Source organism: Streptomyces sp. PTL18 (assembly GCF_059510295.1).
In genome coordinates, this window is sequence record NZ_JCAJZO010000037.1 from 1 (window position 1) to 49,274 (window position 49,274).

At 66.5% G+C, this 49,274-nt stretch carries 45 protein-coding genes and 1 pseudogene; 15 read left to right on the forward strand and 31 right to left on the reverse strand.

Annotation, left to right across the window (positions count from 1 at the left end; translation table 11 throughout):
- The 7 genes from AC5WS8_RS35765 to AC5WS8_RS35795 form a co-directional block, all read right to left on the reverse strand.
- On the reverse strand, window positions 1–527 hold a 527-nt coding region (locus tag AC5WS8_RS35765), incomplete at its 3' end, for a hypothetical protein (RefSeq protein ID WP_496107661.1).
- Between the two features lie 246 nt (window positions 528–773).
- Window positions 774–1,997 (reverse strand): methyltransferase, FxLD system, encoded by a 1,224-nt coding sequence (fxlM, locus tag AC5WS8_RS35770; protein ID WP_496107662.1) that lies wholly within the window; start codon window positions 1,995–1,997, stop codon window positions 774–776.
- Between the two features lie 88 nt (window positions 1,998–2,085).
- On the reverse strand, window positions 2,086–3,261 hold the full coding sequence (locus tag AC5WS8_RS35775) for a lanthionine synthetase C family protein (RefSeq protein ID WP_496107663.1): 1,176 nt from the start codon (window positions 3,259–3,261) through the stop codon (window positions 2,086–2,088).
- Window positions 3,261–6,311 (reverse strand): lantibiotic dehydratase, encoded by a 3,051-nt coding sequence (locus tag AC5WS8_RS35780; protein ID WP_496107664.1) that lies wholly within the window; start codon window positions 6,309–6,311, stop codon window positions 3,261–3,263. The genes AC5WS8_RS35775 and AC5WS8_RS35780 overlap by 1 nt, the downstream gene beginning before the upstream one ends.
- A 79-nt stretch (window positions 6,312–6,390) precedes the next feature.
- Window positions 6,391–6,594: an FxLD family lanthipeptide gene (locus AC5WS8_RS35785; RefSeq protein WP_496107665.1), complete on the reverse strand. Its 204-nt coding sequence runs from the start codon at window positions 6,592–6,594 to the stop codon at window positions 6,391–6,393.
- A 185-nt stretch (window positions 6,595–6,779) separates the two neighbouring features.
- Window positions 6,780–6,947: a hypothetical protein gene (locus tag AC5WS8_RS35790; RefSeq protein ID WP_496107666.1), complete on the reverse strand. Its 168-nt coding sequence runs from the start codon at window positions 6,945–6,947 to the stop codon at window positions 6,780–6,782.
- 8 nt (window positions 6,948–6,955) lie between these two features.
- Window positions 6,956–7,363: a hypothetical protein gene (locus AC5WS8_RS35795; protein WP_496107667.1), complete on the reverse strand. Its 408-nt coding sequence runs from the start codon at window positions 7,361–7,363 to the stop codon at window positions 6,956–6,958.
- Window positions 7,364–7,574: 211 nt separating this feature from the next.
- Here AC5WS8_RS35795 and AC5WS8_RS35800 point away from each other — a divergent pair, with 211 nt between their 5' ends.
- Window positions 7,575–8,120, forward strand: a complete 546-nt coding sequence (locus tag AC5WS8_RS35800) for an ATP-binding protein (protein WP_496107668.1) — start codon at window positions 7,575–7,577, stop codon at window positions 8,118–8,120.
- On the opposite strand, the gene AC5WS8_RS35805 is transcribed toward AC5WS8_RS35800, so the two are convergent.
- Both AC5WS8_RS35805 and AC5WS8_RS35810 read right to left on the reverse strand, forming a co-directional pair.
- Window positions 8,016–8,720: a 2'-5' RNA ligase family protein gene (locus AC5WS8_RS35805; RefSeq protein ID WP_496107669.1), complete on the reverse strand. Its 705-nt coding sequence runs from the start codon at window positions 8,718–8,720 to the stop codon at window positions 8,016–8,018. The genes AC5WS8_RS35800 and AC5WS8_RS35805 overlap by 105 nt on opposite strands.
- Window positions 8,721–8,775: 55 nt before the next feature.
- On the reverse strand, window positions 8,776–10,116 hold the full coding sequence (locus tag AC5WS8_RS35810; RefSeq protein ID WP_496107670.1) for an NsdA family TPR-like regulatory protein: 1,341 nt from the start codon (window positions 10,114–10,116) through the stop codon (window positions 8,776–8,778).
- 222 nt (window positions 10,117–10,338) lie between these two features.
- Between AC5WS8_RS35810 and AC5WS8_RS35815 the strand changes: the two genes are divergently transcribed.
- A complete protein-coding gene (locus tag AC5WS8_RS35815; protein WP_496107671.1) occupies window positions 10,339–11,220 on the forward strand; it encodes a helix-turn-helix domain-containing protein in 882 nt (293 codons plus the stop codon).
- Window positions 11,217–11,474, forward strand: a complete 258-nt coding sequence (locus AC5WS8_RS35820; RefSeq protein WP_496107672.1) for a DUF397 domain-containing protein — start codon at window positions 11,217–11,219, stop codon at window positions 11,472–11,474. Before AC5WS8_RS35815 ends, AC5WS8_RS35820 begins: the two co-directional genes overlap by 4 nt.
- A 413-nt stretch (window positions 11,475–11,887) precedes the next feature.
- On the opposite strand, the gene AC5WS8_RS35825 is transcribed toward AC5WS8_RS35820, so the two are convergent.
- A complete protein-coding gene (locus AC5WS8_RS35825; RefSeq protein ID WP_496107673.1) occupies window positions 11,888–12,271 on the reverse strand; it encodes a hypothetical protein in 384 nt (127 codons plus the stop codon).
- Window positions 12,272–12,619: 348 nt separating this feature from the next.
- On the opposite strand from AC5WS8_RS35825, the gene AC5WS8_RS35830 reads away from it, so the two are divergent.
- Window positions 12,620–15,526: an NACHT domain-containing protein gene (locus AC5WS8_RS35830; RefSeq protein ID WP_496107674.1), complete on the forward strand. Its 2,907-nt coding sequence runs from the start codon at window positions 12,620–12,622 to the stop codon at window positions 15,524–15,526.
- Here AC5WS8_RS35830 and AC5WS8_RS35835 read toward each other — a convergent pair.
- The 4 genes and pseudogenes from AC5WS8_RS35835 to AC5WS8_RS35850 form a co-directional block, all read right to left on the reverse strand.
- On the reverse strand, window positions 15,510–18,503 hold the full coding sequence (locus AC5WS8_RS35835; protein WP_496107675.1) for a DUF499 family protein: 2,994 nt from the start codon (window positions 18,501–18,503) through the stop codon (window positions 15,510–15,512). The genes AC5WS8_RS35830 and AC5WS8_RS35835 overlap by 17 nt on opposite strands.
- An 82-nt stretch (window positions 18,504–18,585) precedes the next feature.
- The gene (locus AC5WS8_RS35840; RefSeq protein ID WP_496107676.1) at window positions 18,586–21,345 is read right to left on the reverse strand and encodes a DUF1156 domain-containing protein; all 2,760 of its coding nucleotides are present in this window, start codon (window positions 21,343–21,345) and stop codon (window positions 18,586–18,588) included.
- The gene (locus AC5WS8_RS35845; RefSeq protein ID WP_496107677.1) at window positions 21,342–24,611 is read right to left on the reverse strand and encodes a helicase-related protein; all 3,270 of its coding nucleotides are present in this window, start codon (window positions 24,609–24,611) and stop codon (window positions 21,342–21,344) included. The genes AC5WS8_RS35840 and AC5WS8_RS35845 overlap by 4 nt, the downstream gene beginning before the upstream one ends.
- A gap of 541 nt (window positions 24,612–25,152) precedes the next feature.
- Window positions 25,153–25,326 (reverse strand): annotated as a pseudogene (locus AC5WS8_RS35850) (6-pyruvoyl trahydropterin synthase family protein); the annotation flags it as partial.
- A gap of 624 nt (window positions 25,327–25,950) precedes the next feature.
- Between AC5WS8_RS35850 and AC5WS8_RS35855 the strand changes: the two are divergent.
- The 3 genes from AC5WS8_RS35855 (at window position 25,951) to AC5WS8_RS35865 (ending at window position 29,862) form a co-directional block, all read left to right on the forward strand.
- Window positions 25,951–28,626, forward strand: a complete 2,676-nt coding sequence (locus AC5WS8_RS35855; protein WP_496107678.1) for an ATP/GTP-binding protein — start codon at window positions 25,951–25,953, stop codon at window positions 28,624–28,626.
- Window positions 28,627–28,805: 179 nt separating this feature from the next.
- Entirely contained in the window at window positions 28,806–28,955 is a 150-nt protein-coding gene (locus AC5WS8_RS35860) for a hypothetical protein (RefSeq protein ID WP_496107679.1), read from the forward strand.
- Between the two features lie 148 nt (window positions 28,956–29,103).
- Window positions 29,104–29,862: a hypothetical protein gene (locus AC5WS8_RS35865; protein ID WP_496107680.1), complete on the forward strand. Its 759-nt coding sequence runs from the start codon at window positions 29,104–29,106 to the stop codon at window positions 29,860–29,862.
- Window positions 29,863–30,207: 345 nt separating this feature from the next.
- Here the strand turns inward: AC5WS8_RS35865 and AC5WS8_RS35870 are convergent, their stop codons facing one another.
- The 12 genes from AC5WS8_RS35870 to AC5WS8_RS35925 all read right to left on the reverse strand — a co-directional run bounded on the left by AC5WS8_RS35870 (window position 30,208) and on the right by AC5WS8_RS35925 (window position 38,146).
- Window positions 30,208–31,377 carry a site-specific integrase gene (locus AC5WS8_RS35870; RefSeq protein WP_496107681.1) on the reverse strand — a complete coding sequence of 390 codons (1,170 nt, stop codon included), beginning with the start codon at window positions 31,375–31,377 and terminating at the stop codon, window positions 30,208–30,210.
- Window positions 31,377–31,559: a helix-turn-helix domain-containing protein gene (locus tag AC5WS8_RS35875; RefSeq protein WP_388066651.1), complete on the reverse strand. Its 183-nt coding sequence runs from the start codon at window positions 31,557–31,559 to the stop codon at window positions 31,377–31,379. Before AC5WS8_RS35875 ends, AC5WS8_RS35870 begins: the two co-directional genes overlap by 1 nt.
- The gene (locus AC5WS8_RS35880) at window positions 31,552–32,856 is read right to left on the reverse strand and encodes a replication initiator (RefSeq protein ID WP_496107682.1); all 1,305 of its coding nucleotides are present in this window, start codon (window positions 32,854–32,856) and stop codon (window positions 31,552–31,554) included. The genes AC5WS8_RS35875 and AC5WS8_RS35880 overlap by 8 nt, the downstream gene beginning before the upstream one ends.
- A gap of 130 nt (window positions 32,857–32,986) precedes the next feature.
- On the reverse strand, window positions 32,987–33,217 hold the full coding sequence (locus tag AC5WS8_RS35885; RefSeq protein ID WP_496107683.1) for a SpdD protein: 231 nt from the start codon (window positions 33,215–33,217) through the stop codon (window positions 32,987–32,989).
- Window positions 33,218–33,231: 14 nt separating this feature from the next.
- Entirely contained in the window at window positions 33,232–33,426 is a 195-nt protein-coding gene (locus AC5WS8_RS35890; RefSeq protein ID WP_496107684.1) for a hypothetical protein, read from the reverse strand.
- A gap of 10 nt (window positions 33,427–33,436) precedes the next feature.
- A complete protein-coding gene (locus AC5WS8_RS35895) occupies window positions 33,437–33,628 on the reverse strand; it encodes a mobile element transfer protein (protein ID WP_496107685.1) in 192 nt (63 codons plus the stop codon).
- 11 nt (window positions 33,629–33,639) lie between these two features.
- Complete coding sequence (locus AC5WS8_RS35900; RefSeq protein ID WP_496107686.1) at window positions 33,640–34,236, reverse strand: DUF2637 domain-containing protein; 597 nt, start codon at window positions 34,234–34,236, stop codon at window positions 33,640–33,642.
- Window positions 34,237–34,258: 22 nt separating this feature from the next.
- Complete coding sequence (locus AC5WS8_RS35905; protein WP_496107687.1) at window positions 34,259–34,468, reverse strand: hypothetical protein; 210 nt, start codon at window positions 34,466–34,468, stop codon at window positions 34,259–34,261.
- 92 nt (window positions 34,469–34,560) lie between these two features.
- Complete coding sequence (locus AC5WS8_RS35910; protein ID WP_496107688.1) at window positions 34,561–35,937, reverse strand: FtsK/SpoIIIE domain-containing protein; 1,377 nt, start codon at window positions 35,935–35,937, stop codon at window positions 34,561–34,563.
- Window positions 35,937–36,293, reverse strand: coding sequence for an SCO3933 family regulatory protein (locus AC5WS8_RS35915; protein WP_496107704.1), 357 nt, complete (start codon window positions 36,291–36,293; stop codon window positions 35,937–35,939). Before AC5WS8_RS35915 ends, AC5WS8_RS35910 begins: the two co-directional genes overlap by 1 nt.
- Before the next feature lie 319 nt (window positions 36,294–36,612).
- A complete protein-coding gene (locus AC5WS8_RS35920) occupies window positions 36,613–37,851 on the reverse strand; it encodes a helix-turn-helix domain-containing protein (protein WP_496107689.1) in 1,239 nt (412 codons plus the stop codon).
- Window positions 37,832–38,146, reverse strand: coding sequence for a putative quinol monooxygenase (locus AC5WS8_RS35925; protein WP_496107690.1), 315 nt, complete (start codon window positions 38,144–38,146; stop codon window positions 37,832–37,834). The genes AC5WS8_RS35920 and AC5WS8_RS35925 overlap by 20 nt, the downstream gene beginning before the upstream one ends.
- Window positions 38,147–38,360: 214 nt before the next feature.
- Here AC5WS8_RS35925 and AC5WS8_RS35930 point away from each other — a divergent pair, with 214 nt between their 5' ends.
- The 3 genes from AC5WS8_RS35930 to AC5WS8_RS35940 all read left to right on the forward strand — a co-directional run bounded on the left by AC5WS8_RS35930 (window position 38,361) and on the right by AC5WS8_RS35940 (window position 40,268).
- Window positions 38,361–38,774, forward strand: coding sequence for an ATP-binding protein (locus AC5WS8_RS35930; protein ID WP_496107691.1), 414 nt, complete (start codon window positions 38,361–38,363; stop codon window positions 38,772–38,774).
- Entirely contained in the window at window positions 38,771–39,196 is a 426-nt protein-coding gene (locus tag AC5WS8_RS35935; RefSeq protein WP_496107692.1) for a hypothetical protein, read from the forward strand. Before AC5WS8_RS35930 ends, AC5WS8_RS35935 begins: the two co-directional genes overlap by 4 nt.
- A gap of 535 nt (window positions 39,197–39,731) precedes the next feature.
- Window positions 39,732–40,268: a hypothetical protein gene (locus AC5WS8_RS35940; protein WP_496107693.1), complete on the forward strand. Its 537-nt coding sequence runs from the start codon at window positions 39,732–39,734 to the stop codon at window positions 40,266–40,268.
- Here the strand turns inward: AC5WS8_RS35940 and AC5WS8_RS35945 are convergent.
- From AC5WS8_RS35945 to AC5WS8_RS35960, 4 genes are all read right to left on the reverse strand, one after another.
- On the reverse strand, window positions 40,225–41,142 hold the full coding sequence (locus AC5WS8_RS35945; RefSeq protein WP_496107694.1) for an IS5 family transposase: 918 nt from the start codon (window positions 41,140–41,142) through the stop codon (window positions 40,225–40,227). The genes AC5WS8_RS35940 and AC5WS8_RS35945 overlap by 44 nt on opposite strands.
- Window positions 41,143–41,441: 299 nt before the next feature.
- Window positions 41,442–42,845, reverse strand: coding sequence for an IS1380 family transposase (locus AC5WS8_RS35950; protein WP_496107695.1), 1,404 nt, complete (start codon window positions 42,843–42,845; stop codon window positions 41,442–41,444).
- Window positions 42,846–43,033: 188 nt separating this feature from the next.
- The gene (locus AC5WS8_RS35955; protein WP_496107696.1) at window positions 43,034–43,801 is read right to left on the reverse strand and encodes a transposase; all 768 of its coding nucleotides are present in this window, start codon (window positions 43,799–43,801) and stop codon (window positions 43,034–43,036) included.
- Window positions 43,802–43,888: 87 nt separating this feature from the next.
- Complete coding sequence (locus AC5WS8_RS35960; protein WP_496107697.1) at window positions 43,889–44,305, reverse strand: hypothetical protein; 417 nt, start codon at window positions 44,303–44,305, stop codon at window positions 43,889–43,891.
- A gap of 180 nt (window positions 44,306–44,485) precedes the next feature.
- Here AC5WS8_RS35960 and AC5WS8_RS35965 point away from each other — a divergent pair, with 180 nt between their 5' ends.
- The 4 genes from AC5WS8_RS35965 (at window position 44,486) to AC5WS8_RS35980 (ending at window position 47,694) form a co-directional block, all read left to right on the forward strand.
- Window positions 44,486–45,535: a DUF262 domain-containing protein gene (locus AC5WS8_RS35965; protein WP_496107698.1), complete on the forward strand. Its 1,050-nt coding sequence runs from the start codon at window positions 44,486–44,488 to the stop codon at window positions 45,533–45,535.
- 1 nt (window position 45,536) lies between these two features.
- A complete protein-coding gene (locus tag AC5WS8_RS35970) occupies window positions 45,537–46,214 on the forward strand; it encodes an MAE_28990/MAE_18760 family HEPN-like nuclease (protein ID WP_496107699.1) in 678 nt (225 codons plus the stop codon).
- A gap of 575 nt (window positions 46,215–46,789) precedes the next feature.
- Window positions 46,790–47,083: an HNH endonuclease gene (locus AC5WS8_RS35975; protein WP_496107700.1), complete on the forward strand. Its 294-nt coding sequence runs from the start codon at window positions 46,790–46,792 to the stop codon at window positions 47,081–47,083.
- Window positions 47,084–47,391: 308 nt separating this feature from the next.
- A complete protein-coding gene (locus AC5WS8_RS35980; RefSeq protein WP_496107701.1) occupies window positions 47,392–47,694 on the forward strand; it encodes a hypothetical protein in 303 nt (100 codons plus the stop codon).
- Between the two features lie 322 nt (window positions 47,695–48,016).
- Here the strand turns inward: AC5WS8_RS35980 and AC5WS8_RS35985 are convergent, their stop codons facing one another.
- On the reverse strand, window positions 48,017–48,586 hold the full coding sequence (locus tag AC5WS8_RS35985) for a hypothetical protein (protein ID WP_496107702.1): 570 nt from the start codon (window positions 48,584–48,586) through the stop codon (window positions 48,017–48,019).
- 314 nt (window positions 48,587–48,900) lie between these two features.
- Between AC5WS8_RS35985 and AC5WS8_RS35990 the strand changes: the two genes are divergently transcribed.
- The gene (locus AC5WS8_RS35990; protein WP_496107703.1) at window positions 48,901–49,242 is read left to right on the forward strand and encodes a hypothetical protein; all 342 of its coding nucleotides are present in this window, start codon (window positions 48,901–48,903) and stop codon (window positions 49,240–49,242) included.
- Window positions 49,243–49,274: the final 32 nt, after the last annotated feature.

The window sequence follows — 49,274 nt, forward strand, 5'->3', positions numbered from 1 at the left end:
ATGCCGGCCTCTGCATACGCGGCGTCGGGGTTGGGCCGCTTATGGCGGTAGCCAAGTGCGGTCAGCCGGGCGTCCTCCTCCTTGGTGATCCAGGCCAGTCGCAGGTTGTCGGCGAGGACCTGCACGATCTCTCCGATGGAACCGGCGCAGTCCAGGGCGTTCACGATCTGGCTGACGGGGTTCATGTGCTCGTAGTGGAACAACGCCCGTTTGGGGTCGAACCGGGTCTGCGAGTGCCACGTCTCCCGTCGCAGATCGACGTTGCTGGCTTCGGCCAGCCCTGCTGCAGCTACGCTGACCAACGGATACCGTGCTTCGGGTATAAGCATGTCGCAGAGCTTGCGGACGTCGGTGGCGATGGACTCCTTGAGCCGCGCCCGTTGGTGCCGAGTGAAGTCCAATTCATTGAGTGCACGGTTCTTGTCCAACAAGCCCTGCCCAAACGGGCGGCAGACGTACTCGAAGCGAGCAGTGACCACGGTGTGCTCCAGGCGCGGCAGCCGGTCGGATTCTTCCGCCAGGGCCATGGAACCCCCTCACTCAAGCGTCACGCGACCCAAGATTTTATCCACAGGTGGTCTGTGGCTGATGGACCTCATGTGCGATCACGAGCACTCCGCAACCCTCCGCGATCGCTCCTCAAGATCTGTACCAGAGCCCAATAGACGTCGCCGTAGCCACCCAGGGATGACCACCGTGCTCCGACGCCGCTCTGTTCTCGTTTCGGTGGGCGCAGCCGCACCTGCCTACGGCCGCGTCCACCTGCGTCAGGATCAGTAGGCGATGACCAGCCGCACGGAGGGCCGGTCGATCACGGCTCCGTCAGCGATATCACTGTCCGGTGTCTCGGCGGGGTAGGCCGTGACCACGGGTTCGGCTGTCCGGGCCGGGCTCCAGGCGTGGATCTGCGCGCAGATCCGCTCGGCGAGATCGGCGCCGGCCGGGCCATAGCCGACGGCTCCCAGCCGGAACCGGGGTTCTGTCTCGGGGTCTTCGTCGGTCCGCTCCAGGGTGAGGTACGCGATGGAGTCCCCCTCGACGAGGGCGGGGCTCAGGGCGGGTGAGGCGGGGCGGTGGAGGCCGGCCTCCATCGCTGCGGGCTTCGCGGTGATGCGGCAGGTCGCTCGCTCGGTGGCGCTCAACCGCAGCCAGACGCCGTCGAACGACTCGACGGGGCCGACCGTCACATCGGTCCAGACGACCGACTTCGGTCGGGTGAGCGCGTCGCGCAGAAGTTCCGGGGCGATGGACTGGTCCTCGTCCCAGTAGAGCCTGACGAGCCGGTCGTCGTCGATGTAGTCGTTCCGCTCCCCGTCCTGGCCGATCACCGGGAGGAAGCCGCACATCTTGACGGAGTCGGACCGCATCCGCATCTCCTCGCGTTGGAAGGCCACGGCCCTGGAGAGCCCGCGCCACCGCAGCGGGACCACCAGGCGTCCGCCGACGGTGAGCTGGTCCCACCATGCACCGGGGAGGTCCCACATGCCGACCGTGGCGATCATTCGGTCGTAGGGGCTGAACTCCGGGACGCCGAGGGCGCCGTCCCTCGTGACCACGCGAACGGCTTCGTATCCGTTCGCGTCCAGCATCCGACGGGCGTAGGCGGTCACGTCGGCGTCGATGTCGCACGTGGTGACCTGTCCGGACTTCCCGGTGAGGTGCTTGAGCAGGGCGGCGTTGTAGCCGGTGCCGGCCCCGATCTCGAAGACGGTGTCGCCTTCGCGGACGGCGAGCTGGACCAGCATGAAGTGCACGACATCGGGCTGCGAGGCGCAGCTCAGCGGGAGTGCGTCCTCGTCGGGGTTCTCCTTGATCGTCACGCTCTTGTTGGCGTACGCCTCCTGGAGCGGCGCGTCAGGGAGGAAGGCATGGCGGGGTACGGTCCGCATGGCGGTTTCGACGCGTGCGTCGCGGAGGCCGGAGATGTCCTCCTTCAGGATGGCGTCGACCAGGCGGTTGCGCAGGTCCTCGGGGGAGGCGCCAGCGGTGGTGTTCATCGCGTCCTTCCGGAAGGTGCCCGGCCGTGCGTGCGGCAGGGGGCAGATCGTACTCATTTGTTCTGGTGCGCGGGTGCGGGTCGCTGCTTCATCCCGTCAGGAGCAGGCAGCGGTCCCAGCGGGCGGTGATCGCCGTGTTGACGGGGTCGGTGAGGCGGACCAGGTGGATGCCTGCCGTGCCGTCCATCAGGCCGGCGCCTTCCGGTAGTCCGTGGTGGTCCAGGTGCTTGTTGAGCCGGGCGTTCAGGCGGGGTAGATGCGATGCGAGTTCGTCGTTGAGGGAGTCGGCGGCGGCCCGGGAGACGGTCTGTATGAGCCCCGCCCAGCCGTGGCAGAGGGATGCGTCGGTGAGCTGGGCGAGCTGCTGGTCGTCGGCCAGGCATCCGGCCAGGGCCTGCTCGGCTTGGCGTTGTCGGTCACGGTCGCCGAGGGCGAGGCTGGCGAGTTGCTGGGCGCGGGCGATGCCGGGGGTGCCGTAGCACCAGGACGGGCGTTTCGGTCCTGGGCGCTGGAGTTCGCCGCGTCGGTGTTCGGCTCGGGTGATCAGGTCCGGCCACCAGGCGCGCGAGTCGGTGCCGGTGCGCCACCGGTCGAGCCAGTCGCAGATTCGGGTGATGGCTTGCGTCTGTCCGGGCACCGTGTGGGCGTGGCGCAGTGCCGTGGCCAGCAACGCCAGCGGTCCGGTGATGCCGTGGGCGAGGCCGAGGTTGCCGTGTCCGCCGGGCCATCGCGGCGTCGGTCGCAGATCGGGGCTGTCTCCCGTCCACCAGCCGGGCAGACGTTGGGCTTCGATGGTGATCGGTTCCGTCAGCCGCACCAGGTAGGCGAGGACGTCCTGAAGCTCCGTCTTGTGGCCGCGGTGCAGGTGGTACACGCCCAGCCCGGTCAGTCCGCGGATGAGGTCGTACTCGCCCAGGGTGGGCAACGCGCCGCGATCGATGCGGGCGTGTGCCCGCTTGAGTCGTTGGCGGGTGACGTCGGCGAGGTGTGTGTCCAGGGTAGCCAGGGCGCGCGTGGCGGTGTTCGTGTGCGTGAAGCTGAGGACGTACGCGATGGCCGGGGCGCCCTCGTACAGACCGCATGCTTCGGGGGCGGCCTGGATAGGGCCCTTGAGCATGGCGGCGGCCCATGGCCGGAGCGCGTCCCTGTCGTCTTCGCCGGTGTGGGCCCTGACGGCGTGCAGCAGGGCGACTCCCGCCGCGCCGGAGTACAGCGACTGTCCCCAGCCGGACCTGGTGCGGGTGGGCGGCGTGTCGTGGTTCATCAGCGGCTCTCCCCCGGCCAGGCGGCCCATGCGACGGCGGACTGACGGGCAAGGCGGCGGCAGATCCTCTCGTCCTCCCGGTCCAGGCCGCGCAGGCGGTTGTGGTGCATGTGCAGCAAGGATTCCAGGACGGAGTCGAGGTCCATGCTCTCGGCGAGGCGCTCGCGATACAGCGCCAAGGCCACGGCGCGACGGTGCCACGCTTGGGCGAGAGCTTCGCCCCAGCCGCGGGCCCGAGGCGTGGTGTGGCGGACGAGTGCGATGGCCTGGTCGCTGACGCCTCGCTCGACGTGGGCCGGAGGCGCGGGGCGGTTGGCCAGCCACTGCATGCCCTCGTCAGGGCCGAGCAAGCCACAGGCGATGTCCACCATGCCGACCGCGGCCAGCGCGCGTCCGTCGATGCCGTCGGCTCCGGGGCCCTGCAGGGCGACAAGGGCGTAAGCCGAGTCGGCCGTGAACACCGCCTCGGCACTGCGCAGGGCGGCACCTGGGCCGTAGCGGCCGATCTCCGGGGTGTACGTGTCGAACACGAGTCTGCTGCTGAGTCCCTCGCGGCGCAGCCCGGTGGCCCATCCGGCGACGAGCTCAGTGCAGGCGGCGTACTGTCCGGGGCTGCGGGTGCGGATGCGCAAGCGGAGGTGGTCGAGGTCGTTCGGGGTGCGGTAGCGGACGAACCACCACTCGGGTGTACCTGGGAGTTGGGTCACGAGCCGCGCGAGGTGGGTGCCGATCAGCTCATCGAGCTGATCGGGGTGGCTGTAGATCTTGGCGTTCAGCCAGGGTGCCTGTACCGCCCCCGCTACGGGTCCGAGGGTGCTGTTGGTGAGCACGGGGAGGAAGCCGGAAAGCGGGTCGGGTATCGGCGGGCGGGTGCTGGTCATCGGCAGGGCGATCTCGTGGACGTGGCCGCCGATCCAGCCGTAGGTCTCCTCGGCCGGCGCCTCCGTGAGCACGGCATGGGCTTCCCGGTCCAGGTGGGCGCGCAGGACGGTGGCGTGGGCGGGCACGTCGAGTTGGAGCCGGCGTGTCCGGTCGTCCTCCCGCAGCTCGACGGCACCGTGGCAGTGCCAGCGCTTCCGCCACTGGCCGAGGGCGTCGGTCCACTCCCGCATGTCCGCGCCGCGGCTTGGAAGGTCGTCGGCGGTCAGGTTCCAGCAGCTGGGAGAGAGGATCACGCGTCCATAGCGGACGCGCGGCAGGAACGGCAGCCGTGCGCCGTGCGGCCCCCAGTCGAAGCCGGTCCAGGCAGGGCCGAAGGAGCGGGTCAGGTGCGCCAGGAACCGGGCCAGGGGCGGCGGTTGCTTGTCCAGGGCCATGGCGTGGAAGACCTGCGGGTCCACCAAGCGACGGCGGGAGATGCTGACCAGGTACAGCCGGGTGTGCGTGGCCGTGACCGCGAGGTCGTCTACGTCGATGAGCGTCGGCGCGGTGTCGTCGAGGCTGCGGTGCTCGCCCAACGGGATCACGTGTGGAAGATAAGCGGGGATACGGGCGACATTCTCTGTGTGCGGGTACAGCGGCGGGAAGGACAGCTGCGCGGTCAGCGCGTTCTCGACGCCCGTGGGAACTTGGCGGTAGATCTCGTCGAGTCCCGTGCCGGTGGCGACCGGAGTGAACCGGGAGGTGAGCGTGCCCGCGGCGCGGGCCGGTGTCACCGTGAGCGTGAAGTCCCCGCGTTGCAGGGCGGACAGGCTGTCGGCGTGCAGGCGCGCGCATATCTCCACGTGGGGTGGTGCCTCCTGCCCGGTCGGCGCATCGCCGGCCAGGCGGTCGATCAGGTCGTCGGTGAGGACGATCTCCCTACTGCCGTCGGCCAGCGCCTGCCATGCCAGGGCCAGCAGCCGCTCGTCACGCTCGGAGACTGTCGGGGGCGGTGCGGTCATGCGGCTGCCGGGGTACTCGGCCGGGTAGCCGAGCCCGGACGCCGGGTCGACGACCTCCTTCACCGGCACGAGCGTGCCGGTGCCATACCGCTCCCAGAACGCGACCTGGTACTCCTTCCACACACCCTGGCCCGCCGGTCGGTGCGTGAGCCGCAGTAGAGCATCGGCAGCCCTCTCCATCTCCTGCGCGACGCTCTCGGGGATCCGTACTTCGGCGTCCAGCCGCAGGTCGACGGCCAAGGGACTTCGACCCGCGTCGGAGAGCCGACGCAGTCGACCCGTGAGATCCTCCCGAGCCGGCCCTTGCGCGCTCGCCGGGCGCCGGTTGTGCTCGTGTACGGCGCGTTGCACCGCCTCCAGCTCGTGCACAACCTGCGCGACCTGCGGCACCGTGCGCGCCTCCGCGCCGTGCAGCCGCTCGATCAGGTGGGACAGCGGATCGGTTTCGGTCATCGGCGCACGCAAACTGGTGATCAGGAACTTCTCGCGCACCAACGCGCCGAGCAGTGTGCGGATGCTCCGCGGCTCGGTTCGGGGGAAGGAGGCCGCCAGCTGCTCGGCGAGGGCGGCGAAGCGGACCGGCCGGCGTGCCAGGTCCTCGATCACGCGGACCGCGCTGGTGCGGCGGACGGTGGCACCCATCGGTCCGCCATGCGGGACGTGAAGGCGTCCGCCGCGGCGCGCCGCCAGGTTGTTCAGGACGACATCCAGGCGCTCCAGCAGGGCCGGGCACGCTTCCAAGCGGACGATGACGTCGTCCAGCCACTCGGCATCCACCCGCGCCGCGGCCCGGTGTGCGTCGCCACACCTCACGTGCGGCGTCGAGCCCACGCTGGCTGCGGTGACTCCCGCGAAGAGGCCGAACGGGGTCGGTCGCCCGGTGGCGCGCAACAAGTAGCGGACGGTGGCCATGGCGGCGCGCCGGACCTGCTTGGAGCGTGTCGGCTGCCCAGCGCAGATCGCGTCGACCCGCGTGGCGAGGTCATCGCTCGCCTGCCGTACGGCGTCGGCGAACCGCGCATCGGCCCACACATGCTTCAGCCACCTGCCACACGCCTCCGTGTCGGACGGGTCAGGCCACCATGTCGGCAGACCCGTCAGCGGCATCGCGGCGGCCCGCAGCAGCGCCGCGCCCGTGTGCTGGTAGAGCTTTCCGTCGCTTCCCATCCCCATGCCTCCGCCATCAGTGCTGTGAACGAGCGGGGTCGGGGGCGGCAGCGCCCCCGACCCCATGCACGGGCCGTCGTCAGACGGCACTGGCGCAGGACGAGGCGCAGGAGGGCGCGCACCCGTCACCGGTGCCGCACGCCTTGGGGAGCAGGTCGGCGCCGACCTCCGTGACGATGGTCAGGTCGACGTCGAACGGGTCGGCGGGCGCCCCGGGGACGGCCATCGCAATGGACGCCCCAGTGGTGGCCGGTGTGATCGGGCTGAGCATGGTTGCGGTCATCGCACTTCCTCTTCTGTCGGAAAGATCCGAACGATTCGTCGTGCTGCCCGGCCTGTGTGTGGATTGCCGCGGGGCCGGGTTTCTGCATTCGCACCTCGGGTGCGGCCCCTCCCCGGTTGACCGGATTCCGTGGGGGACATGGATTCGGAGCATCCGGAGAGGGGGGTCGAGGACACGGGCCGGGGCTACTGGAACTGGCCCGCGTAGAGCGTGGTCAACGTTGTGCCGGTCACCAGGACGGGCAGGAACAGCACCTGGAAGGTGCCGAAGCCGAACCGACCGACGTACGTCGCCGGATGCCGCAGCACCCATCCGACCTGGCCGAGCAGCCGCAGGAGCGACCGTTGCCGCATCCGGGCCATCACGCCGCCGACCGCCGTGCGACCGTGGCGCCTGCGGCATCGACGACCGCCCACGGCGTCGTGATCAGCGCTCCGGTCCGAGCCTGCCAGGCAGCGAGGTTCGCCCTGTCCTCCTCCAGATGCCCCAGCATCACGAGCAGAGGGGTGACGATCCCGGCCGCCTTCTCCTGCTCGACCGCGGCCAAAGCGTTGTGCCAGCCCTCACACAGGGCGCGGCTCTCGAACGGTGCCGCCCGGTCGACGTACGTCTCGATCGCCTCCCAGCCGGCATCGGCCACGTACCGCCGTGCGCTGGCCACGCTGTGGTCGGCGGCCTCACCGAGCGACGCGGGCAGGCAGGCGTACAACACCAGGCGTGTGTCCGGGGGCACCTCGTGGGGTGCGGTCTGCCTCGCACTGCCGCTCATTCCGCGTTACCTCCAGCCAGGTGAGCCGGGACGCCAAGGACCGGCGTCTCGACGAAGAGCCTCGCCGGGGGCAGTCGGCGGCGGTACGCCGTCAGCACGCCGTTCGTCCGCCGTCCGGCGGCGCGCGAAGAGGCGGGGCCGCGGCGTACCGCCGCGGCTCCGGCGTGGCGAGGCTGATCGGTCCAGTGCCAAGCGGAAACGAGAAGCGGCGATGGACGCGGTGGACGAAGAGCACCTCTGCAGGCGGACGCCAGTACGGCGTCATTGGGTGAAGCTGGCCGATTGCACCGAGCCTTCGGGCCTCGCGCGCAGACACGTGCGAGAGTTCCTCGAGGGACGTGCCGCGCCGGAGCGGGTCGACGACGCCGTTCTGATCGCCTCGGAACTCGTGGGCAACGCGCTCAGGCACACAGCCGGCGGACCGGATTGCATGTGTGTGGAGGTCTACCGGGACGTGGTGGTACTGCGAGTCCATGACGCGGGACGGGATGTCTCCAGGGTCCGGGCACGCTCTGCGGAGGAGTCGGTGGATGAGTTGACGGGCAGTGGTCTCGGACTGCTGCTCGTCGGGGAGTTGGCCTCCGCGTGGATCGTCCAGCCGACTGCAATCGGCAAGGAAGTGGTCGTGGTTCTTGCCCTTGACGCCGGTGGGCTATCCGAGCGGGACGCTCTTCCGCACATCCCAGCGGTACGTCCGCCCCTCACGGCGGAGCTCCACCAACTGGACGGCGGGCACGGAGAGTTCGACAGCCGGTAGAGCGCGAAGCCCTGAGACCGTCTCCACAACGGGCGCGGCGGGGCGCCAACGGTTGTTGTACGCGAGGCTCAGGTGCGGCCGGAAAGCGGACGTCGGCTTCTTCGGGGCCAGACCGACGCTGCTCCCCGCCTTGGACAGCGCGTGGTGCAGCCGGAGCAGGGGTTCCCAGGGGCCGAGGGACAGCCGGACGGCGCCTCGGGAGCCGGCCAGAGGCATGGCACGTACGGCGAACGCGGAGGGCAGCAGCGCCTCGGCGTCCCGCGCCAGGCTGTCCAACTGCTCGGGGGTGACGACGCCCGGCGTTCCGACTCGGGCGAGGGTGATGTGCAGTCCGTCGGTCGGCACCGGGTCGAGGCCGAGGGGTGCCAGCTCCTCCTGGCAGTGCCCGGCGAGAGTCGCGAGCCGCTGATCATCTGGGAATGTCAGCATCCAGTAGTACGCGCGACTGCCGTCTGCCCAGCCGGGGCGTGCCCAGTGGTCGGTCATCTCATCGAGTGCGCTGAACGCCGCCCAGTCGTGGGCCGCGGTGACCGCCGGATCGTGCGTGTCGGCGGGGGGCTCGGCGGGGAACGCGGCGGGGTCGGCGCTGAGCAGGGGCACCCGACGTACTCCTTCGGCTTCACACTGCCCCGGAGCGCGACGACACCCTCGGCGCCTACGACGCGGATGACGCCATGGCCAGGGCCGCTGGCTGCGAGCTCCAGGTCCGGAACTCGTCGCCATAATCGCGTACCGCCGGGTGATCACGCCACGGCCCGACCTGCTCGTGCAGGTCCCGGGAGCGTTGGTAGACGGAGCTGATCGGTGTCTCTCCGCACAACCGCAGGGCCTCACGGCCCAGCGCCATCGCGTGGTCGATGTCGGGCGTGCGCTGCTGCAGCAGCGCGGTGGCGACGTCGAGGCGTACGAGCGAACGGCTCCAGGAAGACGTCGAGTGCTCCACCAGATCGTCGATGTGCTCGGCGTCGCGCAGTACCTGGGCCGTGTTGCGCAGCGCGACGTGTGACGTGACGGCGTTGGCCAGCGTTCGGGCCCGTCCGTACGGCTCGAAGGAGATGCAGGAGGTCAGCCCGACGGGTACCTCGTGGAGGTCGGAGAGGCGGAGTGCCTGTCCGATGGCCTGCTCGACGGCACGCCGGTCGCCGGTCTTGCCGAGGGCCCGGGCCCGGCCGTTGGCGAGCAGGCGGATGCACTGGGCGTGGCGCGGGGCTCGCTCGACGGCCGCAGCCGCGCAGGCGTCCGCTTCGCCGTACCGGCCGGCGTAGTAGAGGCTGAAGGAGAGGGTGCCGCACGCCCAGAGGTCGGTGTCCAGGTCGCCGATCTCACGGCTGAGATCCCGGGCTTCGGTGCAGTACGCCTCCGAGAGCGCGAAGTCTCCCGTGTTCACCGCCATGTAGCCGAGCAGGCCGGAGGCGCGGGCGGCGAGGCAGAAGAGCTCCCGGCGCGCGCGTGGGGGCTGGCGGCCGTCGAGGAGGGTGTGGGCGAGCTGCCGTACCTGGCGGGCCTGGGGGCGGAGGACGTACGGCCCGTCCTGTTCGTACCGGCTGGTGATGCCCTCCAGCGAGGAGTCGAGGAAGGCGAGCGTCGCGTCGTCGGCGTTGCTGGCCGTGAGTTGCCGGGTGCGGGTGACGATGTCCAGTGGGTTCTCGTCGTCCTCGCGGGGCAGGGGCGCACTCCTCGCCTGCTGGCCCGTGCTCGACTCCTCGTCGCGGTCGTGCGCGGAGTCGCCGTCGTACGCCGCGGAGAACAGCTCGGACACGGGTCTGCCCAGCATGTGCTCCAGAACTCGGCAGGCGTCAGGACGGGGCAGAGTCAGCAACTCCCCGCCGTACCAGCGGTCGAACTGGCGTGGAGAGACCTGGAGAGAGGCCAGGCGGGGGTCGCGGTCGAGTTCCGCCAGCCGGGCGGCGGCCCGCTCGTACTGGGCGGCGAAAGCTTCGTGCGTCGTCAGGTGCCGTTGCTGGAGCAGCTGCCGAAGCAGCGTTGTCCGTGGCATGGCCCACCCTCCTGGTGCGGCGTGCAGGACCGACGCGGAGGCGCGTGCCGGTAGCGAGGTCGTGGCCATGCTCGCCCATCGGTCGGCTGCGGCGCACGCCCGTACGAACGCGCGTCGTGACTCCTGACAGCATGCCGACGCAACCACCAACTAGGCAATATGTCTGGTGAAGTTGACCCGTATGGGTTGTAGAGGTGTCGTCGGTACGGAGAGACTTCCGGCATGGCCTTGAAGAGAAGCCTGGTTCCGCAGTCGGTGTACCGGCGACAGCTCGCAGCACGGCTGAAGGAACTGCGTGACGCGACCGGGCTCACCCTCACCGAGGTCGCCGACCAACTGGAGGTCAACCAGGGGTCCCTGAGCCGGATCGAGAACGGCGAACGCGGTACGACGCCGGTCCTCGTCCGGGCACTGCTGGACCTGTACGGAGTCAGGGACGAGGACCGTCGCGCTGACGTGCTCGACCTCGTTCGGGCGGACAAGGAGCAGCAGAAGCCCTGGTGGCGGAAGTACTCGACAGTGCTCACCCCGACGCGCTACGACGGGTACCTCGCGCTGGAGGCCGGCGCGACGCACCTCGCCAGCTACCAGCCGATGCTCGTGCCGGGGCTGCTCCAGACCGAGGATTACGCGCGTGCCGTGATCTCCCAGATGAGGAAGGATCTGTCCCCGCCGCAGGTCGAGTCCCTGGTCAGGGTTCGCATGGAGCGGCAGAACAGCCGCTTGGATGGTGAGGCCCCCGCCAGACTGTGGGCGATCCTCGACGAAGCCGTGCTGCGCAGGACGGTCGGCTCCGTTGAGGTTATGCGCGACCAGATGCGGAAACTGGTGGAAGTGAGCGAGCGGCCGAACGTCACTGTGCAGCTCCTGCCGTTCTCGCTCGGCGCGCATCCCGGGCTGTACGGCCCGTTCGTCATCTTGACTTTCCCGCACCCCACGCCGGATCTGGTGTGGCTGGAGAATCCCAAGAACTCCGTGTATCTCGAATCCCCGGAGGACGTGGACGACTACACGGAAATCTTCGATCAGTTGAGGGACAGCGCCCTCGACCCATCGGAGGCCGGCACCCGCATCGCACGCATCAGCAAGGAGCTCGAAGAGTGAGCACGCCCAGCATGGCCGCCCCGCACGACGTCACGGCAGCTCCACACGACGTCGGGCTCACACACGCGCGGTGGCGGAAGAGCTCATACAGCGGGGGTGCGAACGACTGCGTGGAAGTCGCGGAACTGGGCGAACACGCCGCAGTGCGCGACTCCAAGGACATCAGCCGTGGGCCGTTGCTCTTCCCGAAGGCGGCGATGCGCGCGCTGGTTGGCGGAATCGCCAGCGGGGCAATCGTGGAGCGTCGGGGCTGAGCAGAGAGCTGCGTGAGGAGAGAGTCGTAACGGTCGTCGTCGTGGGCGCAGCCGTCTCGGGTCTCACGACCGGCGTGGCGCTGTTGGAAGCCGGGTTCTCCGTACGGCTGGCGACCAAGGAAATTCCCGGGCGCACGTCGCTCGCGGTATGGGCTACTCCGTGGCCCATAGTACCTCCGGCCTGCGTATCGAGGGTCTACCCGGCGCCTCAGCCGGAGCGGAGACCGCCTCGCGGACGTCCTCCGCGGAAGCCTCGACGGAGCACGTGGTAGCAAGAAGCGCGCCGAAGACGGCCGGGCCGGCGTACCCGCCTGTGTGTAACCGCACCGCCTTCGACGAGCGATGTCGGTACAACCTGTGGCCGCGCTGCGAAACGTCCTGCAGGATCCGGCCTCGCGCACCCGCGAGGCCGGTCATCTCCCGTACGCCCGCTTCCAGCGCGCCCGGTGCCGGCAGTCTCCCTGGCCGCGGCCGTTCACTTCACTCAGGTACGCCTCTTCCAGCGATCGGCCGTCCACGACGCAGGTCTCCTCGAAGGAGCGCTGGAGCAGCGCCGCGGGCCAGTAACGCGCCCCGTTGGCCGCATAGTCCAGCATCTGGCCCACCACCTCGCGGCGGATGCGTGTATCGCTTGCCCGCTTGACCTCCACCAGCGTCGGAGCCCCGTCGGCATCGACGAAGAGATGGTCCAGCCAGTACGCCGGACCGCTCTCCGCACTCGTCGGCACACCCATCTCGCGTGCCACCAGCACCAGCCGCAACGGCTGGCCATCGGCTAGCGAGCCGAAATCCAGCACCCGCGGGTGACAGCTCCTGGAACTCCGCCTCGGTCTCGAACGCAGCAGGCTCCAGAGCCTGCAGATCGCTCCCCAGGACGAAAACCGGCTGATCAGTCACTTGCTACCCCACCCCTGTGATCCCGCGGCCGCCGTGGTCGTCTCCACATCGATTGATACCGGATGCCACCGACAACAACGACCCACCGCCCGTCTTACCGCCACATCCCCTGCCCGTAGGGCGGGCAGGTAGGTCGCCCACGGCGATACGGGTCCCAGACCACAAGCGCGGCGGGCGGCCAGGAGGGTTGCCGATCAGAGTTCAACGAACCACGTTGCAAGGGATGTTGTATGGGTGAGGATAGTCCCGTGGACTATGACCTCAACCGACTAGGCGAGCGAGAATTCGAACATCTGACCCAAGCCTTGGCCATCAAGGTGCTCGGTCCGGGTGTCGAAGCCTTTGGCGATGGCGCCGATGGCGGCCGGGAGGCCACGTTTGAGGGAAAAGTCAACTTCCCCGATCCCGACCCGGACGGGCCGTGGGAAGGGTACGGCGTCATCCAGGCCAAGTTCCGCTACCGCCCCAGGGACCCCGGGAACAACGCGACATGGCTGAAGGACCAACTCAAAGATGAGTTCGAGAAGTGGATCGATCCCGCCTCAGGACGGGGACGTCGCCCCGAGTACTTCCTAGCCGTAAGCAATGTTGTCCTCTCTCCCTATCCGGAAAGCGGTGGGATCGACTCAATCAACGCCCTGATTGAGGAATACGCTCCTCAGATCGGCCTGAAGGGCTACCGCGTATGGCACTACGATCAGTTGTGCCGATTGCTTGAAGTTGCGTCGGAAGTAGCGCACAGATACTACGGGTTGATCACGCCGGGCGATGTGCTGGCCCGTCTCCACAACTACGTACGCGGCCTTGACGATGGCGTCCAAGAGTCCCTGTCGACGCATGTCGCCAAGGAATTGCTGGCTGAACAGTGGGTACGTCTCGGGCAGGCCGGCGACAACGACGACCAGCGTCTTCGTCTCGATAGAGTCGCCATCGACCTTCCCGCCCGCCTTGACCGTGAAGAGGCGGAGGTCCACACCGCGGCGCATGTGATCACCCGGGGGAATCGAGTCCTGCGCCCAAGTCTCTGCGCTCGAGACGACAAGGACTCCCAAGAGGGAACGAATCCACCCGACCGGATGGTCCTCCTCGGAGGCCCAGGCCAGGGGAAAACCACACTGGCCCAACTAATCTGCCAAATCTATCGGGTTGCATTGCTGGCCGATCTTCCCGATCAGTCGCTCCCGCCTGAGGTCCGCTCCTTCTGCCGGGAGTTCACCGGTGAATTCCTCGGCTCGGCGGGTCTTGAACTGCCCGTCGCACGCCGCTGGCCCTTCCACGTCCGGTTGGATCAGTACGCAGACAGATTCGCCGCCGACCCCAACATGACGATCCTTCGCTATATTGCCAGGAAGGTCACCCAACGGGCACCCGCCACCGTGACGGAGCAGCAGCTCCTCGACTGGCTGGGGCAATGGCCCTGGCTGCTGGTACTCGACGGACTGGACGAGGTGGCTGATCAACAGCTCCGAGAAGACCTGCTCCGGCACATCCGGGACTTCCAGATCGACGCGGCTCGACGCGACGCCGACCTCCTGACCGTTGCGACAACACGGCCCCAGGGTTACGGAGACGAATTCGATCCGGACCAGTACGAATACCTGCGTCTATGCCCTCTTGAGGAGGCCCAAGCCGTCAAGTATGCCGAGCGGCTGGCCGGCGCCCGTCACGCCTCCGATCCCGACAAGCAGGAGCAGGTCCTTGGCAGGATTCGGAAAGCGGCGAGAGAGCAGCGCACGTCACGGCTGATGCGCTCGCCGTTGCAGATTTCCATCATGTCGCTACTTCTTGAGCGGCGGCCAACGGCACCGCAGCACCGCTACGGCCTGTTCAAGGGCTACTACGACACGTTGTTCGCCCGAGAGGTTGCAAAGGCCACGGGGTCCGCAATGCTGCTCGAACATCACAAGACCCACGTCGATGCCCTTCAGGAGGCAGTCGGCCTTGTGCTCCAGGTGCGTTCGGAGCAGAGGGGTGACGCCGAGGCCGCACTGTCTCATAAGGAACTGCGACAGCTTGCAATGCGCATCCTCCGGCAGGAAGAGTACGATGCGGACCAAGCGGATATCCTCTCGGGAAAGCTGGTGTCTCTGGCGACGCAGCGACTGGTTCTGCTGACGCCGATGCCAGCGGACGGCGTCGGTTTCGAGGTCCGCAGCCTTCAGGAATTCATGGCAGCAAGGGCATTGGTATCTGCGTCCGACACAGAGGTCATCGCGAACCTGGTGACTCTCGTTCCGTCGGCGCATTGGAGAAACACCTGGCTGCTCGCCGCCGGCCGGATCTTCTCGGAGCGCGCTCATCTGCGAGGGGATGTGCTGTCGCAGATGCGCTCCGCCGACGTTAGCGATGCCCTCAGCAGGGCTGTTGCTCCTGCCGCGTATCTAGCTGCGGACCTGCTGGAGGAACAGATCGCGGAGAGCTCACCGCGCTATCAGGCGCTCCTCGTGCAGCACGCCGTCGAACTGCTGCGGAAGACGCCCGGGCTGCACCTTGTCCGGCTCGCTGACGTATTGGCCGGCGTCATGTCTCAGAATGCGACAGCATCCGAGGTGGTGGAAGCAGCCATATCAGACGCACTGGCATCAGCGGGAACCGCGACGCTCAGTGCTCTCATCGTCTGTGCCACGTGGGCAAGCGGCACGGGCACTCTGGCGGGTAAAGCCAAGTCCTGGTTGAGGCAAGGCGTCGTGAACCTACGGGACGCCGGCCGAGAACGGCGGCAAGCCGTTGCCGGTCTGCCAGTGAACTTCAGGTTGTCCCCCCTCCGGGAATATGAGCCCCAGGTGCAGGACAGCGAGCCGATGCCGCTGGGTGCCGTACTGGAGCCGCTGCTCAGCGAGAAGGACCTTGATCAGCGCGAAAGGGAGCTTGCTCATAAGGCGGTCGAGGCCCTGGCAGGAGCGGGCATATGGCGCCAGGAGACGGACAAGGGGCACGTCACAAAAGTGGACCACCGCCACCTTCCGGATCTCTCGCTGCTGGACGAGCCCCTCGAAGATCAACAGGTGATGAGAGCGCTCATCGCCGTGGTGGATGCCCTAGGACTCGAACAGTGGCCCGTCGCGAGCCTGCTGCGCCGGGTCCTAGGGCTCTGGCTGGAACGCCGACCCATCGGTCAACGAATCTCAATGCCAGTCATCAGCGATCACGGATAGAGACAGAAATGCCGAGGCTCTGCGCCAAATCCCTGACTTCACTGGCCTGTTCGGATGGCATGGTCACCTGGAGCGTGGAGGACAGATAGGAGACCACACCGCGGTCCAGGAGATCAAAGAGCTTTCGGAACAACTGCGCCAACTTGTCGGCCGAGTCCGGCTCGCTGATGAGGTTCTTCATCACGGTGAAGGCAACCTGCTGCTCCACGGCCGTGGGGCCACCGGTGTCGGCACCTGGCCTGGCTCGCGTGCCGCCGCCAGAACCAGTGCCCGAACCCGAACTACTGGACGCGCCGCTTCCCGCTGTTTGCCCCGAACGCCCGGTGTCTCCCTGCTCGCCCTTGCCCTCTGTCTCCTCCGTCGTGGTCGGCGCAGGCTCGGGCTTGGCGAGCCGATAGGTCGGAGCGTTGAAGTTGATCCCGGTGAGGGCGTCGACGACGACGGGCTCCCCTCCTTGCCGTACGATCCGAAGTTCTCCATCGTGCACCGCCTGATACATGGCTCGCCGCAGCTCTTCGGTTCCGTCGCCGGGGAGCAGTCCCAAACGCGGTGTGTCCCAGAATGAGTCCCGAATCTCCGCCAGGGGGCGGCGGTCATAGTCGCTGTCGCGCAGGTTGTGAAGGAGAGCGGTGCCGGTGAACTCACCGGGCCGAAATGCCTTCTGCGCGGCTGCTAGTGCCTCCCACACCACGGCTCCGTCAAGTGTGCCCTGCTCCAGATTGAGCTGGGCGACCTCGCGGTCCACGGTGGGGTCCGGCTGTGCCAGATAGAGCACGTGCTGAAAGGCCCTGCGGACGCTGTCCTTGAGTCGACGGAGGTCGTCGTCCCGCTTTGCTGTGGCCTGCACGGCGATGTCCTCGTCCGCTTCGGCTTCCGGTCCCTCCAACACCCGCTCACTGGCCAGATATTCGGTCGCGGCTCTGCGGGCCTGTGTACGGCCGCGGGCTGAAGCCACAGTGAAGACCGCGGACGAGGCCCATGCAACCGCAAGTCGGTCGGCTCCGAGGCCGAGTACGGCTTGCACTGCTCCGAGGGTGGCCTTCTGCGTGCCGTTGCCGACGGTGTACATCGCCGGGTCCAGCGCGATCAGCCGCGTGGTGCGCGCCTCGTCGATCTCGGCCTCAACCAGGAGAGCACGGTGGCTGTGACTGGCGTCGGCGTGTATGAACCGGGCTTTGGCGAACGGCCCGGCCGTCAGCGCTTCCTTGGTGTATTTGGCGATGGCCTGATCCCGGTCCTGGTCGGTCACCGAGTTGCGCATGGCCCGCATCAGCATGGGCAGACGCTGCCGGGTCGAGAGGAAGTAGCGCCGTGGCTGGCCGCCTCTGCCCTCAAGGACCTCGACCGTAGCTAGGCCAGCGTCGTCGACGTTGGTGAGCGCCCGTACGACGGCATCCGCCTCCGCGTAGTCATAGCTGGGGTCGGGCACGACCGTGGCTGCCTTGGCTTCGGGGTCAGAGGCACCTCGACGTGAGCCTCCGCGTGTTCCGACGATGGACGCCAGATAGATGAACGTGGCAGCACGCTCGGCGGCCCGGGGGTTGCTTTGCGCCCATGGAGCGCCGACCCGACTCACATCGAGCCGCCGCGCGGCACCTCCGCTGTCTTCCAAGTCAACGATGTCGCTCTGCGCGATGGAGCGGTAGTTTCCCTGGGTCTTGGTATCGGATATCAGGCCCGAGCCAATGACCGCATCACGTACCGTGCCGTCCGACAGCGGCAGGTCTCCCGGTCCTATGAGCAAGGGCGCCCATTCGCCGCGCTTGGCCCGTTCGGCCAGCGCGTACGCCGTTGCGGCGAAGATCGTGATGGTGGATCGCACCTGCTGGAAACCAGTGAGATTCGCCCATTCCCGCTCGGCCAGGTCCATCAGCTGAGGATGGAAGGGGTACGAACGCACAACAGCGTCCTGGAAACGGCTCGTCCACGGAGCGCTCAGGGCTCCGAAGACCTTCGTCTTCCAGTTACCCTGCTCCATAACCGGCCGAAATGATTCGGCTGTCTGCTGCGCGGTCTGGTCAACAGCTGGATCCGCGGAATTAGCGAAGAGCCGACGGCGCAAGATGGCTGTGAAGTCGCCATTCTCGTTCACCGATTTGGTCTTGCCATTCCGCTCCAAGTAGGTCTGCAGGTCCTGGCGTCGAGCGTCACCGTCTCCCTGGAGCGTAGTCGGATCCTTCTCCGAGTTAATCATCACGACCAGCATGGAAACGTGCGGTACAGTGCTCACCGTCTCCGTCAGCGCCCTGAGAAACGCCATGTCCTGCGCGATGAGCTGCTTGTCCCCGCAGCCCTCAAGGCCGTCGCCCACATAGTTGAGAACTTCGTCAATGATAACGAGCACAGGACGGTCCAGCGAAGCTATTGCTTCCCCAATTTTGGCCTTGCTGGAAAAATGCGACCGATAGCTTTCGTAACGGGGCAACTGATCGGGCAACCCGTCGAACAGCCGCCACAGGAACCGTTCATAAAGGTTGTGGGCCCACGGACCATCTTGCTCAGGGACTGTCGCGCCAGGGACCATGTTGTCGCACGACAACACGACTACGTGCGGCTTGTTGAGGTCTCGTGGGAGTTCCTGCCCCAGCGCGGCCCTGGCCTGCTCGAAGACCTCACGACCGACGTCCTCCTGGGCCAGAGCCTCTGGGTCCTTCACCAGATGCCAGGCACCTATGCAGGCGTGCGACTTGCCTCCGCCCATCCCCTGGTCGAGCCGGGTCAGCGCCGGCACGGACTGGTACTTCGCGCCCCCGGCCAACCGTATCGCGATCTGGGTGAGCAGGTCGACCAGTTGGGATGTGGGGTGGGTGACCTGTCCGTAGGCGGAGGCGCTCGCATAGTGCGGTCGGTTCCCGCCTTCGCCGTACGCCACTCGGTAGAGAGAGACCTGAATGTCGCTGGCCACCCCCGAAGCGTCGGTGATCTCGTCGCGCAGGCTCAGCCTCTCCCACCACGGTGTCAGCGCGGTCGCGGACACGGTTCCCCCTCGGTTCCGTTTGGTCGTGCAGCTCGTGCTCAGTACCCAGAGATTCAATCATGACGCCGGCACCGAACCACCCTTAGAACAGGCGACTTTGCATCCCCTGACTCTCTGCCTGGCGAGATTCGACCGTCCTGGACTCGTGCGCCGTGTAGGTGGCGGACTCGATACCGCGACGAGCCCTGACGAGGGCCGTCCAGGCAAGGGCATCCTGATCGGCTTCGGGTAGCTTCTCAATCAGGAACGTGATGGTCGCCCAGAGTTGCTCGTCGTCACCCTCACGGCCCGCTGCGACCAGCACCTCAGCGACGTCTTCGGTATCCCCGTCCCGCCACGCCTTCGCCATGGCCAACGCGATGTCGACCACAGCGGCCTTCTCGTCGATGACTGGGCTGACCTGGCTGGAGAGAACGAACCGGCATCCCTTCTTGTCCTGCTTCACCAAGGTCTTCAGCTCGGCCAACGAGAGCCCAGACGTCAGTCCTTCCCAGCGCAACTCAGACTTGGCCACCTGCCGCCGTTGGTAGAGGTCGACCCACCACAACGCAAACTTCGTACGCTCGTCGAACAGTTCGAGCGGTACGGAATCGATGCGGCTCAGGGCCACTTCCTGGACCGCCTTCCGCGCGGTCGCAAGTAGGGTGAGCAGCTCGACTGGTTTGCCCGTGTTGTCGCTGATGCTCTCGTACTGTCCGACGATCTCCATCGCAGGTCCCACCGATGCCATCATCATATCGTCGCGGGCGAGATCGGAACTCTCCCACAGACGCATGCGGTCCCTGATCGCGTCCTTGATCCTGCTCTCCACGGCCATGAGATCTCCACGGCCGCGATCGGGCTTCGCGGGCCGGCATGCCATCGTGACGGTCGTCACGATATTCAACGCACCCGCACCGGCGCCTCCCGCCTCCGTCTTGGCAGGCCAGGAGGCGGTGATGACTAGACCGGCGTCATGAAGGGCGCGAAGCATGCGCTCCCATACCTCGACATCACCATGACCGAAAACGATGGTGACAACGCCATCCTCGGCAACCACCCGGCGCATCTCCCGATACGCACGAAAGATCATGGTGTCGTAGTGCTCCAGGGTCCGGTGATCGCCCGCCTGACTGCCACCGCGCTTGACGATGATCTCCTCGTCCTTCTCCTGGACGCCATCCGGATGCATCGTTATGGCAAGGGAGGAGTCCGCAGTGAACATTGCGCGCTTGGCCCAGACGTAGAACAAGTCGCTTGAATCGCTGTAGTCGATCATGTCGTCGTATGGGGGGTCTGTGACGACTGCGCTAAACGACGCGTCCCTGTAAGGGAGCATGGTCGCGCTTCCTCGATGGACCTCGGCCGGGCGGGCCACCCCTCGCTTCCTCACGTTGTGAAGCGTGGACACCGTCTTCTTGGCGAGGGAGGACCAGGACCCAGGCCCGTCAGAGAGACCGCTCTCGAACCAGTCATAGGAGTGCAAGATCGCTGCCTGGGCAACGAAGACGTCCCCCACCTTCTGAGCCGCAACCTCAAGGCGACTGCCTCGAGTACTACGGCGAATCTTGCGCATCATGGCGGCAGTGGCGAACCCGCTGAGCGCTCGCACGTATGCCGGGGTCATAGACGCCTCAAGACACTCCTGCGAGGCGTCATTGATCGCCCGTGCAATGGTGACCAAGGTCAGGTTCTGGCGCGCCGTCAACAGATCGCCGTAAGTCTTATCCCCATAGTTGACGGACTTAATGGTCCACGTGTTGCCCGCCGGTATCCGCTCATCCGGTCGCGCGCTCAGCGGCCCGAACGGCGGTTGTTCCGTCAGTGCTTGCTTGGCTCGCTCTACGGCCTCGTACTCCTGCTTTGTGGGTTCGCGGAACACCTTGGTGCCGTCCTCGGCGATGTCTGCCGCCACCAATAGGACGTCATGTCGCAGCCCCTCGACGCTGAGTCGGGTGTGGACCGCCTTCGAGTGGACGTGTTCGCAGAACGGGCAGACGGCAACTCTTCCGTCCGAGGCATACTTGCTCCTACCCGTGAATACCCGTGTCGGCGTTCCCTTGGGCTCTCCCTCGTGCACGACGGCGCGGAATTCACCGGAACCTGGATCGGCGTCGATGAAGAAGCTCTGTCCCGGGTCCTCTGGTCGCATCCTGGTCGCTTTTCGGGGAAGGCGCAGGCGCAGTTCACCCACCAGTGGGAAGCGGTGACCGCATTCCTGGCACGGCAGAGTCGAGGCCCACAGGTAACCCCACGGGTAGGCGCCCAAATGCTTAGGATAAAAATCGGCCATGCTTTCGACGAACCGGCGGCCGACCTCGTTCAGGAACGCATCAACGTCCTGCTCCAGCCGGCCTTCGGCCTGATGCTGCCCACCACCGTGGAAGGGCAGCGGCGGCTCATCGTTCCACTCCTGGAAGGGGATCTCTGCCAGCAGCGATCCTCCAAGCACAGCGAACGGTGAGTAGTCGATGCCTTCCGCATGCACCCCCAGCCGGCCAGCCTCCAACGGGATCATGGCTCGTCCTGAAAACGGGTCGAGCACTCTGGCGCCTTCAGGATGGGCTGCTTGAAGAGCAGCCCGAATTGTGGATACAGCACCGCCCATCATGTTCGCTGCCCGCACCTTGGCGGGGGTGTTGGCGGTCAGCACCTCTCTGACCGCGTCCTGAAGCTTTCGCTGCTCGGCCTTGTCTTCCGGCCACGGCAGCAGGCTGGTCAGCACGGCCGCCTTGGCCTGGGCGGTCGGCCGCTTGGCGAACCACACCCAGAGGCTCGCTTCCGTGTTGCCGCTTCCCCAACCGACCATCGACGCGTCGCTCACCTCAGTGCAAGGGAACCAGCGTTCGATCATGCGGGTCATAGTGTCTCCTGGTCGGGAAAGGAGCCGTCGGCGACGGACGTGTTCTTACGGGCGGATCGCAGTGTGTCGCCGGACAGCCGGACGACGGCTTCACGATGAAGACCCACAGCGAAGACGTCAAACGGATCCCGGAAAGATGCGAACAGTCGCCCGACGCCGTCGTGGCAGGACTCCACCACGTAGAGGACATAGTCGGAGCGGTACTGAGCCGACATCAGCAGCTCCCCTCCGTGTAGCCGTATGTCCTCATCGTCAACGCTTCGCCATACTCCCTTGACCGCCACCATCCGGCGTTCCTGCCCCCGTAGGGCACGCAGCTGGAAACCACGGCTTTCGGCTCGTACGTCGTCCACCGACCAGCCGTCGCCCTCCAGCAGCCTGCGCACATGATCAGCCGCGACAGCTTCCGCCTGACGACGGTGCGGTGATCCTCTATCCTGCCCCGGCAGCACCTGAAGCCGGGCGATGAGTCGTGGCGGCTCCGCCTCCACCTGGCAGAGCTCGTCCAGTTGTGCGAGTCTGCGCTCGGATGCGGCCGTAAGCCGGTCGCGCAGCGCGAGTCGTTCAACGCGGTCCGGGATGTCCAGCGTCACGTCGACAGGCAGGTTCGTGAGGTCACGTTTGGCCGCCGCGTACCAGTCTCTTCGCGTCCGCATCTGCTCGGCCACGGCTTGAGCGAGGAGACGCCGTGCCTCGCTCTCCGCGACTTCGGCAACTAGGGGCTCGGGGCGTCCGGCGGCACGGTCGGTGGCGGCCAAGCCGGCCAGGATCTCCCAGCGGACCGCGTGGGTCTCACCAGTGGGATCCGCGCGTATCAAGGTGAACCAGGGGGTACGGGCCGGCGAGGCTGCCGAGTACACACTTGACGCAAAGACCATGAGTTCGTACGGGCTCGCAGCCGCGGGGTCCTCAACGGTCCCGCCTCGGTACACATCCGGAACAAGTATCTGGTCACAGTGAGCGACCAGTCCCGCGAGGGCCGAGCTTCCCGGGCGCAGAGACACGGGCTGGGGGCCGTTTGCGTAACTCTCCGCATCCAAGACCTCGTTGGGGGCCGCACCGCCGATCGACACCACAGCCTGTCGGGCCCCGCCCAGCGTTCGAGGGAGTGCATCAACTGCCTCAATGAGCATGATGTCTTCTCCCGCCGCGGTGTGACTGGCCCGCAGGATCCCCGCTTGTGCCAGCCGACGTATGTAGGCTTCCACGACTACCGGATGGATCCCCTCCAGCGACTGTTGCTGCAGACGGGCCAGCCCTGCCGCGACATCCACTGCGGAGGCGAGTTCCGCCTCCTGATCGTGTACGGCTTCGGCTCGGCGCTTCAGCTCCGAGGCGTTCACCCGGCGCACGGCGGCCAGGACCTCGGCCTGCTTCAGTTCGTCGTCGCCGTACAGCGTTCTCAGCCAGTCTTCATAGGGGACCGCCGATAGTTCGGCCACGAGGGACAGGCTGTCGAACATCTGCCCGTCCAGCTCGTTGGCGGCCGTGACGAACCTTTCCAGCAGCGTGTGCAGCGTGTCTCCCTCACGTGTGTCGGCGGCGACCAGGTTGTACAGCTCGACATCGCGTTCCTGGCCAACTCTATGAATTCGGCCCATGCGTTGTTCCAGCCGCACGAGCGACCAGGGAATATCGAAATTCACTAGAACATGGGCGACTTGAAGGTCGATCCCCTCGTTACCCGCGTCGGTAGAGACGATGATCTGAAAGTCCCCTGCCATAAATGCGGCACGGACCTCGTCCCTTTCCGCGTGTGACTGACGGCCGCTGTACGTACGGGCGAGGTAACCGTCGTCGGTGAGCCGCTGTGCAATCCACTCTGCGGTATCAGCGTACTCGGTGAAGACAACAGCTTGTTGCCGGCCACCGGGAAAAATCCCATTTGCCGCCAGACACTGATCCAGCAGTACGCGCCATTTCGATGGCACATACTCCGGGTCCCGGAGCATCTCGGTGATGTGGTTGAGCAGTTGACTGATCGCCGATCGTTCGGAGCGGGGAGAGCGGGAGTCCGCGTGGACGACGCGGGCCTCCTCCTGCAGAGCCTGGTCTTCTCCCTCAGGATCGGCATCCGCTGCCGCCTGAGCCTGCGACTTGGCGCCCATACTGGCCGATCGCCGTTTCAGCGTCTCCCCCAGTGCGTGCAGGCTGGATGCAGCCCGTTTGCCGTAGACCATCCGTGCGAGTGGGCGTGCCGTGGCGGGGAAGAACTTGTCGACGAGCTGCAGGGCTTCGGTGTAGGCGGTGAGCTCGGCCGGGGCAAGCGGCACCCTATGGTTGGTGGCGTGGCGCCGCTTGAAGAGGCGCGTGACACCGTCGTAGTCGACCAAGTCCTCCTTCATCCGCCGCAGGAAATGGGTGCTGCCAGGCCGCAGGGGAGTCAGCGGCTGCTTGGGGTCATCTCCCGGATCCGGATAGACCTCGGGGTCCACCAGGTGCAGGAGATGGCGGAACAACCACTCAGAACCACGGTGGGGGGTGGCCGTCATGAGAAGGGCCCGTGGGCTTGCTCCGGTCAGCAGGCGTCCCACCCGGTGAAATGACTGTGCCGTGGCCGTCAGCCGATGGGCCTCGTCGAAGACAACAAGATCCCACCCTGCAAGGTCGGGACGGATCGCATCCTGAACGGCGGCGTTCACTGCCGCAAGCTCCAAGGAGACGATCCAGAAGTCGTGCCCCAACTCCAGTGCGCCTTCTCGCACCGTGGCTGCCGTGATCCTACGCAGTCCACCACCGAAGAACCGCTCGAAGTCCGCCTGCCATTTGGAGACCAGACCCGCGGGTGCGACGACCAGCGCACGCCGGATCAGTCCGATGCGCTGCATCTCGCGCATGTAAAGACCGGCCATCACCGTCTTCCCCGTTCCCGGTTCGTCCGCCAGCAGAAAACGCAGCCAGGGCTGAGGCAACATCGCCCCGTACACGGCGTTGATCTGGTGCGCGTACGGTCGCAGCGGGGAGGCCGACAACAAGCTCGCCGACGTGTCGGTGGCGGCTGCGGTCATCCAGCAGTTCCACATGCCGGCCAGGGCGCCGGCGGAAGAACCCCCACCGTCGCGAGCCAGAACCTCGACGCGGGCAGCTTCGTCCGCCGTGAGCGCGACTTTCGTGAAGGTGCTCTGTCCGTCCGGCGCCACGTAGAGGATCCAGCCGCCGGCGGAGTCGGGGTGGGCGAAGTCGACGGTCAGCCAGCCGCTCGGGCCGTTTGGCAGCCGTACCCGCCAGCCTGGCTGAAACGGCCCCGACATACTCGCCTCCCCCATGTCTCGTGTCCCTGACTTGACACCCTATGGCCCTTTCACAACTGGCCGCTTCTCTCTGGAGCTTGCTCCAGGACTGCTACTACGCCAGCTATGGATCTAACCCACTCTCTCGGGCAACGCCGCGTTGTCGGACTCCTGCCATGGGACAGCGGCTCGACGCTCATGCGGTCGGGGTCACGGCCACCGAGTGAGCGCGAGGGCGTGGCTACGGTCCCGTACTGCTTCATGGCATCGGCTCCCAACGCAGCAGACACTGAAACCTGGCAAGGCCAGAATCCGGTCCGCAAGGGGACGCCGCATAGCGGTGGAACGCGGCCTACAGGAGTCATCTTCTCGATCTCCGAGATGTACCGTTTTCATGCTTGGCGTTGGCCGCCATCGGCGTCCACGTCGTCACCCCCGCCGACGGGAGTCATCCCTACCTCGTCGAACCCACGGACGCCGGTCGCGCTGCACTGGCATGACGCAGGAATCCAGCGGGGCGTAGCCTCTTTGGAGGCAACACACGGATGATCCGGCCGCAGGCGTGGCCACCGCCGTTTCACCGCGATGGCCGGTATTCAGCCCATGTCTTGGGCGTCTCCGGAATCTTGACTGCGGTCAACTCCGGATACCGATCGATCCAGAGGTCGAAGATCCATGCAGCCAGATTCTCCGCTGAAGGAAAGATACCCCCCATCGCCTCATTCAAGTGACGATGGTCGAGGGTCTCATCCTTCCCATGAGGACGCCGCTCTTCTCCGTGCCGCCCGACAGCCAGCCTGATCTTGAGGGACGCGGGACTGTCAAGGATGAGCTCAGCTCACCGCGCTAGCGGCGCCGAAGGCGTCCTTGACCGGCCGCTGCGTCCCGGACAATTTCCAGGCGGGCGACCCGGCCCTCCGCCACCCACTCGGCTCGAACACCCGTCTGGGGACAGTGGCGCTGCAACTGGAGAATTACTTGACCGTCGACAAGAGGCAGCGACCTCCGCCTCGAACGCCCGAAGCAGTGCCGACTTGCCCATGCCCGAGTGCCGTCGATCACGAGCGCCCGGCCGCGCCCCTCGGTCACGTCCGACATCAGCGAGCGCAGCTCGTCCACGTGCTCCACGCGGTCGACAAACCCGGTCCGCACCACAGCCCCCGTCTCAGTCATCGGTCACGGAACTTTCGTACCCACAGCGTTACTTGCCGACCACGGTAGACCATGTGAGACACGTCCCCGACTCGGCTCAGCCATGTTCCGGCACTCAACTTCCATATGTCGGACGCGACCTGTGGATCTGCCTGAATGCGGGCTTGCCAGGCGGTCTGTAAGAGAGCATAGATTGGGCTTCAGTTGATCGTCAGGGGGAGCAGTGGCAAGGCGGGATCTTCGAACGCTGTTCAGCTCGAACGACCGGAGCATCGCCGCCAATGAGGCGTTCACGAACCGACAGGCACAGTGGCAGGCGGTAACAGCCTGCCTCGCAGAGCACGTACGGCACGTGACCCATGCGGACTTTGACGTGGAGGACCTGGAAGCTCCCCGCCGCAACGTCCTCGTCTTCCACGGCGTGGGCGGAATCGGCAAGTCCACGCTCTCCCGCAAGATCGAGGCGTCGCTCACCAGCAGCGAGCACCGCCCTGCGCAATGGGAATCGCCGTCCCACCCCGAACAGCGGACGCTGCCAGTCCGCATCGACCTCGCACGCGCCGCAGGCACTGACTTCGAGCGTGTCATCCTCATCATCCGCCTCGCCGTCGCAGCTCTCGGCCGGCCGATGCCCGCCTTCGACCTCGCCCTGCGCCGCTACTGGGAGCACAACCATCCGGGCGAATCGATCGAGGACTACCTGCGCCGGGGCGGACTGCTGAGCCGCTTCAGCGCCGCAGCCGCTCTGCCCCAGCAGATGCAGTCCGCCCTCAGCGACATCGCCCAGGCCCTGCTCCTGCCCGGCACCGTCGGGAGCGCGCTCGGACACGGAGCCGGAGCGCTCGTCAAGGCGTTACGCGAACGGCGGCAGACCGTACGCGTCCTCGCCGGCTGCTCCCGCCTGGCCGACCTCCTGGAGGCCGAGCCCGACCTGGAAGCCCTCAGCTTCTACCCGCACTTGCTCGCCTGGGACCTGGCCCAACTCCCGGCCGACAAGAGCGCGCTGCCCGTGATCCTGCTGGACACCTTCGAGGACACCGGCGACCGATCCCACCGCGACTTCGAGCGCTTGCTCCAGCGCATCGTGTGGCTGATGTCCAACGCGTTCTTCGTCATCACCGGACGCAACCGCGTCCAGTGGGCGGAGACGAGCTTGGAAGGGCAACTCGACTGGGTCGGGCCGAACGCCTGGCCCGGCCTTGTCCCCACTGCCGCTGCATACTCCCGCTCAGATGCCTCCGGCCGCCAGATCCTTATCGGCGACTTCTCCCCTGAAGACTGCGAGGACTACCTGACCCGCAGGCTCAACCGCGGCGGGCAGCCACTGATCGACGAACCGGTCCGCCGGATCATCGCCGAGCGCTCCCACGGGCTGCCCCTGTATCTGGGCCTGTCCGTCATGCGCTACCTGGAGCTTCGACGTGGCGGTAGGCAACCGCAGGTTACCGACTTCGACCATGACTTCCCCGCCCTGATCGCCCGTACTCTCAGCGATCTGACCCCCGACGAGCGTCACGTGCTCCGCTCGGTCAGCTTGCTCAGCGCGTTCTCCGTGCCCCTGGCCACCAAGGTCGCCGGGATGGATCACGATGCACCCGCCCTGCGGCTGATCGAGCGTCCCTTCATCCGGGAATCTCCCTCCGGTGCATGGCCTTTCCACATCCATGACCTCATCCGCTCCGCGATCCGAAACACGGACGACGGCACTGACGACCGCTGGTCGCAACAGGACTGGCAGCGTGCAGCCCAGCGCGCCTTCCAAGCCCTGGAGGACGAGTGGCGCCAGGATCTGAGACGCGACCGAACCGTCCTGGTCAGCTGCCTTCAGCAAGGTCTGCTCCTCGCACGGGACTTCGGTCTCAATCTCGGCTGGCTCGGAGATGTCTCATTCCAGTACGTGGCCGATTCCATATGGGAGCCGCTCGCGCTGACCTCTGCGAGTGACACGTCGTCGGGCGGCCTGCAGACTGCCGCGGATGCCCTGGTGGAAACGCTCGGCGCCATCGCCCGCCGCCAGCACGAGCACCGTGAGCGTACGGCCAGTCGGCTCTCGGCCGTCCTGGCGTCCGGGCTGCTCCCCGATGAGCTGGTCGAACTGGCCACGTACTACCTGGCGAAGGCCCAGCGAGACCTCGGCCTGACCGACGATTCGCGCCAGGGCATGCAGCGCGTCGCCTCCGCCGGCGGCCGACTGGCCTTTGCCGCCGAACGCGGCCTGGCGCATCTGAGTCGCCTGTCCGGGGACTTCCCCTCGGCGGTGGACGCTGCTGGAAGGCTGGGCTGGGAAGGGCGCCACCAGCGAGTACTCGGGGACGTGTGGTGGGTCCAGGGAGACATGGACCGGGCCGCAGCCGCCTACCTGGCAGCCCGCAGCGAAGCCGAACAGCACGGCGTGGTCGGCGAGACCGCCATGTCCCAGGCGCATCTCGCCTTCGCCGTCGCCTTCACCGACCCTACTCAGGCCGATGACGAGCTCGACCTGGCGGACCGGTTGCTGTCGCACCTCAGCCTGCGCTCCACCGAGATGACCGCACGGATCGCCGCGTTGGTACGCGATGCCGGGTACGCCGCAGACCTTCCGGACCGGGCCGCAGTCCTCTTCGCCGAAATCGGCGTCTCCGGAATCTCCTACGCCGCGGCCAAGCTCCAACTGGCCCTGTGCTTCCACTATGCGGTCCTCGACGCCCGAGATGAGCTCGCAGCCGGGATCTCCCGCTTGCGCGAGCTGACCGATAGCGGCGATTACGCGTACTACGTCGAGATCGCCCACTTTATGGCCGCTCTTCCGCTCCCTGCGGACACCGCTCGGGCACGGTGGATCGACGGGGAACAGCGAACCCGTGAACGGTGGTGCAACATCGTGATGACACGCCGCAATCACCTGGGCACGGCCGGATAAGCCTCAGCCGACGAGAGGAGAGCTTCGGCGCTGGGAGGGACCGCGTGTCGGCCACACGCAACCTATGCGGTGGGCCGCCTCTTCGCTGCGGCGCGGGCCGTCTTCGCGTTGGCGGCTGCATTCAGCCGGGCGAGGTGGGCGCGTCGTGAGACTTCACCTCCGAAGGACCGCCCGTCGCCATGGACGACCACGCCGGCGAGCTGAACAATGCCGACACCGCCCGCCAGGCAGCCGCCCGGATCGACCGGCGACGTGTCGGCAAAACCCTGGAGACCTGGGCCTCGCCATCGGCTCGGTCGCGGCAGTCGTCACGATCGCGGACGGTCTAGCAACGGCCGTCATGGCCCTGTTCAACTGACCGCCCAGCTCCGAGGCGAGGGAAGAGAGACGCGTCGCGGTAGGGTCGGCGTCGCTGTGTCCGCCGGATTTCTCCGGACTCCGGATCCTGCGGCGCGGTGCTCAACTACCGTGTGCCTGATGCGACCTGCTGATGTACCGATGCCGCCCGCGATTGCCGCCCGCCCCCGTGATTCTCGCGGCTACCCCGTACCCGCGATCACGCCGTGGGAAAACGGTGTGCCTCAATTCGCCTCCCTCAGCATGAGCCGCGTGTTCCTGTGCGTAGCACAGCGAAGATGCACGGTCTGCGGTTTGGAGGTACCTCCGGGGCCGGTATGGCGGGTGGTGGACACCGAAGAGACCGAGATGCTCGCCGAAGTGCTGTCACGCGGCGTAGGCGACAAGTTCCTCAACATGGCGCCGACTCAGGAGGGCCCGGGCCACCGGTCATGCATGATCTACAGCGCAATGATCTGCCCCTTCCTCGGCGGGCCTGAGGCGCGTCGCAGTCAGGGCGCCAATACGTACGGCGAACAGATACCGCGTGGCGAAGCCAGGGGCAAGAAGGGGGGTGTCGTCGCTTACGACTCCTGCGAGTTCCGGGAGACGCAGGTCGGGCCGGGGTGCGTGTACGGCCATCCCCTTGAGCTGCTGGAATACGAGTACGGAGAGGACCTGCTGGCTGAATTGAAGGAAGCCGTCGACGCTGACACCAAGGCGATGACTGGCGCATGTCCGCCATGGCTACTGGACAACGAAGCCGCAGTGGAAGCGGCATTCGCTCGCGCTATGCGGAGTCCCGAGGATGTAGCAAGGCTCAAGGCCCAGCGCCGAGCGGAAGACGCACGGCGCAAGCGTCAGAAGCAAGCCAAGGCGTCTCGCCGACGAAACCGCTGAGTACATGAGCCGGTGCCGACAGTGTGCCCCCATTCCGTCATAGCGGACGGCGGAAAAGCACAGTCCCGCCCTGGCTCTATCCCTGGGAGCCATCTGGGAGCCAACCCGCTTCCCAAGCCCCTTCCAGGCCACCCCACACCACCGCACCCCAACACCCTGACCAGTCAAAACAGCATACAAACCGGTGATGATCACATCCGAACCTCATTCGGGACGAAGAGGTCGTGGGTTCAAATCCCGCCACCCCGACAGCCATAACAGCAGGTGAGGCACCTACTAGTCACTAGTAGGTGCCTCACCTTTTTGGTCTGCGTGTCTAACTGCGTGACTACCGCTTTCGCGTGTCTACGGACGCCGCTCCTGCGCTCCGAAGATCCCATCCATGACCACAGCCCCGGTCTGAATCACGGGCCGGATCTGCTTCCGGTAGACCTCCTCGGTCACGGCCGTCCCGGAATGTCCGACGAGCCGGGAGATCTCCTCCAGCGGGACACCCCGGTCGGAGAGCAGAGACACGAAGCTATGTCGGAGCTCCCTCGGCATCCACTCATTGGCGTTGATCCCGTCGATGCCCTTGAGCGCCTGGCGGAAGGCACGCCGGACGTTGGCCGCGTCGAGCGGCTTGCCCACGGCCGACGAGAAGACCAGGCCGTGTTCCTCCCACTCCTCATCAGCGGCGAGCCGGTCCCACCCCTGATCTTCGAACTGCCGCCAGAGAGCATCCACACACCGCGCCGGCAGAGCGAGCGTGCGCCGGGACTTCCGGGTCTTCGTGTCCCCGCTTCGCCGGACCGACCGCCAGACGGCGATGTGCGGAGGCTGAGGCGGGTCGAGGTCCGGCCGGCCTTTCAGGAAGACGTGGTCCCAGGTGAGGGCCCGCAGTTCCTCGGTGCGGGCCCCGGTCAGCAGGGCGACGACGATGTACGCGCACATCGAGGTTCCCTCGGCGCCCTTGAGCACGGCCTCAGCCTGGGCGAAGGTGAGCGCCTTGGACGGGCGCCCGGCCTGTCCCTGAGGCACTGAGCACAGCTCGACGACGTTGCGCTTCACCTTGTCCCGCGCCATGGCCCGCTTGACCGCGCGGTTGAGGCAGGAGTGGATTCCCTGGAGTGTGCGTGTGCTGAGCGTCTTCGCCTTGGCGGCCAGCCAGCGATCCACATCCTCCGCACTCAGCTCGCGCAGCTTGCGCGCGCCGAGCGAGGGAATCACGTGCTTCTCGCTCAGGAGTGTCACGGTCTTCACGGTGCTGGGGTCGATGCCCGCCAGGCCGTAGGCCAGCCAGTCCGTCACGGCGTCCTTCACCGTGTAATTGGTGGGCGCGATGGCGAGGCCGTCTTCGTGGTCGCGCAGCACTTCCTTGAGCTTGTTCTTGGCTTCCGTCTTGGTCTTGCCACTCCCCCGCTTCACGATCCGCTTGCCGCTCGGGTCGAAGCCGAGGTTCGCCGTGGCGATCCACCGTTGTCTCTTCTCGTCCCAGTGCAGACCGCCGTCACCGCGGCTACGGCGCTTGGTCATCAGGCAGCACGCTCCATCTGACCGGCGATGAAGTCACCCAGGGCAGAGGCCGGGATGCGCCGGCACCGCCCGATGGCGACCGAGGGCAGACGCCGGGTGCGGATCAGGTCGTAGACCGTCGACCGGCCGACCTTCAGGCGAGCCATGACATCGGCCACGGTCAGCAACTCGTCGTCACGCATGCGTCGGTTCTCCTTCCGTCCCGGGTGCGGGTTCGAGTGAGGCGGCGAGCCAGGATTCGGCGGTGCTGAGGCCGGTGCCGGCGAAGACCCAGTGGGCGAGGACGAGCGTGGTTTCGCCGTCCTGCGGGACAGCCGGTGCGGCTTGGGCCCGGCGCCATTCGGCGCGGGCGTCGCGGAGGGCACCGAGGGTGGTCGAGTAGCGGCGGGACTTGGTGGAGAAGTGTCCGCGGAAGCCGAGCATGTGCGCCCAAGCCCTCAGGCGGAGGTCTGCCAGTTCGGGGCGAACGCCAAGAGCCCACGCAGTACGGATCAGGCGCTGGGCGTGATCCGTGATCCGGGCCTGGGCCAGCTCGGCGAGGAAGCGGATCGGCCGGTCCAGGGTGCCGGTCGCTGTCTCCGCACCCTTGGTGGCGTACTTGGCGATGTACGCCGCCACGGCCCGTTCGGTCAGTTCCTGGCCGCCGTCGAAGTCGGCGGAGCGGATCGTCCGCACATCGAGTTGACGGCCGAAGACGAAGCTGTGCGCACGGCCGTCGATGTCCGGTCCGTCGACGCGCGCGGCGGTGGCAGCAGCTCGGATGGCGTCGATGAGCAGCTCGGCCGAGGCCCACGCCGGAGGCGCGGTGTCGCCGCCCTCCGGGCCGTCGAGACGGATGACGGCGTGGAAGTGCACGGCACCGCGCTTTTGGTACTCGGCCACCTTCGCGAAGGAGACCCGCGCGTAGTGCCGGAACGCCCGCTGGGTGAGGCCGGCTCGCTTGGCGACCTCCCGGCGCAGATAGATCGAGAAGCGCCGCCACAGGGCACCGGCGTGCGCGTTCCAGAGGACGGCCGCTTCGTAGTCGTACCTGTCCGGATCGAGCGGAGTGCCCAGGGCGGAATCCTGCTCGTCGTGGCGGATGCCGCAGCGGCAGTCACGGCCGCCCGAGGGCCGGTTGTGGACCCGCCCGAAGCTCGGGGCGGTGAAGGTGGCGAAGACACGCGGGTGCGTCGCCACCCGTTCCGAGGTGCCCTTGCCGCCGCGCAGTCCGGCGGTGATCAGGTGGTAGGTGTCGCGCCGGTACGTCTCCGCACAGGCCGCGCACCGGGTGGCACGGCGGTTGTTGCAGCGGACGAGGAGCTGTCCGGCGGGGAGGCCGGCGGAGTCGAGGTGGCGCAGGACGCTGCCGATCTCGCCGGTTGTCTTGTTGACCGCGTACTCCGTGTGGTGGCCGTCGAGGCGGACCGGGTGGATACAGCCGCCCAGGCCGGAGAGTTGGTGGGCCAGCTCGGGCAGGTTGCCGAGGGAGGCCAGCATGGAGAGTTCCGCCAGCGGGGGCGGAGTCTGCCGGGTGATGATGGGTGTTCCTTTCGGCTGTTTCGACGGTTGGGGGAACGGCCCCGGGGCGGCGGGATGCTTGGCGGCTTGCTACCGCCCCGGTGGCCGGTCAGCGCTTCTTCGCGCCGCTGAGGAGAGAGCGCAGGACGACGGCCACGGCCGACACGGCGACGGCCGCCAGGAGCGCGGTGAGTACGACGCCGACGACGACCACGCTGGCGACCGCGCCCGCGTAGGGAGCGAGCGACCGACCTGCGGAAGGCACCGGAGCCTGCGCCGGATGCGCGATGACGGGGGATGTCGGCAGCGTCGGGATATCGGGCAGCTTGGGACGGAACACGGCGGACTTCGTTGTCACTTGTGGGTGCCGTTGACCACGCCGACTCCCGAACGGGTGCCGGACTCGATGGCCGGGGCGAGGAAGGTGTGGGAGAGCCAGAAGCCGAACAGAGCGATCATCACGGCGACCCAGAGGCGGATGCCGAGGAACTTGATCGCAGCCCAGGCGACGACGCCCAGGACGAAGACGAGCGGGAGCGAGACGGTCACAGGGGTCTCCTCAGCGCACGGCGCAGCGATGGGTGCGCGCAGCCAGCTCGGCGGCGGCGCGGCTGTCGTAGTCCGTGGAGAAGCCGCAGCGCGGAGCCGTGCAGGCGGCGGTGTGCTTCTCGCGGCCTCGGCCGTCGTAGTACGTGCCGACCTGGACGGGACCGATGCGGACGACGTGGCGGAAGCGGCGGTTGTCGGGCATGTGCGCTCCTTTCAGAGCTGTGCGGCGATGGCTTCGGCCAGCTGCGCCGGAACGCCGAGCCGCGCGCGGAGGGTCGGGGTGTCGATGGCTGCTCCGGTCCGTGCGCGGTGTTCGGTGGCAACTTTCCGGGCGTGGTCGACGAGGGCGGCCGGGACCGGCACTGGGGAAGGAGCGAAGGCCGGTCGAGGTTCGTGCTCGGAGTCGGTCGGCTCGGGGATGACGGGCGTGGGTTCGCCGGTAGCGTCGTGTGCGGTGTGGGCGAGGAGAGTGCCGCCGAGGAAGGCCACGGCGGGCCATCCGGCGACGAGGATGCGGAGCCAGGCGGGTACGGCGCCCAGGTCGAGCAGGCCGGCGGTGGCGACGTTGGCACCGAGCGAGGCGGTCAGCGCGACGAGGAACCAGCACCACCCGCCCGGTTTGGCGCCGCCGGAGCGCAGCCGTCGCCAGGCCGCCACCAGCAGCAGGTCCACGGAGACCGGGTACGCCCACGCCTTCCACCCGTGCTGTCCCGCGGCCGAGGCCAGGTCGTGCAGGTGAGCGAAGGACAGCGCGGCGGCGATGACCGCCTGAACGAGTACCGCGTCGACGCGGGCCAGGTGGGCGCGCACGGTTCGATTCCCTCCAGTGCGGTCAGTCGGTGGACTTGAGTTCATCGGCCCGCGCACGTGCAGCGGCTGCGACCTCGGCCGTTTCCGTGTCGTCGGGCTGGTCGGCGGCGATCCGTTCCAGCAGGTCCGCCTTACGGCTCATGAGTTCGCGGTAGTCGCCGACACCGAATTTGCGGTGGTCGGCCAGGTCGGCGATCAGCGCCGAGACTTCGGAAATGGACGGGCGAGACAAGGTGGCTCCCTCAGGTTTTGGGCACGGGGGGGTAGGGACTTGACACGAGACGGACGTGCCAGCCGTTGAAGCGGTGGTGAGCGGCCAGCTGCCTACTCGGTGAGCGGAACTGGGTTGAGCAGCGATACCGGCACGTCAGCCGGACGGGGCGGCACCGCGGGCCGGAAGGGTTCGAGCGCGGGCAGGTCCGGCACCAGGTGCGCCGATTCCCGGCAGACCTCAGCAGCGTCGCCGAGGGAGAGGTAGGGGGTTCGGATGCGGGACCAGCCGCCGGAGGTGTCACCGGCCACGGCGAGTCCGGGACGTTCGGGGGCGATGGCGCAGGCGGCATAGACCGCTTCAGGTGCGATGTCGCCGAGCGCCATCTTGGCGGAGGCCTCGTCGTTGACGCGGTGGCAGACGCGGCCGGTGAGCTGGGCCCGGAGCATGGTCGCACCCTTGCCGAGTTCCGCGCCGAAGCGCTGTCCGCAGACTTCCAGGTAGATGCCGGCGGCGCGGCCGAGCTGGGCGAGGCGGATGAGCTGGGTGACCATCTCGTCCCGCCGTTCCTCGTCCTTGCGCGTGGCGACGAGGAACAGTTCGGCCACTTCGTCGACGAACAGCACGATGGGCACTGGGCGTTGCTTCTCGGGCAGGCCCCAGATGTCGGAGGTGATCTCCTCGTCCGGGGTGCCGGGCGCGATGCCCTGCCGGGCCTTGATCAGGTCGTACCGGTCTTCCATCTCCTTCACGAGGACCGGCAGCAGCTCGGCCGCCTGCTCGGGATCGGTGGCCAGCGCAGAGAGCCGCGTTGCGAAGGGCGCCAGCTCCACGCCCCGCTTGCAGTCGATCCCGACCAGCGCGACCGGCTGCTGTGCCAGCCCGGTGACCAGGTGCCGCTGGTACATGGACTTCCCCGACAAGGTTGCGCCGAGGGTGAGTTGATGCGGGATGGTCCGGTAGTCCCGTACGAAGGCCGTCGCGTCCTCCCTCAGCGCCACCGGCACCTTGAGGAGTCCGCATTCCGCCTTCCTGGGCATCCGGACGTTGCGCAGCACGTCGAAGCCGACGAGCCGCAGTTCCACCACACCCGGCTTCACGTCACTGACGTACACGGCGTGCACGCCCCAGGCATGCCGCAGCCGTTCCGCCGAAGCGACGACATCTGCCGGCTCCTGCCCCGGGGCCAGCCGTAACCGAAGCCGCAGGCCCGTCGAGGTGGGCCGGATGACTCCCCGGCGAGGAGGCACCGGCCGGACCTCACGGCGAGTCGTCGCCTTGACCGCCAGAGCACGCAGCCGGGAGGGCTGGACGGTCAGGCCGCACGCCTCCATGACGGAGCCGTACGAGCCGAGGAGCCGGGCCGTAGATATCGGCAGGCCGATCGTGGACCAGTAGACGCCCGGGTGACGAGCCCGGGTGTAGGCGGCCCCGCCACCGAGTCCGGCGAGGGGGCCACCCACCTCCAGCAGCGTCAACCAGTCCGACATCAGGCCGAGGCCTCGGCCCGAGCCGCGAAGGTGGCCGGTGTGACGGCGGCAGCGCGAAAGGCGATGCCGTGCCGCTGCTGGCCGTTGAACACGGTCTCCCACGGTCGGGCCACCAGCCCCGGCAGCGAGACCGGAGCGCCGAGCGTCAGGCCCTCAGAGATGCCGCTTTCCGGGACAGTGACCTTGATCAGCGAAGACTCGCCGTCCTCGATGTAGACGGCGCCGATCGTCATGAGTGCCTCGCCGCTGGTGGCGTCCTTGGCGATCTCTCCGGTCTGGCGGTCCCGAACCTTGGGTTCCGGTGCTTCGGTCAGCAGGATGGTGGCCGCCGAAGTCTCCACACGGATGACACGCACAGAAATGTTCTCCCTTGCGTTGCGCCGCACACGCGTACGGCCGCGTTTAGTGACGAATGACTACGCAACGGGAGGTTGACCTCATACCGACTGGGCGCGATACGCTCCAGGAGCGTTGATGCCAAAGACGCACCCGGCCTGAGTGGGCTGCCTCCCGCTCAGGCCACATCTGTTTCTGTGGCCCTTCCGCTTACGCACCGGTGCAGGTCTGCCTTCCTGCTCCGGCCCGTTCGCCTGCCCGCACGCCAACTCCGCTGGACGCGAAGGAGCTTGCCGACACCAACCACAGTAACCCGTACTCCAAGTACTGTCTAGTACTTCAGGTACCAGTCCGTACTTCGTGTACGCCCAGCTCCGCCGCCAGGGTGCGAAGCTCCTCAGAGGGCGGCTGGGCCATGGTCAGCAGGTCCGCCGCGAGCTGCTTCACCATGGGCAGGGCCCGCACCATCTCGGGCGACAGCTCACGCGCCCTGAGCAGCGCCGAGACCGCGTCCGCGACCTGTCGGCGCTGGGCATAGGCCCTGGCGACATCGATCTGAAAGCGCGTTTGCCGTTCCGCGGACAGCCCCGACTCGTCGACGGCCTGTGCGGCCCGCAGTGCGACACCGGCATCCCCCAGGTCCACCGCGACGGCCACCTCGTGCAAGCTGACATTGGTAGGCCCGAACTCGGTGTTGTAGTCGTTGCGCCCGTCGCCGACCTGTTCGGCCATCTCACGAGCGTCACGGAGATACCCGTACGCCTCATCGGCCAGATTCAACCGAGCGGCAGCAACCGCCCGTTGCAGGGTCAGCGCACCACGCAGCGCCACCGCTTCGATCTGTCCGGACTCCGCCATAGGCCGCAGGGCGTCAGCGGCACTCCCGGACACTTGGGCCGCCTGCTCGAAGTGACGGGCGCCGAGGAAGACGAGCGACAACCGGAACTCGCCGGCCGCCATCAGGAGCGGATCATCGGCCCGCTCGGCCGCGACCACGGCACGGTCGACGGCGATCCAGGCCGCTTCGGGCTCCCCCATGTTCGCGAGCGCGCCACTGCACGTGTGATACATGACCGCCAGCAGACGGAACAGTTCCGGACGCTCCGCCTCGGCAACCGAGCGGGTGGCCGACTCCAGCCGGGGAACGAGCCCTTCGAGCAACTCGGCCAGGTCGGCGTAGCTGCCCTGATGCGTGAGCGACCAGGCACGCTCCACCTCAGCGCGGAGCGCCGGAACATCAGGGGAAGCGTTCTGCTGGGCAAGGACCGCCTTGAGTGAGTGCGCCGCACTCAGCACCAGCCGCAGCCGACTCGCACCGGGCGGTTCCCCTTCGGCGACCGACGCCACGATGGGGGCCTCGGCCGCCAGCTCGGCCACCGGAACCTCGAGGACGTCGGCGACCTTCTCCAGAACGGTCATCCGGTCAATGCGGCGTACACCGCGCTCCACCTGGGACACCCAGGCTTCCGAGCGCCCCAGCAGGCCAGCGAACTCCTTCTGCGACAGGCCCCGACGCTTGCGATGGAAGGCGATCTTGCGACCGAGCGCCTTCTGATACTCAGTGCTCAACGTCCACACCCTTGCCGGACACGAAGTCCAGGCGATCAACCTCTGTGGCCGAGAGGTACCGGTCCCGCTCGGAGAGGAATGCCCGCACGTAGTCCTTCGACTCGTGCTCTTCGAACGCGTCCTCATCCCGGTAGAGCTCGTAGAACACGCGCTCCAGAGGACGGCCGTCAACGCGGTGCACGGCGTAGATCACCGTCCCGGGCTCGTTCGCCCGGATCTGCTCACCAGTCCGCACCACAAGGCCGTCGAACGCAGCCGCCGCCTCTTCGTCCTTGCAGGTGAAGCGCACAAACAGACCGAACATGCGAAGTCCTCTCTCGTCGGCATCCAGGTCAGCACCAGACCGCAGGCCGAACGCTATGCGCCGGGCCGCTCGCACGAAAAGTACGAACCCGCACTCCAGGTACGCGCACATTCGGTACGGTGCTAGTACTAATTGTACGGCTCAGCACGGTCTGTGTCAGCCAGTCGGCTCGGCTGACACAGAAAACAGCAGGTCACCCGCCATGGAGGACGCCATGCCCACCCACCGACGCACCTTCCCCGGGGAGCCCCAACAACTCCGCGCCGCACGCAGCTGGACCCGCGCCGCGCTGAACGGCCACCCCCACTTGGAAGACGCCGCGCTGATCGTCACCGAACTCGGCACCAACGCCCTCACGCACACCGCCAGCGGCAAGGCGGCCGGCGCCTTCCACGTCACGCTCACGGTCTCCGAACTGACCGTGACCATCGCAGTGACCGACTCCGGAGACGCCAAAACCAGTCCCGCGGTCCAGCACCCATCCCCCAACGCCACCCACGGCCGGGGACTCGGCATGGTCACGGCCCTCGCGGATCACGTCCTGGTCCAAGGCGACGACTCCGGCCGCACCGTCACCGCCGAACTCCGCATCCCGGCTGAACTCCAGGAGTCGGCACCGTGCTCATGAGTTCCCCACCAGACGACGCGCGCCTCGGAGACCACGTGGGCAAACCCCGCCGCGGGTACTGGTGCGAGTGCTGGAAACAAGACCTCACCACGCACCAACAGCCGGCACTGCTGGCATCCTTCGACGCCTACTCGGCACCACAGGCAGACAGGTGGGTCGCGGTAGCGCTCCGCACGATCTCACCGGCGCTCGACCCGGACGCCTCGGACGAGGCATGGAGCTGGTTGTACGAGGGCCGCATCCACACGAGGCGGGCGCTCCTGCGCGCAGAGCCCTGCACGGTGACCATCGCCCAGGCCAGCACACGCGTGACGTGGACGATCCGACCAGTGCTCTTCTTGCCGCTCGCCCACCGCCAAGGTGTCGAACTCCCATCCTGCACGGACGATTTCAGGCCTCACACGCCCCACGCGAGCGACTGAGTTACAACCTTCTTCACGGGTTCAAGGCGGCTCGCTCCGCTCACCGCGCGCGGCCCGGCCCCCGGCCGGGCCTGCGCTCCTGTCTCCGCCCCGCTCCAACCCGGCCGGCGCCCGTACCGCGCACACAGCAATCAGCCGCCTGAGGCCAGAGAAGGAGTACGTCGTGGCTGGGGCGGTCGACTCCACGGCTTTACGGAGCCACTTTGGCGCGAGCCTCGAAGATCATGGCCCCAACGTCGTGCTTTACCGGGCAGGTCCACTACCTGCCCGACGCGCCGGAAGCTTACGGGGCCATGATCACTCGCGCCAAAGCAGCGCCACCCCAAAGCCGCTCCACCGACCTTGTGACCGCAGCAGCGCGACGCGATACCTGCAAGGCCATAGCAACCGCCCCCGCAGGCCGCCCACCGGCGGTGCACCTAAGAAGCTGTTGTCTTTCCGGACGTGATCGACGCGTTTGCGCTGGTCGGGGATAGGTGTGGTGGTTCCGTGGGAGTGGTGGCCTGTCGGGTCGTCGTTCCCGGGGAGGTCGCGGATGCCGTCGGTTGTTGGACTGCTGGAACAGCACGAGCTCGCCGCTCGGCGTCGAGTCGACGGGCTGCGGGAGGAGGCCGACCGCATCCAGGCTGAGCTGGCCGAGGCTGAGCTGGAATGGCGGGAGTGGGCGATCGCTCGCAGGCGGGTCGATACGGTGCTGGCTTCGGACGACGGTGCCACCGCCGAGGCCGAGGTCACCGCGGATCCGCAGGATGCGCAGGTGCAGTCGGCGCCTGGGGATGCGGCGAAGCCGAAGTCGCAGGTGCCGGTGTGGCGCCAGGGGCTGGCCTGGTCGGTGCTGTCGGTCGACTACCAGCGCATCCTCGCGGCGCTCGCGGACCGGGCCCGGCTCCATCAAGGGCCGCTGACCTGCCAGGAGATGGCCGCCGTGTTCGGCATGGACGTGGTGCCGGCGAGGGTGGAGGCACTGCGGTCGAAAGCGAAACGCCTGGTGGCCCGCGGCTGGCTGGCCGAGCAGCAGCCGGGCCGGTTCACCCTCGCGGCAGGCGTGAACGGGCCAGGCGACGGGTCATGAGCATGGTCATCGACCAGTAGACCATCGCCTCCGCGCTGGTGGTGCGCCGCTCGAAGTCGCGCACCAGGCGGCGGCTGCGCATCAGGTGGGCGAAGAGGCGCTCGACGATCCACCGCTTGGGCAGCACCACGAAGCCGCGCATGTCGTCGCTGCGTTTGACGATCGCCAGGACCAGGGCGAACGTGGCCAGGCAGTGCTCGACGAGGCTGCCGATGTAGCCGCCGTCGGCCCAGACCAGTTCAAGCCGGTGGTGGGCGTCGGCGACCTGCTCAAGCAGGACCTGGGCAGCGGTGCGGTCGCCGACATCCGCGGCGGTGACCATCACGCCCAGCAGCAGGCCGAGGGTGTCGACCACGACGTGCCGCTTGCGGCCGTTGATGAGCTTGCCGCCGTCAAAGCCGCGGCTGTCCGCGCCGACGACGGCGTCCGCCTTGACGGACTGCGAGTCGATCACCCCGGCCGTCGGCTGCGCGTCCCGTCCCAGTTCCTCGCGGACCCTCGCGCGCAACCGGTCGTGGAACTCCTTGACCAGGCCATGGTCGCGCCAGCGGCGGAAGAATGCGTAGATGCGGTCCCACGGCGGGAAGTCGCCGGGCATCGCCCGCCACTTGATCCCGTTGTCCACGAGATACCGGATCGCATCGAGCATGGCCCGGTGGCAATACGCCTCCGGCCGGCCGCCCCGGCCGCGCATCCAGCCCGGCACCGGCAGCAGCGGCAGGACCCGCGCCCACTCCGCGTCCGTCATGTCCGTCGGATACCGCCGCTCACGCATCGGGTTGTCGGCGGCGTTTCCGAACCGGTGAGCCAGGCAGTCACACTCCCAGGTGACCGCGCTGGACTGCCCGGCCATCGGCACGCAAGACTGCTGCACCAGGGCCTCCTGCTGCTCGGTGATTCGACACCAACGAGCTGTTCAGGAGGCCCTGTCCGTATGCGCCCAGCGCCCCACGACCACCCGATCGGGACTCCCGTTCGACGCGCATCCCTCAAGATCGAAAAGACAACACCTTCTAACCTCCCTGTTTCGCTTCGGGTGGCTGAGCTGGTCGGATCGCGGTGAAGCGGTGGTTCCGGTTGCTCGTGGCTGGGTGGGCATGGCCGGGACCCGACGCGCGGGTCGGTTTCTCCAGGGTTCCTCGGGTCGTGGGTGGTCAGGGGCGGTGCTGCGGTTCAGGTGGCCGGCCGTGGCAGGGCTGTGAGGCGGGCGAATGCGTTGGTCAGCTCGTTTCGCCAGGGCCAGGTTGCGGAGATCCGCAGGTGCAGGCGGCGACCGCCGCGGGTGATGCGGGCGGCTGCGTGCAGCAGCCGGTAGCGGAGCTTCTTCGGCTCGGCGGTGGCCAGTTCGCCTTCCAGCAGCAGAGTGCGCATCCAGGCGAGCAGGTCGAGAGCGGTCAGGGACAACTCCAGCCACGCTTGGTTGATCGCGAAATGGCGGGAGGGGAAGCGGCCGAAGCCGGTGGTCTTGCCGCAGCGGATGCGGTCCTCGACGCGGGCGTGCGCCCGGTGGCGTACTTCCAGATGCTGCAATGAGCCTTCCCCATAAGGGGTGTCGGTGAGGAAGACCTGGTGGCGCATTCCCTCGTCGAGGTCGAACAGGGAGAGTTGGGCGCCGGGATGCGGGCGCTCACGCCGCACGATGATCCGCGTGCCCTCGGGGTAGCCGTCCAGGTCCACAAGGTCGGTCAGCTCGGCGACCTCCGCGCCGGTGCGCAGGGAGCCGTCCTGCTCCAGCGCGGGATGCCAGACGTGCCCGGGCAGGGCGCGGATCGCGCGGCGGACCGGTTCGGTGACGGGATACCCGACTGAGAAGAACGTGTGGATGCCGCGCGAGCGCAGGGCGCGTATGTGGGTCAGGAATGCCTTGGCGCTTCCGGCGCTGTCGGTCCGGATGAGCAGGTCGGTGCCATGGCGGTGGGCGTCGGGGATCTGGGCCAGGGCCTGCTCCAGTACGGCGATGTGATCGGCGGCGGTGTTGGCCCCGGCGTTGCCCGGCCGCAGCAGACCGGCCAGGGCTTCGCCGGTGTTGTCCAGGAAGCACAGCAGCGGGTGGTAGCCGAAGCCGCGTTTATAGGTGGCAGCCGCCTGCTCCTTCTCGGAGTGGCAGGTGACCAGGGTGGCGTCGATGTCCAGCACCAGGCCGGGCAGGTCGCGTCCGCCCGCGTGGGCCGCGGGTATCCCAGGGCCGGTGTCGGCGGCCTGCATCCAGGTGACTTCGCGGGCGGCGGCGCGGGCCGCCCGCAGTGCCGCGAGGGCGGCAGGATCGATGCCGGCCAGCAGCCGCCAGGCGGTCGGAGTGGAGGCCACCGGACCGAACACCTCGGCCTGATCGCGCAGTAGAGCCAGGTCAGTGATGGCCTCGCCGCCGTCGGCGAGCATCACCGCCAGATCCACCGCGATTCTTCCAGGGGCGTGCCCGGTGCCGCGTGGCCGCAGCCGGCGCAGCGCGTCGGAGAACGATGCGGTCAGGCCGGTGGCATCGGCGAGATCGGCCAGCAGGCGGGACCCAGCGTGGTTGATCACCCCGCGCCCGTCGGACGAGACGACGAGCTTGGGGCGCGAGGCGGTAGTGTGCACGCAGAAAGTGCCTTCCTGCTGGAACGACGGAGACCTTAGACAAGCCTCATCGTCCCAGCTCAGAAGGCACTTTCGCGTTTCCGCTCAAGATCCGGACACCGTAGCAAGTGAAAAGCGCAGGCTAAGGGCTGTCCCGTAATTGATCACTGGCATGCTGGGGCGAACCGCGGGCTGGGGTGATCGCTCGGCTACGCGGCCTGGCTCAGGTTGTGCAGGCGGGCAATGCCGAGCATGGCGTGGTGGAGGCCGTCGCCCTTGAGTCGGCAGTCGCGGAGGATCTTCCAGGTCTTCATCCGGGCGAAGACGTGCTCGACTCGGGCGCGGACCTGTTTGTGGGAACGGTTGTGCTCCTGCTTCCACTGGCAAAGCTCGCCGTCGGCTGGCCGGCGGTGCGGGATGACCAGGCCAGTGCCCGGGTAACCGCCGTCGGCGATCGTCGTAGTCCGGCCGATGGTGGCCTTTGCACCGGACTCGACCCAGGCCTTGCAGTCGTTGCGGTTGCCGGGGACCGGGCGCCCGACGGCGACGACCAGTCGGGTGTCGGCGTCGATGACGACCTGGTGGTTGGTGGAGTATCGATAGTTCTTCGACTTCTCGGCGATGCTGTGGTCGCGGGTGGGGACCAGCGTGCCGTCCACGATGAGCACGGTGTCCTTCCGGAACCGCTGTCTCTGCTTGAGTGCGAGCAGGGGTCCGAGGTAGTCGACGACGCGGTCGGCCGCCGACTTCGAGATTCCGAAGAGGGGCGCGAGCTGCCGTAGCGTCAGGTTCGTGCGCCAGTAGGCTGCGACGAGGAGGGTGCGGTCCTCAAGTGACAGTGACCAGGGGCGTCCTGGGCGGACCGCATCGGCACCTTCGCGCCGCAGCATCGTGATCAGCTTGCCGAACGCGCGAGGGCTCAGCCCGGTGAACGGGGCTATCCAGGACTGCTCCGATGCCGTGATCACACTTGTCACGTCAAGATCATCGCATCGCTACCCCGGGACCCTCACGCGTGGTGCTGCACCTTGATCTTCCCCGTCTGACACCACCCGGCGCGACGCTCAGGTCGTGTCGGGCTCGGTGGCCGACGGGGAGGGTGGGAGTTCGTCGCGGCTCTCCGGGGTGAAAGCGTCGCGGCGGGCGAGGGTCACCGACAGAGGCAGACCCAGCCGCTCGGCCGCGCGTCGGCGGACACGCACCTGTGATTGGGTCCGGGGGCGGAACGAAGGGAGCCGCGAGCAGCCGCAGCCGGGGCGGTGGTCGTAGGTCAGCCCCTCCGCGAGCACGGTAGCAACGACGGACCATGCCTTCGCGTCGCGTCGCCGGGGCGCGGCGAAGTCGTAGCCTGCGAAGACGAGCTCCTGACGACAGCCAGGACAGATGCGCTTCCGGATCGGCCACGTGCTGCCCTTGAAGGAGAGCCGGCACGCGACGCACACGTAGTGCCGGAAGGCGCCGTTGAACGCGTGGTAGCACATGGCCAAGAGGCTACGCGTCGCCCATGGGCGGGCCCAAGCGGATTCGTGGCGCCCCGGTATGCCCAGTCAGCCGCCCGTCCGCCGCCCTGGCGCGAGCGAATAGCGGGACAGCCCTTAGTTTCGATGTCCATGCTCACCAACCGTGTGACACGGCATGTGTACAGGCCCTAACCTGCAGTCATGAGTGATCCGAAGGCGATGCAGGCGCAACTCGAAGCACAGCGCAGGAAGATCGATGTCGACAACTACACCATTACCGTACGCGAGTTGCTGAGCATGGCCGAACGTAGCGAACTGAAGCGAGCGCCAGAGTATCAGCGAAAGTTTCGGTGGGATGAGGAAGCCGAGTCCCGACTGATTGAGTCGATCCTCCTTGGCCTTCCGGTACCTAATCTATTCTTCGCTACAAACGATGATGGATCTTGGGAAGTAGTCGACGGACTGCAGCGAATCTCCACTCTAATTCACTTTGCTTCCGACTCAGACACGCAGCTAGCAGAGATCAAGAAGAAGACACCGCTCGTACTGCGTGAACTCAAGAAACTCGATCAATTCAACGGCTTGACTTACGAAGACTTGCCCCCCTCAATAAAGTTCGCATTCACCAAACGCGGCCTGGGCGTAACGGCCCTCTCGGATAAGAGCGACCCGCAGATTCGCTTCGACACTTTCGAGCGCCTCAATCGAGGTTCGGTCGAGCTGTCCAAGCAAGAAGTTAGGGCCTGTATTTACGAGGGACCGTTCAATAAGCTAATTCGTGAGCTTGCCGACACAGAAGACTTTAAAATTCTCGTCAAACTGCAAAGAAAAAACGAGGAGAACGCTACTCGCGAAGAACTGGTTCTGAAGTTCTTCGCCTACCTTAATAAGCGATCCGATTTCACGGGTGCAGTGCACGACTTCCTTAACGCCTACATGGAAGCCAATCGCTACTCCTTCGACGTCAATGAAGGGCGAGAGCTCTTCACTGAAGTCGTGGAGGAGATCCTGAATATAACTCAGGGACCGCTTCTCCGGTCAAACACACACGTCACCCCCCAAAACGAGCTTGAAGCCGTTATGGTCGCATGCGCCGAGCTTCTACAAGAGCACGGGGAAATCGGTACGCCTCCCTCTGGCTGGCTGGACGACAAGCAGCTAGTTGCCGCTAGCACTGGCGCCACTAATACGCGCCCCAAGCTCAGGGATCGCATCGCTCGGGCTAAGGAACTGCTCACGCCGGAGGGGTGACGTGGGTGCTACCAGAAGTTTCGCCGGTGTAGACGCAGCTGTCGTGGCGTTTGGGGATTCCCTCAATGAAGTCAGGCAGAACCTTTACTACTGTGACGCGAACTTTCGCCAGGCGCGCTTAAAGGATGTGCGGAGCAATATTCACGCCGCCTCGTACGTTTATGTTGCTGCAGCAGTCGAGAAGTGCATCAACGCCGCTTTGACGGCAGTCATCGATGAAATAAACGCGGCATCAATCCCTCATAGCGATTTGCGTGTGAGTTTGTTCGCGATGATTGAGTCTAATCGCCTCGAGTCCCTGCAGCAAGTTCGAGGGTTGAAGATGTGGAAACGCCGGCAGGAGGTGTTTTCGAATCTCTATGACTCCTCCCCTTGCCAAATGTCCATCGAATACCTCCCACTCGACGGGCGCACCATTCGACTGGATCACCTAGAGACGATATGGGAAGTGTTCGGATTTCCGGGATCCTCTATCCCTTCTCCATTGCACGCCCTAGCTTTGCGAGACCTCGCTGACGCAAGAAACAAAGTGGCCCACGGGGAGGAAAGAGCTTCAACGGTCGCAGGAAATAAGTCAGTTACCGACACCCTCAAACTCTTCGGAAGGGTAGAGGAAGTAATAACACACTTCTGGGATGCGGCTACTGATTATCTCGCCAATCAAAGCTACAGAAGGTAGTTGCAGGGAAACGAAGAGGCGCTCCATTCAGGGAAAGGCTGCAGAGCTTTCCCTCCGTTCCTAGCCAGTGGTCGTTGCAGCACGCGGGCTCAGGCACCGTCAGCATGCGGACCTGGTCCGTCGGCGCACCCACCGTCGTGGCGGACTTCCGTTGGCTGGTGTTCGTGCCACAACGGTGCCAGAAGCAGGGGTCAGCAGCGGTCAACGAGGGTGAACAGTGGGCGCATCCGTGCCGGATGGCCAGACCAGCGAAGCCGCAGGTCACCTGTCGTACGGCCCAGCCTCTCTCCTAAAGCGGTGCTCACCCTCTGCCCCGCTCGAGACCAGGGCGTGAAGCCTGCGGACCAGTCCTAGTGGAACGGTCAGCCCTGCTCTGTTGGGGGCCTAGAGGCGATGCTGTTTACCGGAACACCTCATACGGTCCGTCGCCACATGGCATTATCGACAGAACCCCCGAAGGGGAAAATCAAGCATAAATTGGATGGACTATGCCTATCAATAGCTCCTCCCGAAAGGTTCTTTGGGCGCGCTCGGGCGGAATCTGCGCGTTCTCTGACTGCCTCCAAGAGTTAACCGTGGACCTCAAAGACGAAGAATCCAAGACCCTGTCCGCTGCGGGTGTCCCGCTGGGCGAAGAGGCACACATTATTTCCGGCGCACCAGGCGGGCCAAGGTATGACAGCGATTACCCCCAAGCGCGAGTCGACAGCTACGAGAATCTCATTCTCCTCTGCCCCACACACCATCGACTTATCGATAAGGCTGAAGGAGTGGGGTTTTCTGTCGACGCGCTACGCCGAATGAGGGTGTTCACGAAGCTGAGCAGCGCGCTGGAAAAACCGATTCTCAACGGCGCCGCGAGGAGATAGAACTCAGAGTTTCAGCCGTCATCGAGGTTTGGGTAGCAAAGGCCAACCTGGACCAGTGGGATAGCTTCACCAGTAAACTGAATTCGCCGATACCGAGGCTCGCCGGCGCAGATATCGACGCCCTAGCGATCGAGTCCGAATGGCTCACAGGAAGAAAGTTGCCGGAGGAATATCCGAGGATTCGGAGATCTTTCGCGAATTACTCTCTGGTCCTAGTGGACACCGTTAGGCACATTCGCAGGGTGATGGATCGATTGGACGGACGAGAAGAAATCTATGAGATGCATAGAGCTCACAAGCATAGAGATATGAGCCAGAAGGAATACGATGAATCACTCCGGGAATTCCAGTTCAACACCGACGTCCTGTATGAGCTCTCCTTCGAATTGACCAAAGCCGCGAACTTCGTCTGCGATGCTGTCCGTGCAGAACTAGATCCCCTGTTTCGTCTTGAGCAGGGTGTACTGCCACTCCGGGTTGGAGCAGGGTTGTTTGGAAGTGTGTTGCTGGCCGAAGAGTACAGCGAAGCGGAATCAGAGCGCGATTCACCGTATGTGGGATTCACTGCGCTCGTAGAAAGGGTGAAGACGCAAGGAGGAACATCGCGATAGCATCGATTGGACTCGGATCAGCCAGACCGCGCACCCTCGATCACTGCTAGAGCGATCTCCCAAAACGGGTGTCGCTTCCCCACCCGGCCCGGCTCGAACGGGCTGGTCTCCCCACAACGAGCCGGCATGTGAGAAAGCCGCCGCCGGCAGAAGCAGGCCATGTCAATCTACTTCCGGGGAGCCAAAGGCACGACGGAGTCGCGGTGCAGCAGCGAAGTACAGCAACCACGGCGACCACAAGTGATCGCCAACGCCCGTCAGTGGCCGACTGACCAGCCCACCAAACCTCAATGACCCCCACCGAGAGTTCGTGACGAAGGAGCTACTCAGATCCCTTGGCTCGCCGATAGGCGAGGGCTGCAACCTCCTCGGGCGAAAGGGACTTCACATAAGTCTCCCATCTGAGCTGAGCCTCGTGCTGTATCGCGTCAGGGAGGGTGTCGAAGGTCCACGCTAGAAGATCAACTGTGCAATCTCCGAGCTCCTTCGAGAGTTCAGTCAGGGCGGGACGACTTACGGGGGATTCAGTCCAAACAAACTGTCTGTATCTACTGTTGTGAGCCGTGACGGCTCCGTCCGCTCCAACCGACCACATGCCGTGGGCCAAGTCGTTCCGCTGCTTACTTGCTGCCCTGACCCTAGACAGCAGCTGCCGCAGCTCGTCGCGCTTCTCGGGTGAAACCTGATCATGCACTCTGCTAATCGCGTCGATCATTTCCAGCAGGTTGGAGGTCGACTGACCAGCGACAACGATTGCGGCGTACTTCGAACCGATCAGAGCCGCAGCCAGCGTCCTCAACTGGGTTTCGAGGGCAGCGGCGCCCTGTACGACCCGCCCGAGAGCTTCGGCGAGCAATCGAGATTGATCCTGATCTGAACTATCTTCTTCCATGCGGCTAGGTTCTCCAGCCGCTCCATGGCAGAGCAAGGGACTTTCAGCAGCCGGCCCGGTACGCATTGCGGTCTACCCAGCCCAGGTATCTGGGCCGTCTCTGGGCCGTCCGAGGTCGCTCAACAGCAGCCAATGACGACCAACGACGACCACCAGGCGCACGAACCCACCGCTCCTGAGCAGGGAAAACCCAGGTCGCCAAGATCCCCGACAAGACCCAGGGCAAGAAGACACCGGCGAACGGGGAGCCTTGACCACGTGTGGCCGCAGGTCACGGGCAGCTGTCCGGCGGCACAGCGTGTGCATCATGAGGCATGGGGATCGATCTGGAGCTGCACTCATCACGGCCGGCTCACAACAACTGGCGCAAGTCCCGCGTGACACTCCTGCGGAGCTCCTACGGGCACGGCGACGCGCTAGCCGATGCGCTCGGCTCGCTCCAGCTCCTTGGAGTACCGGGGAGGCTCACTGCCGTCGATCCGTACGGGGACACGTTGATGAACGAGCAAGAGGCCGCAGCCGCCCTCCAGGAGATCCACGGCCTAAGGCAGAGATGCGGCGATGAACGTCAGCTCGCCGCACTGGACGACCTCGCAACGATGCTGGAAGAGTGCGCGGCCACCCCAGGAAGTTACTTGTGGTTCGCGGGCGACTGAAGCTCGTGCCACGTCCGCTGTGTGCGTGTCTA

Bases quoted from the DNA above. Each gene is read 5' to 3' on its own strand.
- fxlM (WP_496107662.1), bottom strand. From the start codon at position 1,997: ATGAACACCACCGCTGGCGCCTCCCCCGAGGACCTGCGCAACCGCCTG.
- AC5WS8_RS35775 (WP_496107663.1), bottom strand. From the start codon at position 3,261: ATGAACCACGACACGCCGCCCACCCGCACCAGGTCCGGCTGGGGACAG.
- AC5WS8_RS35780 (WP_496107664.1), bottom strand. From the start codon at position 6,311: ATGGGAAGCGACGGAAAGCTCTACCAGCACACGGGCGCGGCGCTGCTG.
- AC5WS8_RS35785 (WP_496107665.1), bottom strand. From the start codon at position 6,594: ATGACCGCAACCATGCTCAGCCCGATCACACCGGCCACCACTGGGGCG.
- AC5WS8_RS35790 (WP_496107666.1), bottom strand. From the start codon at position 6,947: ATGCGGCAACGGTCGCTCCTGCGGCTGCTCGGCCAGGTCGGATGGGTG.
- AC5WS8_RS35795 (WP_496107667.1), bottom strand. From the start codon at position 7,363: ATGAGCGGCAGTGCGAGGCAGACCGCACCCCACGAGGTGCCCCCGGAC.
- AC5WS8_RS35800 (WP_496107668.1), top strand. From the start codon at position 7,575: ATGGACGCGGTGGACGAAGAGCACCTCTGCAGGCGGACGCCAGTACGG.
- AC5WS8_RS35810 (WP_496107670.1), bottom strand. From the start codon at position 10,116: ATGCCACGGACAACGCTGCTTCGGCAGCTGCTCCAGCAACGGCACCTG.
- AC5WS8_RS35815 (WP_496107671.1), top strand. From the start codon at position 10,339: ATGGCCTTGAAGAGAAGCCTGGTTCCGCAGTCGGTGTACCGGCGACAG.
- AC5WS8_RS35840 (WP_496107676.1), bottom strand. From the start codon at position 21,345: ATGACCCGCATGATCGAACGCTGGTTCCCTTGCACTGAGGTGAGCGAC.
- AC5WS8_RS35845 (WP_496107677.1), bottom strand. From the start codon at position 24,611: ATGGGGGAGGCGAGTATGTCGGGGCCGTTTCAGCCAGGCTGGCGGGTA.
- AC5WS8_RS35860 (WP_496107679.1), top strand. From the start codon at position 28,806: ATGGACGACCACGCCGGCGAGCTGAACAATGCCGACACCGCCCGCCAG.
- AC5WS8_RS35865 (WP_496107680.1), top strand. From the start codon at position 29,104: ATGCGACCTGCTGATGTACCGATGCCGCCCGCGATTGCCGCCCGCCCC.
- AC5WS8_RS35870 (WP_496107681.1), bottom strand. From the start codon at position 31,377: ATGACCAAGCGCCGTAGCCGCGGTGACGGCGGTCTGCACTGGGACGAG.
- AC5WS8_RS35875 (WP_388066651.1), bottom strand. From the start codon at position 31,559: ATGCGTGACGACGAGTTGCTGACCGTGGCCGATGTCATGGCTCGCCTG.
- AC5WS8_RS35880 (WP_496107682.1), bottom strand. From the start codon at position 32,856: ATGCTGGCCTCCCTCGGCAACCTGCCCGAGCTGGCCCACCAACTCTCC.
- AC5WS8_RS35895 (WP_496107685.1), bottom strand. From the start codon at position 33,628: ATGCCCGACAACCGCCGCTTCCGCCACGTCGTCCGCATCGGTCCCGTC.
- AC5WS8_RS35910 (WP_496107688.1), bottom strand. From the start codon at position 35,937: ATGTCGGACTGGTTGACGCTGCTGGAGGTGGGTGGCCCCCTCGCCGGA.
- AC5WS8_RS35925 (WP_496107690.1), bottom strand. From the start codon at position 38,146: ATGTTCGGTCTGTTTGTGCGCTTCACCTGCAAGGACGAAGAGGCGGCG.
- AC5WS8_RS35930 (WP_496107691.1), top strand. From the start codon at position 38,361: ATGCCCACCCACCGACGCACCTTCCCCGGGGAGCCCCAACAACTCCGC.
- AC5WS8_RS35935 (WP_496107692.1), top strand. From the start codon at position 38,771: ATGAGTTCCCCACCAGACGACGCGCGCCTCGGAGACCACGTGGGCAAA.
- AC5WS8_RS35940 (WP_496107693.1), top strand. From the start codon at position 39,732: ATGCCGTCGGTTGTTGGACTGCTGGAACAGCACGAGCTCGCCGCTCGG.
- AC5WS8_RS35960 (WP_496107697.1), bottom strand. From the start codon at position 44,305: ATGTGCTACCACGCGTTCAACGGCGCCTTCCGGCACTACGTGTGCGTC.
- AC5WS8_RS35965 (WP_496107698.1), top strand. From the start codon at position 44,486: ATGAGTGATCCGAAGGCGATGCAGGCGCAACTCGAAGCACAGCGCAGG.
- AC5WS8_RS35980 (WP_496107701.1), top strand. From the start codon at position 47,392: ATGAGCCAGAAGGAATACGATGAATCACTCCGGGAATTCCAGTTCAAC.
- AC5WS8_RS35985 (WP_496107702.1), bottom strand. From the start codon at position 48,586: ATGGAAGAAGATAGTTCAGATCAGGATCAATCTCGATTGCTCGCCGAA.
- AC5WS8_RS35990 (WP_496107703.1), top strand. From the start codon at position 48,901: ATGGGGATCGATCTGGAGCTGCACTCATCACGGCCGGCTCACAACAAC.